General features: G+C 42.9%; 52 protein-coding genes and 1 tRNA gene (2 of these 53 only partly in view). 4 read left to right on the top strand and 49 right to left on the bottom strand.

Annotated features, from left to right (window positions below; translation table 11 throughout):
* The 5 genes from V3C97_RS01915 to V3C97_RS01895 all read right to left on the bottom strand — a co-directional run.
* A protein-coding gene (locus V3C97_RS01915; protein WP_338434341.1) for a hydantoinase/oxoprolinase family protein crosses the window boundary here: on the bottom strand, positions 1 to 642 show its beginning. It extends 930 nt beyond the left edge of the window; the window shows 642 of its 1,572 coding nt (coding positions 1-642); it begins with the start codon at positions 640 to 642; the stop codon falls past the left edge of the window.
* Positions 642 to 1,739: a DUF917 domain-containing protein gene (locus V3C97_RS01910; protein WP_338434340.1), complete on the bottom strand. Its 1,098-nt coding sequence runs from the start codon at positions 1,737 to 1,739 to the stop codon at positions 642 to 644. The genes V3C97_RS01915 and V3C97_RS01910 overlap by 1 nt, the downstream gene beginning before the upstream one ends.
* Positions 1,736 to 2,998 (bottom strand): cytosine permease, encoded by a 1,263-nt coding sequence (locus tag V3C97_RS01905; protein WP_216543610.1) that lies wholly within the window; start codon positions 2,996 to 2,998, stop codon positions 1,736 to 1,738. Before V3C97_RS01905 ends, V3C97_RS01910 begins: the two co-directional genes overlap by 4 nt.
* 265 nt (positions 2,999 to 3,263) lie before the next feature.
* On the bottom strand, positions 3,264 to 3,707 hold the full coding sequence (locus tag V3C97_RS01900; RefSeq protein WP_338434339.1) for an LPXTG cell wall anchor domain-containing protein: 444 nt from the start codon (positions 3,705 to 3,707) through the stop codon (positions 3,264 to 3,266).
* A gap of 64 nt (positions 3,708 to 3,771) precedes the next feature.
* Entirely contained in the window at positions 3,772 to 4,131 is a 360-nt protein-coding gene (locus V3C97_RS01895) for a Rib/alpha-like domain-containing protein (RefSeq protein ID WP_338434534.1), read from the bottom strand.
* A 293-nt stretch (positions 4,132 to 4,424) separates the two neighbouring features.
* Here V3C97_RS01895 and V3C97_RS01890 point away from each other — a divergent pair, with 293 nt between their 5' ends.
* On the top strand, positions 4,425 to 5,348 hold the full coding sequence (locus V3C97_RS01890) for an IS30 family transposase (RefSeq protein WP_003709292.1): 924 nt from the start codon (positions 4,425 to 4,427) through the stop codon (positions 5,346 to 5,348).
* A complete protein-coding gene (locus V3C97_RS01885) occupies positions 5,335 to 6,357 on the top strand; it encodes an ADP-ribosylglycohydrolase family protein (protein WP_338434533.1) in 1,023 nt (340 codons plus the stop codon). The genes V3C97_RS01890 and V3C97_RS01885 overlap by 14 nt, the downstream gene beginning before the upstream one ends.
* Positions 6,358 to 6,437: 80 nt before the next feature.
* On the opposite strand, the gene smpB is transcribed toward V3C97_RS01885, so the two are convergent.
* The 29 genes from smpB to V3C97_RS01740 form a co-directional block, all read right to left on the bottom strand.
* Entirely contained in the window at positions 6,438 to 6,902 is a 465-nt protein-coding gene (gene smpB / locus V3C97_RS01880) for an SsrA-binding protein SmpB (protein WP_009553111.1), read from the bottom strand.
* 37 nt (positions 6,903 to 6,939) lie between these two features.
* Positions 6,940 to 9,336 carry a ribonuclease R gene (gene rnr, locus V3C97_RS01875; RefSeq protein ID WP_338434338.1) on the bottom strand — a complete coding sequence of 799 codons (2,397 nt, stop codon included), beginning with the start codon at positions 9,334 to 9,336 and terminating at the stop codon, positions 6,940 to 6,942.
* Between the two features lie 101 nt (positions 9,337 to 9,437).
* A complete protein-coding gene (gene secG / locus V3C97_RS01870) occupies positions 9,438 to 9,674 on the bottom strand; it encodes a preprotein translocase subunit SecG (RefSeq protein WP_009553115.1) in 237 nt (78 codons plus the stop codon).
* 95 nt (positions 9,675 to 9,769) lie between these two features.
* Complete coding sequence (locus V3C97_RS01865; RefSeq protein ID WP_338434337.1) at positions 9,770 to 11,347, bottom strand: ClC family H(+)/Cl(-) exchange transporter; 1,578 nt, start codon at positions 11,345 to 11,347, stop codon at positions 9,770 to 9,772.
* Positions 11,348 to 11,441: 94 nt separating this feature from the next.
* Entirely contained in the window at positions 11,442 to 12,767 is a 1,326-nt protein-coding gene (gene eno / locus V3C97_RS01860) for a phosphopyruvate hydratase (protein ID WP_009553119.1), read from the bottom strand.
* Between the two features lie 100 nt (positions 12,768 to 12,867).
* Complete coding sequence (gene tpiA, locus V3C97_RS01855; RefSeq protein WP_009553121.1) at positions 12,868 to 13,623, bottom strand: triose-phosphate isomerase; 756 nt, start codon at positions 13,621 to 13,623, stop codon at positions 12,868 to 12,870.
* Positions 13,624 to 13,671: 48 nt separating this feature from the next.
* Positions 13,672 to 14,877 carry a phosphoglycerate kinase gene (locus V3C97_RS01850; protein WP_009553124.1) on the bottom strand — a complete coding sequence of 402 codons (1,206 nt, stop codon included), beginning with the start codon at positions 14,875 to 14,877 and terminating at the stop codon, positions 13,672 to 13,674.
* Positions 14,878 to 14,979: 102 nt separating this feature from the next.
* Positions 14,980 to 15,996, bottom strand: a complete 1,017-nt coding sequence (gap, locus tag V3C97_RS01845; protein ID WP_009553126.1) for a type I glyceraldehyde-3-phosphate dehydrogenase — start codon at positions 15,994 to 15,996, stop codon at positions 14,980 to 14,982.
* A gap of 61 nt (positions 15,997 to 16,057) precedes the next feature.
* A complete protein-coding gene (locus V3C97_RS01840; RefSeq protein WP_338434336.1) occupies positions 16,058 to 17,083 on the bottom strand; it encodes a sugar-binding transcriptional regulator in 1,026 nt (341 codons plus the stop codon).
* Positions 17,084 to 17,349: 266 nt separating this feature from the next.
* A complete protein-coding gene (gene clpP, locus V3C97_RS01835) occupies positions 17,350 to 17,937 on the bottom strand; it encodes an ATP-dependent Clp endopeptidase proteolytic subunit ClpP (RefSeq protein WP_009553130.1) in 588 nt (195 codons plus the stop codon).
* 199 nt (positions 17,938 to 18,136) lie between these two features.
* A tRNA-Arg gene (locus tag V3C97_RS01830) sits at positions 18,137 to 18,208 on the bottom strand.
* Between the two features lie 77 nt (positions 18,209 to 18,285).
* Positions 18,286 to 19,224: a DNA-binding protein WhiA gene (gene whiA, locus V3C97_RS01825; RefSeq protein ID WP_009553133.1), complete on the bottom strand. Its 939-nt coding sequence runs from the start codon at positions 19,222 to 19,224 to the stop codon at positions 18,286 to 18,288.
* 20 nt (positions 19,225 to 19,244) lie between these two features.
* Entirely contained in the window at positions 19,245 to 20,264 is a 1,020-nt protein-coding gene (locus V3C97_RS01820; RefSeq protein WP_027826833.1) for a gluconeogenesis factor YvcK family protein, read from the bottom strand.
* The gene (gene rapZ / locus V3C97_RS01815) at positions 20,254 to 21,150 is read right to left on the bottom strand and encodes an RNase adapter RapZ (RefSeq protein ID WP_278838531.1); all 897 of its coding nucleotides are present in this window, start codon (positions 21,148 to 21,150) and stop codon (positions 20,254 to 20,256) included. The genes V3C97_RS01820 and rapZ overlap by 11 nt, the downstream gene beginning before the upstream one ends.
* A 54-nt stretch (positions 21,151 to 21,204) precedes the next feature.
* Positions 21,205 to 22,107, bottom strand: a complete 903-nt coding sequence (gene sdaAA / locus V3C97_RS01810; protein ID WP_180849692.1) for an L-serine ammonia-lyase, iron-sulfur-dependent, subunit alpha — start codon at positions 22,105 to 22,107, stop codon at positions 21,205 to 21,207.
* Between the two features lie 13 nt (positions 22,108 to 22,120).
* Positions 22,121 to 22,777: a serine dehydratase beta chain gene (locus V3C97_RS01805; protein ID WP_009553140.1), complete on the bottom strand. Its 657-nt coding sequence runs from the start codon at positions 22,775 to 22,777 to the stop codon at positions 22,121 to 22,123.
* A 248-nt stretch (positions 22,778 to 23,025) separates the two neighbouring features.
* Positions 23,026 to 25,869: an excinuclease ABC subunit UvrA gene (uvrA, locus tag V3C97_RS01800; protein ID WP_338434335.1), complete on the bottom strand. Its 2,844-nt coding sequence runs from the start codon at positions 25,867 to 25,869 to the stop codon at positions 23,026 to 23,028.
* A gap of 18 nt (positions 25,870 to 25,887) precedes the next feature.
* Positions 25,888 to 27,897 carry an excinuclease ABC subunit UvrB gene (gene uvrB, locus V3C97_RS01795; RefSeq protein ID WP_338434532.1) on the bottom strand — a complete coding sequence of 670 codons (2,010 nt, stop codon included), beginning with the start codon at positions 27,895 to 27,897 and terminating at the stop codon, positions 25,888 to 25,890.
* A gap of 167 nt (positions 27,898 to 28,064) precedes the next feature.
* Complete coding sequence (locus V3C97_RS01790; protein ID WP_338434334.1) at positions 28,065 to 29,792, bottom strand: phospho-sugar mutase; 1,728 nt, start codon at positions 29,790 to 29,792, stop codon at positions 28,065 to 28,067.
* Between the two features lie 352 nt (positions 29,793 to 30,144).
* Complete coding sequence (trxB, locus tag V3C97_RS01785) at positions 30,145 to 31,074, bottom strand: thioredoxin-disulfide reductase (protein ID WP_009553149.1); 930 nt, start codon at positions 31,072 to 31,074, stop codon at positions 30,145 to 30,147.
* An 89-nt stretch (positions 31,075 to 31,163) separates the two neighbouring features.
* The gene (gene lgt / locus V3C97_RS01780; RefSeq protein ID WP_338434531.1) at positions 31,164 to 31,985 is read right to left on the bottom strand and encodes a prolipoprotein diacylglyceryl transferase; all 822 of its coding nucleotides are present in this window, start codon (positions 31,983 to 31,985) and stop codon (positions 31,164 to 31,166) included.
* A gap of 8 nt (positions 31,986 to 31,993) precedes the next feature.
* A complete protein-coding gene (gene hprK / locus V3C97_RS01775; protein ID WP_009553152.1) occupies positions 31,994 to 32,938 on the bottom strand; it encodes an HPr(Ser) kinase/phosphatase in 945 nt (314 codons plus the stop codon).
* A gap of 12 nt (positions 32,939 to 32,950) precedes the next feature.
* Positions 32,951 to 33,316 (bottom strand): phage holin family protein, encoded by a 366-nt coding sequence (locus V3C97_RS01770; RefSeq protein WP_009553154.1) that lies wholly within the window; start codon positions 33,314 to 33,316, stop codon positions 32,951 to 32,953.
* Positions 33,317 to 33,328: 12 nt separating this feature from the next.
* Positions 33,329 to 34,441 carry a PDZ domain-containing protein gene (locus tag V3C97_RS01765; protein WP_338434333.1) on the bottom strand — a complete coding sequence of 371 codons (1,113 nt, stop codon included), beginning with the start codon at positions 34,439 to 34,441 and terminating at the stop codon, positions 33,329 to 33,331.
* 330 nt (positions 34,442 to 34,771) lie between these two features.
* Positions 34,772 to 35,891, bottom strand: a protein-coding gene (prfB, locus tag V3C97_RS01760; protein ID WP_338434332.1) for a peptide chain release factor 2 whose coding sequence is annotated in 2 segments (ribosomal slippage) — positions 34,772 to 35,818 and positions 35,820 to 35,891 — 1,119 coding nt in all. Because the reading frame shifts where the segments join, the coding sequence is not laid out codon by codon here.
* Between the two features lie 61 nt (positions 35,892 to 35,952).
* Positions 35,953 to 38,316, bottom strand: a complete 2,364-nt coding sequence (secA, locus tag V3C97_RS01755) for a preprotein translocase subunit SecA (protein WP_338434331.1) — start codon at positions 38,314 to 38,316, stop codon at positions 35,953 to 35,955.
* Positions 38,317 to 38,523: 207 nt separating this feature from the next.
* The gene (hpf, locus tag V3C97_RS01750) at positions 38,524 to 39,075 is read right to left on the bottom strand and encodes a ribosome hibernation-promoting factor, HPF/YfiA family (RefSeq protein WP_338434330.1); all 552 of its coding nucleotides are present in this window, start codon (positions 39,073 to 39,075) and stop codon (positions 38,524 to 38,526) included.
* A 149-nt stretch (positions 39,076 to 39,224) separates the two neighbouring features.
* Complete coding sequence (locus V3C97_RS01745) at positions 39,225 to 39,866, bottom strand: ComF family protein (protein ID WP_338434329.1); 642 nt, start codon at positions 39,864 to 39,866, stop codon at positions 39,225 to 39,227.
* A 44-nt stretch (positions 39,867 to 39,910) separates the two neighbouring features.
* Positions 39,911 to 41,257, bottom strand: coding sequence for a DEAD/DEAH box helicase family protein (locus V3C97_RS01740; RefSeq protein WP_338434328.1), 1,347 nt, complete (start codon positions 41,255 to 41,257; stop codon positions 39,911 to 39,913).
* A gap of 87 nt (positions 41,258 to 41,344) precedes the next feature.
* Between V3C97_RS01740 and V3C97_RS01735 the strand changes: the two genes are divergently transcribed.
* A complete protein-coding gene (locus V3C97_RS01735; RefSeq protein WP_268889086.1) occupies positions 41,345 to 42,001 on the top strand; it encodes a YigZ family protein in 657 nt (218 codons plus the stop codon).
* A gap of 55 nt (positions 42,002 to 42,056) precedes the next feature.
* Here V3C97_RS01735 and V3C97_RS01730 read toward each other — a convergent pair whose 3' ends face one another.
* From V3C97_RS01730 to V3C97_RS01715, 4 genes are all read right to left on the bottom strand, one after another.
* Positions 42,057 to 43,889, bottom strand: a complete 1,833-nt coding sequence (locus tag V3C97_RS01730; RefSeq protein ID WP_338434327.1) for an APC family permease — start codon at positions 43,887 to 43,889, stop codon at positions 42,057 to 42,059.
* A 297-nt stretch (positions 43,890 to 44,186) separates the two neighbouring features.
* Positions 44,187 to 45,809, bottom strand: coding sequence for a chaperonin GroEL (gene groL / locus V3C97_RS01725; RefSeq protein ID WP_338434326.1), 1,623 nt, complete (start codon positions 45,807 to 45,809; stop codon positions 44,187 to 44,189).
* A gap of 37 nt (positions 45,810 to 45,846) precedes the next feature.
* Positions 45,847 to 46,131, bottom strand: a complete 285-nt coding sequence (groES, locus tag V3C97_RS01720) for a co-chaperone GroES (RefSeq protein WP_027826971.1) — start codon at positions 46,129 to 46,131, stop codon at positions 45,847 to 45,849.
* Between the two features lie 199 nt (positions 46,132 to 46,330).
* Entirely contained in the window at positions 46,331 to 46,987 is a 657-nt protein-coding gene (locus V3C97_RS01715; protein WP_216543642.1) for a redox-sensing transcriptional repressor Rex, read from the bottom strand.
* Positions 46,988 to 47,085: 98 nt separating this feature from the next.
* Between V3C97_RS01715 and V3C97_RS01710 the strand changes: the two genes are divergently transcribed.
* Complete coding sequence (locus tag V3C97_RS01710) at positions 47,086 to 49,032, top strand: ABC-F family ATP-binding cassette domain-containing protein (protein WP_338434325.1); 1,947 nt, start codon at positions 47,086 to 47,088, stop codon at positions 49,030 to 49,032.
* Between the two features lie 54 nt (positions 49,033 to 49,086).
* Here V3C97_RS01710 and tsaD read toward each other — a convergent pair whose 3' ends face one another.
* From tsaD to V3C97_RS01655, 11 genes are all read right to left on the bottom strand, one after another.
* Entirely contained in the window at positions 49,087 to 50,130 is a 1,044-nt protein-coding gene (tsaD, locus tag V3C97_RS01705) for a tRNA (adenosine(37)-N6)-threonylcarbamoyltransferase complex transferase subunit TsaD (RefSeq protein WP_394806767.1), read from the bottom strand.
* A gap of 16 nt (positions 50,131 to 50,146) precedes the next feature.
* On the bottom strand, positions 50,147 to 50,665 hold the full coding sequence (locus V3C97_RS01700; RefSeq protein ID WP_027826967.1) for a GNAT family N-acetyltransferase: 519 nt from the start codon (positions 50,663 to 50,665) through the stop codon (positions 50,147 to 50,149).
* Positions 50,649 to 51,371 (bottom strand): tRNA (adenosine(37)-N6)-threonylcarbamoyltransferase complex dimerization subunit type 1 TsaB, encoded by a 723-nt coding sequence (gene tsaB, locus V3C97_RS01695; protein WP_338434324.1) that lies wholly within the window; start codon positions 51,369 to 51,371, stop codon positions 50,649 to 50,651. The genes V3C97_RS01700 and tsaB overlap by 17 nt, the downstream gene beginning before the upstream one ends.
* Positions 51,372 to 51,450: 79 nt before the next feature.
* A complete protein-coding gene (locus V3C97_RS01690; protein ID WP_338434323.1) occupies positions 51,451 to 52,830 on the bottom strand; it encodes a class II fumarate hydratase in 1,380 nt (459 codons plus the stop codon).
* The gene (locus tag V3C97_RS01685) at positions 52,831 to 53,577 is read right to left on the bottom strand and encodes an acyl-[acyl-carrier-protein] thioesterase (protein ID WP_338434322.1); all 747 of its coding nucleotides are present in this window, start codon (positions 53,575 to 53,577) and stop codon (positions 52,831 to 52,833) included.
* 23 nt (positions 53,578 to 53,600) lie between these two features.
* Complete coding sequence (gene rsmI, locus V3C97_RS01680; RefSeq protein ID WP_009553186.1) at positions 53,601 to 54,485, bottom strand: 16S rRNA (cytidine(1402)-2'-O)-methyltransferase; 885 nt, start codon at positions 54,483 to 54,485, stop codon at positions 53,601 to 53,603.
* Positions 54,485 to 54,826: a DNA replication initiation control protein YabA gene (locus V3C97_RS01675; protein WP_027826963.1), complete on the bottom strand. Its 342-nt coding sequence runs from the start codon at positions 54,824 to 54,826 to the stop codon at positions 54,485 to 54,487. Before V3C97_RS01675 ends, rsmI begins: the two co-directional genes overlap by 1 nt.
* Positions 54,827 to 54,831: 5 nt before the next feature.
* Positions 54,832 to 55,833, bottom strand: coding sequence for a DNA polymerase III subunit delta' (gene holB / locus V3C97_RS01670; RefSeq protein WP_338434321.1), 1,002 nt, complete (start codon positions 55,831 to 55,833; stop codon positions 54,832 to 54,834).
* A gap of 16 nt (positions 55,834 to 55,849) precedes the next feature.
* Positions 55,850 to 56,491: a dTMP kinase gene (gene tmk, locus V3C97_RS01665; RefSeq protein WP_338434320.1), complete on the bottom strand. Its 642-nt coding sequence runs from the start codon at positions 56,489 to 56,491 to the stop codon at positions 55,850 to 55,852.
* A 170-nt stretch (positions 56,492 to 56,661) separates the two neighbouring features.
* Positions 56,662 to 57,480 carry an SPFH domain-containing protein gene (locus tag V3C97_RS01660; protein ID WP_216543654.1) on the bottom strand — a complete coding sequence of 273 codons (819 nt, stop codon included), beginning with the start codon at positions 57,478 to 57,480 and terminating at the stop codon, positions 56,662 to 56,664.
* Positions 57,481 to 57,671, bottom strand: the 3' portion of a protein-coding gene (locus V3C97_RS01655; RefSeq protein ID WP_009553198.1) for an Arc family DNA-binding protein. The gene runs 169 nt beyond the window's last position; 191 of the gene's 360 nt are visible here — the last part of the coding sequence; its start codon lies off the right edge, out of view — the gene reads right to left on this strand; it ends in the stop codon at positions 57,481 to 57,483.

Genomic DNA, 57,671 nt, shown 5'->3' with positions numbered 1-57,671 from the left:
GCCGCTGGTAACTTTTTCGATAACCGCGAATAAGGCCGAATTCAAAACTGTTGCATTTTCCCGTTCGATCAATCCCAGTGATCCGATCGCTGACGACAACGATACTGGAAAATCTTTTCCGTAGACTTGGGCCACGACTGCGCGTACCTGTTCTTCTTGATCCGCATTCAAGGCCGAAAAGGCGCCCACGATTGCTACTGCATCGACCTTTCCCCGCCATTGTTCGAGAACCGTCCGCACTTCATCTTCATCAACCGCTGCAATCAGCCGCCCATCGTATTCATGACCTCCGGAAACAATCGCTGTTTGGGGGCGAATAGCTGCTACCAGTTCTGGATCCCAGTCGGTAAATGGAGGGATCGAATGAGTAGCAGGTGCAGCCACCCGTAGTACCCCAACAGAAATCAACTTCTTTCGTTCAACAATTGCATTGGTACACTGGGTTGTTCCCAGCATTGCAATCGTGACATCTTCTTTAGCAATTTCTGTATCTGCAAATACTTGCTGAATTGCTGTTGCAATTCCCGAGCCAATATCTTCCGTTGTATGCGTCTTGGTTTGAGCCAACACCCGGTTGTTTTCATCTAAAATAACCGCATCAGTATTAGTCCCACCAACATCAATTCCTAAACGATATGCCATTATTTTGCACCTCTTTCGTGAAGAAGTTCTTCCACAGTTACAAAGTCAAAGTCAAAACCAAAATACCGTGGTCCTACCAGGTCAACTCCGGCTTCTGTCCGCCACTTGTCATCACTTGGCAAACCAAAGACTGTCATTCGCTTGCCATACTTTACTTCTTCGGTGGTAATCGGTACCAATGAATCAACATCCGCAAAGCAGATCAAATCGGGAACACTGATTACCAGCTGCCCATCAATATGGGCTACGAGATTTTCATTTTGGTAACTAATCTCCATTGTCTGACCCGTACTTGCATTCAGGCCTTCCAAGACGATAGTCCCCCGGTTAAAGCCCCCAACAACTTTTTGAATTACATCGACAACCTTACCATCAAATAAGTGGTAGCCACCGGTCACTTCTACAATAGCTTGGCGCTTTTCTTGCGTTCCTAATTTGTGGTCATGAACAATTGCTCCGATCTGTTCACACTTAGTAACAATCCCGTGAATAGCACCATCTTGCAATTGTTGCCCTGTGGAAGCATACTGGGCAACACATGCGGTCGCTCCCATCTCTACGGTCATATCCCGCGCTAATAATTCAGCCCACTTATCAGTTACTGTTTCCAGAACACTTAAATTGCCCTTTTCATCAGCAACTACCATCGGTGCACAACGGACCCCTGCTAAATGTAAAGTTGTCATCTGCAGCTCTGGAAAGGCCCGCCCCATCGAGTCACAATCGACCACAGGTAAGCCCGTCTGAGCAGCTAATACCAGGGGGATCATCGAGTTAACCCCACCAGCTTCAATTGGAAATGTTCCTTTGACCTGCTTGCCCAGGTGTTTTTCTAAAGCTCGAATAACCTTTTGGAATTCGTCCCCGCGGGGAAATTTTTCCATCATAACAGACGGAGCCCCCATGCAGGCTACTTGGATGTATAAAGCATCCGGATCAACCTCAGTCACATCTAACAAGGTGATTGGCTGTCCCCCTTGTTGCAAAGCTGCCAAAACCATCAGCTTACCGATATAGGGGTTCCCTCCACCACCAGCACCCATGAAAGAGGCCCCGGTAGCAATGTTTTCAATATTTTCTCTTGTCAAATTTCTCATGCGTCAACCTCCTCAGTTTCAGCGTTGCCAGCAAATTTATGGAGTACTAAGTATGCAACTAAGGACACCACGATCCCCGTTAATGGGTTGATTGCAAAGTGCGGTGCCTGCGGGAAGAAACTCAGCACTACTGGAACAGCAGCAATCACAGCTCCCAGGACCCAAGAAACGATCCCGATCCATTTATAGTCAGGAACCACTGCTTCAGCATCAACTTTACCTTTGTTGATAACCCAATATGTGGCGCACATCACTCCAGCTGCTGGCGGAACCATTGCCCCCAAAAGGCTCATTGCTGGTTCAAAGTAATTCATGATCCCAACGATTGCTAACACTGTTCCGACCATCCCAACGCCAAAAACCATAACTTTTTGGTATTTCTGAGGAATGCCAAACAAATTGTTAAAGGCAATCCCACCAGAAAAAGCGTTAATTACATTAACTTTCCAAGTAGCTAAAACTAGTGCTAAGCCCCCGACAATCGGTGTTGCCACCCGAACAAATAAGGTACTGATGTCATTGGAATGATAAGCAATAGCTAGAATTGCCCCCACGGCAATCATCAGCACCCCTGCTGGAATCACTCCGAAAATAGCTGCTTTGACAACATCACTCCGTTTGGCTGTGTACTGCGAATAATCCCCCGCAATAACTGCCCCTAAAGCGAAGCCTCCCAATGTTGTTGTCAAACCACTAGCAAACGACATTGTCGTCTGTGGTTGGTAGCTCAGTAAGCTTTGCCATGATGTCGTATGTAATGCGACAAACAGGCCATAAATCACAACAATGATCAAGTATGGAACGGCAATATATGTTAACCACCGAACTGCTTTGATCCCATAAATCGCTGTGGCTACCATGATTACGCCCCATAACACATCTGCAAACCAGACGGGAATAGTAATATTGAATGATTGCAATAACTTAACAAATGATGCCCCAGCAACATTGGCCTGAATCCCAAACCAACCTAAACATCCAATCGTGATTAACAAAGAGATTACCCGTTGTGACCCCTTCTTCCCAAAGGCATACTCAGCCGCCTTAACAGTTGGTTGACCTAAGTCAGAGCTTTGCATCCCTTGGAAAATCATGATAACCACCACCAGTGAGTATCCTACTAATGCGGTGAGAAGTGTCTTGCTAAAGGTCATCCCAGCCACTAAAGTTCCCCCCAAGATAATACTTGGAATTGAAACCAAAGCACCTGCCCAAACAAAGGCTAAACCCCACCAAGGTTGATTTTGCTTTTTCTCCATAAGCTATCCTCCTAATAAAATGATGACTTTCCGATGAGAAAGTTATCATTATACTAATATAATGATAGTTGTATGTCAAGTATAATTTTAATAAAAACACATATATTTTTAATTGTAAATTAATAAAACGTTTTAAATATACTTCAAATAACAAAGGAGACTGGTTTAGCCAGTCTCCTTTTTGGATAATCATACAACACAAAAAGGACGGCAATTGCCGTCCTTTTCGTGCCTCTTCAGACTAGTGAGTTATTCTGACTAACTACTAATCTTCTTTTCTCTTCTTGCTGCCGAGGCCAAACAAACCAAGTAAGCTCAGAATGATCAAGCCCAAACCTGTTGCCGTAGTAGCTGAAGCATCTTGCTCACCTGTTTGTGGCAACTTCTTCGCTGTCGTATCAGCGGTTTCTCCTTGAGTCGATGCTGTCGTTCCTTGACCGTTATTCTTTACATCACCGATGTTAGCAACGTCACTTCCTTGCTTGGTTACCAACTGGCTTCCGGGAATAACGTCCTGTGAACCATCTGGATAGGTGATCGTAGCCGTACCATCATTACCAATAGTTACCTGAGTACCTTCTGGGAACTGGTTCTTATTGGCATTTTCAATACTTTCCTTAACCTGTCGCTTCTCTTCATCAGTCAGGTTTGTTGGATCGTCAACTTTGGCCGTGTCACCCGGAACTGTTGGGGCGATCTTCTCGCCCATTGTTGGGCCACCTACTACTTGATTACCCGGGATAGTATCATCAGTGTGCTAGTATCACGTTTATCTAAGCCTGTACTATTAGCTTGATCGATATTCTTTTCCCATTTACACTAGTACCGAATGGCACTTCTTGAACCTGCGTTGCGATTGTAGCATTAGTTGCTTGGGTGTTGGAGCCATTAGCATTCTTAACTTCAACATGAACAACTACTAGCTCACTGGAACCATCTGGATAAGTTACCAATACTTCCCCAATCTTCGAACCTGCGGTAATCGTATCAATCACACTATCATTGCCGTTCCATTCAAAAGTTGTCCCTTGTGGTAAATCATTGATATTTGTGATGAAGTTTTGTGGCTTAACAGTATCTTTCAGATTATAAGTCCTGTCTTGCGGTTCGAATGACTTGTCTGTACATTTTATCTAAGCTAATTATTTAATTTTCGCCAAATATTACTATTTTTTCGAAAAGTTATAAAGAAAATAGTTTTTATATAAACAGTAAAATTAATTAAAATAATAAAATTTAAATTACGACAATTATCTGTTTATCATAATTTCTCGTCTATCTAAAAAACTATAAATTCAATGTGAGGTGCAACTCTTTTTATGAATGGCAGATTGTAAAATTTAAGTTGAACATTTTAGTGGACAGAAAAACCCATAAAGGTCTTTAATGGTGTCGTTACAACATTCCATTAGAAAGAAGGACCTTTATGGGCACCACTATCTTATCATTTTCAGACCGCATTGTCATCGAAACGCTTCGTCATGAAAAGCGATCTCTTCGATATATCGCTGATTACCTGGGCTTTAGTAAGACTACTATCTTTAATGAAATTCACCGGTTAAAGGGTGAATACCATGCGACTAGTGCGCAAGCCGACCACGAAACTAAACTTAGTTATCGTGGTCGTAAATGCTCATTAACGGCTAACCTCAAGCGACTAATCGAAGACAAGATCAAGATTCAGAAATGGTCAATTGAACAAGTAGCCCATGTGGTTAGGATCGCCTACAAGACTATCTATAACTGGGTCGATCAAGGACTTCTAGATATTCGGATGACTGATTTACCTGACCATGGTATTCGTCGTAAGCGTGCTAAAGAAACCCGTGGGACTTTCAGTCATGGTCGTTCGATTGAAGATCGTCCAGCTGAAGCTTCTGATCGTAATATTGCAGGCCATTTTGAAGCTGATACAGTTTTATCTGGCAAGCGCAAAGGTCAAGCAGTAGCCACGTTTGTCGAACGCAAGAGTCGCCTTACTATCGTTAAACGGCTTGGTGGACGAGATAGCACTTCAATGACTAAGGCTATCCTTGAGTTAGCTAATCAATTAGGAACTAATCTCAAGACACTGACGGTTGATCACGGGAAAGAGTTCGCCAACTACCAATCAATTGAGAAAAATACCGGCGTGCCGTTGTACTTTGCCCATGCTTATTCTCCGCATGAACGTGGTAGTAATGAGAATCGTAATCGAGTGTTACGGCGATTTATTCCTAAGGGTCAGCCAATTGAAGAGATTAGTGATGATGAATTGATTCAGATTAACTGGTATCTGAATTCACGGCCACTCAAATGTTTGAACTGGCGAACTCCAATTGAGATCTTTTTGCTTAATCTGCGTCATTAAATTTGTTCAAGTTATTTATTGCAATCTACCGAATACAAAAATTACTAACTGCCTACTGGGAGGTGCCCTGGGAGATTCTTTAGGTTATCCCATCGAATTTATGTTATCACCAACCGAAGTCTACCATTGCTATGGGGTAAAATACCTGACCTTCACTAACTTTCCAGTACGCCCCTTAATTTCCGATGACACACAAATGACTTTATTTACAGCCCTGGGACTTTTATCACCAGGCGATCACCTAACCAATCTCTGGCGCAGTTATCAAGACTGGCTCGAAACCCAGTGGAAATCAGATCAAACTGCTATGGCTCATCCCCCTAGTAGCTACCTAACTTCCTATCCTGACCTGTTTAACAGTCGCGAACCTGGACGAACCTGCCTCCAAGCACTTGCTCATCAGTTACCAGGAACTTTAAGCCAACCGCTCAATAATAGTAAAGGCTGTGGGGCCCTAATGCGAGTTGCCCCGGTAGGCTTTCTCTCCGAACCATTAGCAGTAACCATCGCCCTCGGCGCCCGTAGTGCTGCTCTTACTCATGGGCATCCTTTGAGCAGCCTAGCCGCTGGCTTTATGGCTGGCCTAATTCATTCTTTATTAGGAGGAGCCCCGCTTACCCCCGCTACTGTGTACACAACACTGGATTTTACTCTAGAGCATTTGGCCTTGCTTCCTGCTTGCACAACCTTCGCCAATTGTATCCAAACAGCCATTAATTTAACTACCAATTCTGCTCCCGACCAAACTAATATCGCCCAACTGGGAGCTGGTTGGGTTGCTGAAGAAACCCTGGCCATTGCACTTTACTGTGCGCTCAAATATTCGGACCATCCCCTGCGAGCTATTGAAGTCGCTGTCAACCATGGTGGTGATTCAGATTCAACTGGTGCCTTAACTGGGCAAATTGTCGGTATCTGCCAGCAGGATACTAACTGGTTACCTGCCACTTACTTAAAGCGACTCGAATTACGGGAATTAATCATTCGGGTGGCAAACGAATTTACTTAATATTATTTACTGACCATAATACAAAACCCCTGGGAAACGGACTATCGTCCTTCCCAGGGGTTTGTTGTGGATATGTTTTCCTAGCGAAAATTCTTGAGGGTTCGCCGAATTTCACGTTCTTGATCCCGCCGCTTAATAGTTTCCCGCTTGTCGTAATCATGTTTCCCTTTGGCAACACCAAGCAAAACTTTGGCAAAGCCATTTTTGATATAGACTTTGAGCGGAACAAGTGTAATTCCTTTATTGCTTGTTTCTCCAACTAACCGTTGGATCTCCTTTTTGTGGAGCAAAAGCTTGCGGTTCCGTAACGGGTCATGATTAAAAATATTACCATGATCATATGGTGAAATATGCACATTCATCAACCATGCTTCCCCATTGCGAATCTGAGCAAACCCATCTTTCAAAGTGATGCGGCTGGCTCGGACAGATTTAATTTCTGTTCCCGTAAGCACAATTCCCGCTTCGACGGTACTCAAAATATTGTAGTCGTGACGTGCTTTTTTATTCTGTGCTAATGGTTTGTCGAATTGTTTTTTCTTCATAGCTGTTCAAACCTCCTCATCACAACTATTTGTTTTTTTAATACTTTCGTTTCTTAAAGTTCCGATGGTGACGGTCTTTATTGTTGCCCCGGTGTTCCCGCTTATCGTGTCGGTCGTATTTCTTCTTGAAGCCACCTTTGAAGTTTTTACCCTTCTTGTCATCAAACTTCCGCTTATGGAAATACTTATTGCCCTCCATCCGCTCGCGATCCCGTTCCGGAATTTCATCCTTGAACCGTTCTAAAAGATCACTGGTTGGCATTTCTTTGGCATTAACTAGCTTGAAGTTAATTTCTTTTTGCTCAACATTTACCGCAATCAGCTTTACTTTGATTGGTTGACCAATTCTAAAGGTTCGTTTATACCGCCGCCCCACTAACGCCATTTGCTTTTCTAAGAAGATGTAGTAGTCATCCCCTAATTCACTAATGTGAATCAGGCCTTCAACCGTATTTGGAAGTTGTACGAACATCCCAAACTTAGTCACGGAACTAACAATTGCTTCAAAGACCTCACCGACACGGTCAGACATGTACTCAGCCTTCTTGGTAGCGTCGGTATCCCGTTCAGCATCAATTGCCCGGCGTTCCATCTCAGAACTATGAGTAGCAATCTCAGGTAGCTTGTTGATAAATTCTGCTTGAGCATCCTTACCAATACCGTTTTCACGATAATAGCGAGCCATCCGGTGAACCATCAAGTCCGGATACCGCCGAATTGGTGAGGTAAAGTGGGTATAGTCAACCGCCGCTAACCCAAAGTGGCCCAGTGGCTGGTCAGAATACTTGGCTTGTTGCATTGAGCGTAGCATTAACGTCGAAATCATCGGTTCCTCTGGCTTGCCGGCAACCTTCTTGAGGATCTGTTGCAAAACTTTTGGCTCCAAGTCTGCAATCTTGCCATGGACTTCAATCCCAAAGGAAGCCAATACTTCGTAAAATGACTTGATTTTTTCATCTTTGGGTTTTTCGTGGATCCGGTACAAGAACGGCACGTGCAGGTCGTTAAAATGCTTAGCAACTGTTTCATTGGCTGCTAACATAAACGATTCAACCATTCGTTCACTCGTTCCCCGTTCCCGGAGTTGGATATCTACTGGGTGCCCTTGCTCGTCAACAATAATCTTAGCTTCAGTATCCTCAAATTCGATTGCACCCCGCTTTTTACGCATCTTGAGTAAGATTTTGTGCAAAGCCTTCATATCTTGGAACATTGGTACTAAGTCTGCATACCGTTCTTTTAGTTTGGCATCATCTGATTCCAAAATTTTGTTAATAGCAACGTAAGTCATCCGCTCCGTAGACTTGATTACACTAGGGAAAATTTCATGAGCGACAACTTCCCCTTGAGGAGTAATTTCCATCTCACAAGTCATTGCCAATCGCTCTACGTGGGGGTTCAGTGAACAAATCCCATTAGATAACTTTGGTGGCAACATCGGAATTACCCGGTCGGTCAAATAAACCGACGTTCCCCGTTCAAAGGCTTCGCGATCTAAAGGTGTTCCAGGCGTTACGTAGTGGGATACATCCGCAATGTGAACGCCAAGGTGGTAATTACCATTAGGCAGTTGCCATACGTTGACCGCATCATCCAAGTCTTTGGATTCAATACTATCAATTGTAACTAATTTTTGGTCGGTTAAATCCCGCCGTCCTTCTTTTTCCGCAGTTGTTACTTCATCAGGAATATCTTTGATTTGTTCCAAAACATCTTCAGGAAAGGCAGTTGGAATGTTGTGTTGGTAAACAATTTCCAAAATATCCATTCCTGGGTCGTTGACGTTCCCAATGGTCTTAATCGCAACTACCTTGATAATCCCCGGCAAATGAGGGTCTGGATAGGCTGAAATATCAGCCAAAATTACTTCTCCTGGTACTGGGTGAAGTCCAGTGTCTTCCACCATGAAGCGATACATTGACAGCTTCTTGTCTTTGATGTGCATTGTTCCCAAAATTCCTTTAGGAAGCTGTTCTTCATCATTGACTTCAAACGCCCCTACCACTTGGGTCAAAGCGTGTTCCTTGATCGCTGTCACTTTACCTTCTGGGCGAATTCCTTTTTCAGGATCACCTGGCGTTACCATCTCAACTTCAACAGTATCGCCATTGAGGGCCGACTTGGTTTGGGTCGGATTGATAAAGAAATCTTGTTCTTCCGGATCAATAGTAACAAAACCAAAACCCCGGTCATTTGCATGAAAGACCCCTTCAAACTTAGGCTTAGTCTTATCTTCAGCCAGAGTGAAAGCACCATTTTGGTTCAAAGTAATTTTATGTTCATGTTCAAGGTCAGCCAGTGCCTTGACGACAAACTTAAACTGGCCCGCCTTAGTCATTTGTAGCTCGTCCACTAATTGTTGTACGGTAAATTCATCCGTTGCCGATGCCATGAAGCGTGACATCAGGTCGACTTTTAACTGTTCTTTTTCCATTAAATTCCTCGCTTATCTCAGTAATGTTATTATTTCGACTTTTTCAATAAAAAAACCTCCTGTATATCACATGCAGAAGGTTAAATTCCAATAGGTTAAAGTTAATGTGCTGAAATATATTCCAGTATCAGTGCGAGTACGAAGAATAACACTCCTAATACTGTAGTAACTTTTTGCATAAAGGCTTCAAACCCACGTGGCTTTTGTTTACTAAACAATTCTGAGGTGCCACCAGTTAGCGAACCGGCCGCATTATCCGTTTTAGCCGGCTGCATCAACACCGCAATAATGATCAATACAGAAACGACCAAAAGTAATGTTAAGAGTGTATTATGCACTAAAGCACCCTCCTTACTCTACTCTTCAATATACATTATCTGATTTTAGCATAATTAACTTGCTTTTTCCAATGTGACTAGCTAATTTTTCATTGCTACTTGCCAGCTATTGGTTCTGTTTCTTTGCGTTCAGCTAAAGCAGAAATTTGACGTTTTACTTCTGCTCGAACATGGTGCTTGGTCAAAACGACTAAAGTATCACCACACCGCATAACAGTATCCCCATGCGGCAGCAATTCACTTTCACCGCGCATAATTGAAATCAAAAGACAGTTTTTGGGCCATGGAATATCGCGAACTTGTTTATCCTGCAAGTATGACCCAGCAAAAACAGGAATCTCTAAGCGATCTTGGTAGTCACCCGGAACATATTCTGTGTCCGACCGCAAAAGTACCTTGAGCATGGCTTCATAGATCGGTGCCCCCCTCAGTAAATCAACTACTGTGTACGCAATTAACGACACCACTGCCAATGGCATCAGGTGTTGGAGTGAGCCAACCATTTCAGTAATCAACAGGATAGCTGTAAATGGAGCCTTCCCGATACAAGCAAAGTACCCGGCCATGGCATAGATAATAAAGTCAACTACCAGGGCAGAAGAAGTTAGCCCCAAAGCAACCATTCCTTGTCCAAAACAAGCACCAATTACTGCCCCTAAGGACAAGATGGGCAAGAAAATCCCACCTGGTAGTCCTGTTCCATAGGACATGACTGAAAAAAGTAACCGTAAAACAAAGATTCCAGCCAAAAATACGACGCTCGCCGGCAGGTCACGCAGCCCTGTGATCAAAGCATTTCCCCCACCTAATGTTACAGGATACCAATACGCAATAGGAATTAGTAACAACAGGGGAATAAATGAAACATAATTCATGTTAATTCCCGGAATGCGACGATAAAACTTCCCAGCGTTGAGGGTTAGGTACTGGTAAACCAAGCCCAACAGCCCCAAGACAATCCCCAAAAGAATCAGTTGCCAATAATCTTTGACTGGAAAAGCCGAACTAGGATCCAGTAAAAGCACTGGTTTCAGGCCAAAAATTGTCATAGAAACATAGTTAGCTGAAACTGAAGCCGCTAAAGCAGTTGTCCACACCAATGGCGAGAAATTGTGATAAACTTCCTCAACAATAAACAGACTCGAAGCAATCGGAGCATTAAAAGCTGCCGACAACCCGGCTGCTGCTCCCCCAGCGATCAGTACCCGACGACTTGAGCCCCGCTTTTTCATTGTTTCAGCAACCCCTTGGCCGATCGCAGCCCCCAACTGAATTGAGGGACCTTCCCGTCCTAAAAAGAGGCCTGAGCCAATACCAAGGACGCCCCCAATCCATTTTTTCCACAAAACTGGCCACCACTGCATTTCTAGGTCGCCCGCTAATTGTCCTTCAACTTGGGGAATCCCAGATCCCTTGATATGGGGGGTGGTCTTGATCAGATAACCATTTACCAGGCAAATTACCAGAGCAACTGGTAACCACAATAATAATAGCCATGGATTGCTATGGGTTAATTGAAAAAAAGATTTAACCGCCAATAAGAGGTGCTCAATCGCTAACCGAAAGAGACTCACTACCAAGCCTACTAACAATCCAACCAAGAGTCCTTTAATAATGTACAAAAAACGTGTTGTATTTAATGTCCTTTTGGGTACAAAAGCTTTTGCTTTCATGGTGAAACTACTCCCTAAATTAATATGTACAGAAAAACAAGAGGCAGCAAAAGCAGCCTCTTGTTTTATTATAACCTATCTTAAATAAGATTGATTACTTGTTGATGATGTCTTGACGAGCTTGTTCGCTCAAGTTGTAGAATGAGTGGATACCCTTGTATTCTGCAACATCAGCAGTCAATTGATCTTCAATCCGCATTAATTGGTTGTACTTAGCAAGACGGTCAGTCCGGCTCATAGAACCAGTCTTGATTTGGCCGGCGTTAGTAGCAACAACCAAGTCAGCGATTGTAGTATCTTCAGTTTCACCAGAACGGTGGGAAACGATAGCAGTGTAGCCAGCTTCCTTAGCCATTTCGATAGCTTCCATAGTTTCAGTCAAAGTACCGATTTGGTTAACCTTGATTAAGATAGAGTTGGCAGCACCCATCTTGATACCCTTACGTAAGTATTCAGTGTTTGTAACGAAGAAGTCGTCACCAACTAATTGAACCTTCTTACCAAGTTCAGAAGTGATAGTTGTCCAGTCATCCCAGTTGTTTTCATCGATAGGATCTTCGATGGAGATGATTGGGTACTTAGCAACTAAACCTTCAAGGTACTTGATGAATTCTTCAGTAGTGAATTCTTCACCAGTTGACCAACGTAACTTGTACTTCTTGGAGTCGTTGTCCCAAAGTTCGGAAGAAGCAACGTCAACTGCGATGGCAATGTCCTTACCTGGCTTGTAGCCAGCAGCTTCAATAGCGTTGATCAAGTATTCAAGTGGTTCTTCGTTGTTAGCAAAGTCAGGAGCAAAACCACCTTCGTCACCAACAGAAGTTACCTTGCCGTCAGCAGCCAGTAACTTTTGTAAGTTGTGGAAAGTTTCTGAACCCATCCGAACAGCTTCTTTGATGGAGTTAGCACCAACAGGCATAATCATGAATTCTTGGAAGTCAACCTTGTTATCAGAGTGAGCACCACCGTTGATAACGTTCATCATTGGAGTTGGTAAAACGTGAGCGTTGAAACCACCAATGTAGTTGTACAGAGGTACACGTAATTCATCAGCAGCTGCGCGAGCAACAGCGATTGATACAGCCAGGATTGCGTTTGCACCTAACTTACCCTTGTTTGGAGTACCGTCCAAAGCAATCATAGCCTTGTCGATTGCAACTTGGTCAGTAACTTCCATGCCGATGATTTCCTTAGCGATAACATCGTTAACGTTAGCAACAGCCTTCAAAACGCCCTTGCCCATGTAACGAGACTTGTCACCGTCACGTAATTCAACAGCTTCGTGTTCACCAGTAGAAGCACCAGAAGGCACAATTCCACGGCCAAAGCCACCTAATTCAGTGTAAACTTCAGCTTCAACTGTTGGGTTACCACGTGAATCTAAGACTTCGCGTGCATAAATTTCTGTAATTGCAGACATGTAATTCTCTCCTTTGAGTTTTAAATCTGTTTGAGAAAACTTTTCCCAAGCTCATTTTATAAGTTTTTTTACTTAGTTTCAATGAAAATCCGTTAAAGAATTAGTCGTTGAAATGTGCTAATTGTAAGAATGATTCTGGTTGTAAGGAAGCACCACCAACTAAACCACCATCGATGTTTTCCTTAGCCATTAATTCCTTAACGTTAGCTGGCTTGACAGAGCCACCGTATTGAATACGAACATTAGCAGCTGTTTCTTCATCGTATAAGTCAGCAACAGTTGCCCGGATTACGGCACAGATTTCTTCTGCTTGGTCAGCAGTAGCAGTCTTACCAGTTCCGATTGCCCAGATTGGTTCGTAGGCAATTACTAAGCTAGCAACTTGGTCAGCAGAAAGACCCTTCAATGCAGCTTCGATTTGGCCCTTAACCCATTCTTCAGCCTTACCTGCTTCACGAATTTCAAGACTTTCACCACAGCAGATGATTGGTGTCATTTCGTTCTTGAAAATTGCGTGAGCTTTCTTGTTGATGTCTTCATCAGTTTCATGGAAGTAATCACGCCGTTCGGAGTGGCCGATGATAACGTAGTCAACACCCATTTCATGTAAAACCTTAGGTGAAGTTTCACCAGTGAAGGCACCTTCATCTTCAAAGTAGCAGTTTTCAGCGGCAACATGTAATTGTGAACCTTGAGCATTTTCAAGCAATGCTGGCAAATCAACAGCTGGTGCAGCAATAACAGTTTCAACAACAGATGATTCTGGTAATTGATCCTTAACGGCTTGCACAAATTCTGCAGTTTGCGTTGGGTTCATGTTCATCTTCCAGTTACCAGCAATAATTGGAGTACGCAAATTAAATACATCCTTTCCCAAATTAAGTGATTTTAATGACCAGTGTGCTTATTTTTCAGAAACAGCAGCAATCCCTGGTAAAGTCTTACCTTCGAGGTAGTTCAAGGAAGCACCACCACCAGTGGAGATGTGAGTCAACTTGTCAGCAACGCCTAATTCCTTAACTGCGGCAGTTGAGTCACCACCACCAACGATTGTAGTTGCGTCAGTTAATTCACCTAAGAACTTACCAACTTCCAAAGTACCCTTAGCGAAGTTAGGCATTTCGAAGACACCCATTGGTCCGTTCCAAACAACAGTCTTAGCATCCTTCAAGACTTCCTTGAATTCTGCAACTGACTTAGGTCCAATATCAAGGGCCATGTAGCCGTCAGGAATATCACCTTCAACAACCATGCTATCAGCATCATTGTCAAACTTGTTAGCAACAACGTTGTCAACTGGCAATACTAACTTGTCGCCAGCCTTTTCTAATAAGGACTTAGCTAAGTCGATCTTATCTTCTTCAACCAAGGAGTTACCGATCTTGATACCCTTTGCAGCGTAGAATGTATAAGTCATCCCACCACCGATAATGATCTTGTCAGCTTTGTTGATCAAGTTTTCGATAACACCAATCTTGTCAGAAACCTTAGCCCCACCAAGAATAGCAACGAATGGGTGTACAGGGTTGTCCACAGCTTCACCCAAGAACTTGATTTCCTTTTCCAATAAGAAACCAGCAGCTGCTTGCTTACCTTCCTTTTCCATGTTGGAAGCAATCCCTACGTTAGAAGCGTGGGAACGGTGTGCAGTACCGAAAGCGTCGTTAACGTAAACATCACCCAAGGATGCCCAGTATGCGCCTAATTCTGGATCGTTACCAGATTCCTTCTTGCCATCAAGATCTTCGAAACGTGTGTTTTCAACTAAGAGAACATCACCGTTTTCCATAGCAGCGATAGCATCTTCTAATTGCTTGCCACGAGTAGTTGGTACAAAGGTAACCTTCTTGTTTAACAAGTCAGCCAAGTGTTGGGCAACAGGCTTGAGAGTTAATTCCTTCTTATCTTCTTCAGTCTTGATCCGGCCAAGGTGAGAGAACAAGATTGCCTTACCACCGTGTTCGATAACGTAGTTGATAGTTGGCAATGCAGCTACCATCCGGTTGTCGTCACCAATCACACCGTTCTTAACTGGAACGTTGAAGTCAACACGGATTAAAACTTTTTTACCTTCTAAATCGTGTAAGTCAGAAACAATAAGTTTAGCCATGAATAGCAAACCTCCATTGATTTTTTAAAAGAAAAGGCGAAAGGAGTTATTACCTCCTCCCGCCTCGAGCATTTACAGCATTAGTAATTTGAATAAATCAAATTAGTTGATCATGCTTGCAAACTTTTCTAATGTACGGATCATTTGTGCAGTAAAGCCAGATTCGTTGTCGTACCATGCAACAACCTTAACAACTTGGCTTGCGCCTTCACCCAATACTTGAGTTTGAGTTGGGTCAAAGACAGAACCGTAAGTTGTACCAATGATATCGGATGAAACGATTTCGTCATCGTTGTAGCCGAATGATGCATTGTTTTCAGTGTACTTCTTAACAGCTGCGTTAACTTCTTCAGCAGTAACATCCTTGTCAAGAGTTACAACTAATTCAGTTAATGAACCAGTGATAGTAGGAACACGAAGTGCGTGACCATCTAACTTGCCGTTCAATTCTGGGATAACCAAACCGATAGCCTTAGCAGCACCAGTTGAGTGAGGAATTGTGTTTTGTGCAGCAGCACGTGCGTTACGGAAGTTGTTCTTACGATCTGGACCATCTTGTAACTTTTGAGTTGCAGTGTATGCGTGAACAGTAGTCATAGTACCAGCTTGGATGCCGAATTCCTTGTTAACAGCGTTTGCTAAAGGAGCAAGGCAGTTTGTAGTACATGAAGCAGCTGAAACGATCTTGTCGTCTGCAGTGATAGTGTCATCGTTAACACCGTAAACGATAGTCTTCATTTGACCTGCAGGAGCAGAGATCAATACACGCTTTGCACCAGCGTCTAAGTGTGCTTGTGCCTTTTCTGCAGAAGTGTAGAAACCAGTTGATTCAAGAACTAATTCAACACCATCGTTCTTTACCCAAGGAATGTTGTGGGCATCTGCTTCAGCGTAAACAGGGATTTCCTTACCGTTAACAACAAGTGCGTTTTCAGTTGCGGAAACTTCACCTTCAAATTGACCATGAGCAGTGTCATACTTCAAAAGGTGTGCTAACATTGCTGGAGAAGTCAAGTCGTTGATAGCAACAACTTCGAGATCCTTAGATGTAGCAAAAATACGACGGAATGCTAAACGACCGATACGGCCAAAACCATTAATACCAACTTTAGTAGTCATACTAAAATTTCCTCCTTTAGGAAATGAAAATTTATTTTAAAAAGTAATGTGGTAAGCATTACTAGTTTAAAATCATCCTTGCGGCTCCCTCGTCTGTAATCAGACATGTTTGCGGGGGAGCAATTTTAACGTAGGCGGTAATTGCCTTGGCTTTAGAAGCACCACCGGCAACCGCAACTACACAATCCATTGTGGCGAGGTCCTCTAACTGTAACCCAATTCTAGGGATACGATGTACAATTGCACCTTCTTCGTTAAAGAAATAACCAAAGGCTTCACCAACTGCATGCTCAGCTTGCAACTGTGCGATCACCTCGGGGGGCATAGCCCGCCGTTCGGCCATCTTCACTGCTTCGCCTATACTATGAATAGCTGCATTTGAGTGGCGAATCAAATCGACAACTTGTCGAACACTTGGTTCAGCAAGTAAAGGTCGATAAGTATCCTCGCTCACGTGCTCTGGCACATACAAAGCGCGGTGCAAACTATTAGTCCGCAATGCCATCTGAGCACTAATATTATTTGCCTGGATGTCGATTCGTTCACCGACACCCCCACGAGCAGGAACAAAAGTCAACTGACGATTAACAGAAAGATCAGCTGTTAGTTGTTTAGCAACTTCAGCCATTGTTGACCCACCCATTACTGCGATAACATTTGTTCCTGCGGGTAAAAGGTCTTTAAGTTTATTATTTAATACTTTGCCCATTGCGTCAACTACTTGGAACTGGAGATCACTATCTCCAGGCACAACATAACATTGGCGTAAACCAAGTTTGCGGCATAACTGCCGCTCTAACTGCTGCATCCCTGATAGTTGTTCAATCAATGGGGCCAAACCCCGAACAGTTTCTTTTCCTTTAGCAGTCAAAACCATTCCAGACCTTGTTGATGTAATCAAGTCTTGTTTTCTCAAAAAGTCGGTTTCAGTTCGCAACACACGCTCACTAATGTCTAAGCTCTGAGCGAGCGTCCGCCGGCCAATAGGAGCTGACCAATCAATATTGCGCAGGACATTAAAGCGTTGTTCAATGACATCGACCATATCAGGAGCGATGGCTTTGACCCATTTTAAATCCTGGTTCATAGCAAGTTCCTCTTTCTTATGGGACGTTTTTTGACCATCAGTGCCGTCAAACGACCCAGTGATTCCAAAAAAACAAAGTATAAACATGACTCACAGAATCATCCCCATACCTCGATTACACTTTGAATTATATCAGGTGAATTTTAATTTTGCAAGAAAAGTAAGCGATTTTTCCACACAGACAGAAAAAGCCGTAATGCGCATCACATCACGGCTTCAATGGGATTAAATCCCGAATTAGAATACTTATTTCAATTTAATGTTCGTTATTTACTCTTGTTAACCATCACTTGGTCAATCAAACCATATTCTAAGGCTTGTTGAGCAGTCATAAAGTTGTCCCGATCAGTATCTTCATTGATCTTATCAACTGTTTGTCCTGTGTGTTCAGCCAAAATTTGATTGATTAATTCCCGCGTCTTGAGGATATGTTGAGCCGCAATCTGAATTTCAGTTGATTGCCCTTGAGCCCCACCTAGAGGTTGGTGGATCATGATTTCAGAGTGTGGTAAAGCAAACCGCTTACCCTTGGTCCCAGCGGTTGCTAATACAGATGCCATTGAAGCAGCCATCCCCATTACAATGGTTTGCACATCCGCTTTAACAAAGTTCATAGTGTCATAAATCGCCAAACCAGCAGAAACTGATCCACCTGGTGAGTTGATATACATGTAAATATCTTTTTCAGAATCTTGTGCATCTAAGAAAAGTAACTGGGCGATGATAGCGTTAGCCATATCATCATTGATTTCACCAGATACCATAATGATCCGATCCTTCAACAACCGTGAATAAATATCATAAGCTCGTTCGCCACGAGAAGATTGTTCAATAACTGTAGGAACTAAGTTCATTCCGTAAACCTCCCTGATAACCTATTTGTGTATAAGTTGAGTTTAGCACTCCTTTGAATATACTGCTAGTTTACTCTTTTGGTCAGTAATGGTCAAATTATATGTTCTGATTAAATCCATATGCAATTATGCTCATCTGTTTGCTCGAGTAGATAAAACAAAAACCACATGGTAATTACCATGTGGCCTCAACAAGTAGTGCGTCCCCGGGGAGTCGAACCCCGATTTCGAGAACCGGAATCTCGCGTGCGATCCATTACACTAAGGACGCAATATCAACATGCAAGTAATACTATACCCCACGAATCATCGTTTGACAAGTAAAATTTTTACATGTTGTTAATTTTTTTATACTCCAGCACCTGAACGTAGCTTTTCCGCATATTCATTGAGCTTTCGTAAGCGGTGGTTAACCCCCGACTTGGAGATGGGTCCCCCAGAAATTAATTCTCCCAATTCTTTAAGGCTGACTTCTGGGTTGGCAATCCGCGCAACAGCAACTGCTTGCAATTTTGGTGGTAAGTGTTCCAACCCCACCGTTTGCTCGATATACCGTATATTAGCTAGTTGCTTATTAGCTGCGTCAGCTACTTTATTCATATTAGCTGTCTCGCAATTCACAATTCGATTTACTGAATTACGCATATCGCGGACGATCCGAATATCTTCAAAGCGTAACATCGAGTTAGTCGCTCCAATGAGTTGCAAGAAATCAGCAATCTTTTCGGCTTCTTTGAGGTAGGTAATATACCCACTTCGGCGTTCAGTAACCCGGGCGTTTAGGTGGTAGCGGTTGATCATTTCACAAATCATCTGATTATGTTCTTCATACAACGAATAGATTTCCAGGTGGTAACGGCTGGTTTCGGGATTATTTACCGATCCGGCAGCCAAAAATGCCCCCCGCAGGTACGATCGAACCATCGCATCATTTTTCAGTAAGTCAACTGGTACGGTCTTTTTCACTTGAAAACCGGCAAGAATATCCAAATCATTAAGTACATAGTCACTGCCTGACTTTAAACGTACAATATACAGGTTATTCTTTTTAAGCTTCATCTTCCGCCGAACCAGCAACTCACTTTCGACATCGTAAAACTGCTTGAGCAGTTGATAAATACGCCGGGCAATCGCCGGGTTCTCCGTTTGGACATTGAGCACAAAATGATGTTGCACAATGCTGACCGAACCATTCATTCGGATTAAAGCCATCAATTCCGCCTTAGCATTGTCCATATGAACTTCTAAACGTGTCAGTTCCTTCTTTACGTCACTGGCATAAGACATCCGGCTAACACCCCCTTATTTTAATTAAAATTATCACTGCGCCATGACAACGGCCGGCCCGTAAGGCGCATCAACTCATCAACAACTTGATCACCGTTATGAAAAACACCCTTATCGCGCAACTGTAAAAAGTTATCCGAAATCACCCGACAACCTTGGGCCCGCAACCCCTTGAAATCATATTTAACCTGGTACAGGTATTCGTCATATTTTTGGCGATCCATGTAATCTTGAGGAACTGGTTCAGTATTAACCAAAACTGTGTCAATAAAGTTTTGCCCCAAGTGACTATTGAGAACCCGAACATGGTCGGCATCAGTAAAGTGCTCTGTTTCCCCTAGTTGGGTCATAATGTTGCAGATATAAACCACTTCTGCTTCAGTCTGACAAACTGCTTGTCCGACATTCTTAATCATCAAGTTTGGCAAAATACTCGTAAATAAACTTCCCGGTCCCAAGACTATCTGGTCTGCTTCCTCAATGGCCTGGATCACTTCAGGCATTGCCTGGGGCTCACTTCCATCATTAGCTGTCACCCACACGCGCTTAATCATCTTGTCAGCGTGGGTGATCTCAGCTTCCCCAGCCACTGTGGTCCCATCAGTAAATTCTGCATTTAAGGTTAGTGCTTCTTCAGCGGCTGGATAAACATGTCCATCCACCTTCATCATCTCAGAAAGAAGTTGGACAGCTGTAAATATCCCTTCATCCTCCATCTCAGAGATAGCGGCAATGATTAAATTGCCAATCGCATGCCCCGAGAAGAACTTATCTTCAGATTTAAACCGGTATTGAAAAATCTTTTTTTCAAATTCTGGAAGGTTGGACAGCGCCACTAAACAATTACGAATATCGCCAGGTGGGACTACGTTGATATAATCGCGAATAACCCCCGAAGATCCACCGTCATCGGCAACTGTAACCACCGCTGAAATGTCTGCATCCCGCTTACGAAGACTCTTAAGCAGCACCGGGAGACCTGTCCCGCCACCGATCACCACAATCCGCGGCCGTTTCCTTCTTTGACAATTACTTTTCATTCGTCTTTCCTGCCTTTTCCTGCTTATGCTTCTCCACATCCCGGTGGGCAATCCGTACTTGATAATCATCAGCTAGTGCATGCCCCACCCGCTCGGTCAAAGCAACGGACCGGTGCTGACCACCAGTACACCCAATCGCAATGGTGACACTGGACTTGCCTTCGGCAACATAACCTGGCAATACATACTGCAACAGTCCAATAAAGCGTTGGTAAAATTCCTCTGTTCGCTCAGATGCCATTACATAATCATACACATCCTGGTCTAACCCTGTCTTAGGACGAAGCTTAGGAATGTAAAATGGATTAGGGAGGAAGCGGACATCCATCACAATATCAGCATCAATTGGAATCCCATACTTGAATCCAAATGACATCACCACTACATGGAAAGGCGAACTATTCTGCGTTTCAAAGTTATGGAAAATTTCTTCCCGTAGCTGACGCGGCGATAGGTCGCTTGTATCAATGATGATCTGCGCTTGTCCCCTTATGTCAGCCAATAACTTCCGTTCCAAATGAACTCCATCTAGGATCCGCCCCTCCATTGCTAACGGATGAGCACGACGTGTTTCCTTATACCGGGATACCAATTCAGCATCAGATGAGTCTAAGAAAAGGATCCGCGGTTCAATCTGTCCATCATCACTGATATTGCGTAACATTTCAATTATTTCATCATAAAAAGCCCGGGACCGTAAATCAATCACCAGGGCAATCTTAGTGATCTTACCTGATTCTTGTACCAATTCCCAAAACTTAGGTAACAGTGCTGGTGGCATATTATCAACGCAAAAATAGCCTAAATCTTCGAAGCTTTGCATTGCAACGGTCTTACCAGCACCGCTCATTCCTGTAATAATAACTAATTGAATTTGTTCCCCCATCATACCACTTCCTCAAATTGACTCTTTTTATTATATCATACCGGGTGTTTCATCTTATTTTACGGCGCCATCATCTTCATTAGTGACATCTTCGCCAAAAATTCGCATCTTCATTTTCAAGGCTGTCGGCGTAGTCGCAATTCCGCCTCGCCCGGTTTCCCGCAACGAAGCCGGCATCTGTTTGCCAATACGGCGCATTGCATCAATTACTTCATCGGCTGGGATTCGGTTTGAGATCCCTGCCAGAGCCATGTCCGCCGCCGCTAAAGCATTAACTGCACCAGCAACATTGCGTTTGACACACGGTAATTCAACCAAACCTGCTACTGGGTCACAAACCAAACCTAAAAGGTTACTCATTGCCATCGCAAAAGCCTCTGCTGATTGCCGCGGTGTCCCACCATTGATTTCAACTGCAGCTGCAGCTGCCATCGCCGATGCACTGCCTACTTCAGCCTGACAACCTCCAGTCGCTCCGGCGATCATTGCATTATTAGCGGTAATCATCCCAAAGCCTCCCGCAGTTAGCAAAAAGTGAACTTTTTCATCATCCGTATAGTGGAAACGTTGATCTAAGGAAAACAAAGTACCGGGGATTGTTCCGGACGATCCCGCTGTTGGCGTGGCACAAATCACTCCCATAGCAGCATTAACCTCATTAGTTGCGATCGCATTTTGAATCGCCCAAAGCATGGTATCTCCCGCTAACCCGCCACCATTTTCGCGGTAACGTTTGATCTTTGCGGCGTCACCACCACTTAATCCAGTTGGTGACTGAACCCCTGCAGCTCCTTTACGGGCCGCTTCTTCCATTACCCGCAGTTGTCCCCGCATCCGTTCCATAATTGCCGCTTCTGGTTGCTTACTATATTCCATTTCTTGGTCAAGCACTAAGCGCCATAAGGGCTGGTGCTGTCGTTCTGCAGCTGCAATTAAATCTGCTACCGTCTGATACATCGCCATTACCTCTCTATAATTCGATTATCCGTGAACACATCTGTGCCAACTTATTTAGTGTTTGCGGCGGAGTTAACTTATCTGTATTCAATTCCTGAATAAACTCATATTTAAACTTCGAAAGTCGCTTATGAAGAACATTGATATGTTCATTCTTTAATTTTTCTTCAGCTAATAACAAATTCTTACGTGGTCCCATACAAACTAAAGTTGGTAATGGCCCGCGAAGTTTAATTCTTTGTCCTAAAAGTTCTATTTGCCGAACTTCTATCGTTCCACCCCCAATTGAACAACCTGCCAGCTTGATTTTTTCGTGGTGCCCTTCAAGCGTCACAATCGCCGTATTGGGGTGTCCAATTGGGCTAGGAATGGTATGCTCAATGAAAACAATCTTAATCCCCCGGTCCCGTGCAATTGTAACTGCATCAGGAACCCGCGGATCGTCTTCTTTAAAACCTAAAACTCCAGCAATGATTGCATAGTCGGTCCCGTGCCCTTTATGCGTTGCTGCAAATGATTCATAGTAGTCAACTTGAACGGTGTGAAATTGGCCCACAAATATCTTGCGGGCTGCCCGCCCGATCTTGACCGCCCCCGCAGTATGGGAACTGGAAGGTCCGATCATTGTTGGGCCAATAATATCAAAGACACTCCGATAATTTGCTGTCATTTTCTCACCTTACCGTCCTATAAATTAAATGTCTTCTTCGCAAGCGGTAGCAACTCCCTGCTACCTCCCCTGTAATATCATCATTGAAGTATACCACATTCCCTTTAAAAAAGTGAGTTGCAGTCATTGGTGTAATCACTCACGTTGACCACTTTTAATTTTCTCTGGATCATTCTGGAATAACTTGCGTAAGCAAAAAGAGGCTGACCAGAAAATAGTTCTGCGTTCAACCTCCCTTCATAGTGCCGCTAGTTATTTTTTTCGTAGTGCCCTGTAGCTAAAACCCGCTGCAGGTACTGGCCGGTATAACTTGCTGGTTCTTGAGCAACTTCTTCCGGTGTCCCTAGGGCGACGATTTGCCCGCCGCCTTCACCCCCGTTCGGGCCAAGATCAATCAAGTAATCAGCAGTCTTGATTACATCCAGGTTGTGCTCAATTACTAAGACTGTATTGCCTTTATCCACTAGCCGTTCTAACACGGTTAACAACCGTTTAATATCATCAGCATGAAGGCCGGTAGTCGGTTCATCCAAAATATAAAAGGTTTTGCCATTTGATTGCTTGTGCAATTCTGATGCTAACTTCATCCGTTGAGCTTCCCCCCCAGAAAGGGTTGTTGCTGATTGACCTAAATGAACATACCCTAGTCCAACATCAGCAATCGTTTGGAGTTTCCGCCGAATTTTAGGAATTGCTGCAAAGAATTTCAACGCTTCACTCACTGTCATGTTCAACACATCAGCGATTGTTTTCCCTTTATATTCTACTTCCAAAGTTTCCGAATTATACCGTGTCCCGTGACATACTTCACATGGGACATAGACATCCGGCAAGAAGTTCATTTCAATTTTGATGATACCATCACCCTTGCAGGCTTCACACCGACCACCTTTAACATTAAAGGAGAAACGTCCCTTAGTATAACCCCGCATTTTGGCCTGGTTAGTCTGGGCAAATAAACCACGAATATCATCAAAAACCCCGGTATAGGTCGCCGGATTACTACGCGGTGTCCGCCCAATTGGGCTTTGGTCAATATCGATGATTTTGTCGATATTTTCAATCCCTTCTAAGCGCTGATACTTTCCAGGCTTGGCTGAGTTACCGTTCAATTTTTGAGCTAGGGCCCGCTTCAAAATTAGGTTAACCAGGGTTGATTTACCTGAACCAGATACTCCCGTTACCGCAATGAATTTCCCTAATGGAAAAGTAACATCAATCTGCTGCAAATTATTGGCAGCAGCTCCTAACACACGGATTACTTTACCATTACCTTCACGTCGGTGCGCCGGGATCGGAATATACTTTTTGCCTGCTAAGTACTGCCCAGTTAAAGAACGCCGGGACCGGGCTACCTGTTTGGGGGTCCCGGCAGCCATAACTTTACCCCCTAATTCGCCAGCTCCTGGACCCATGTCAACAATATAATCCGCTGCCCGCATTGTATCTTCGTCATGTTCAACCACAATCAAGGTATTACCGAGATCACGCATCTTCTTGAGGGATGCAATCAGCCGATCATTGTCGCGTTGGTGCAAACCAATCGATGGTTCATCGAGAATATACATTACCCCGGAAAGGTTCGATCCAATCTGGGTTGCTAACCGAATCCGTTGGGCTTCACCCCCAGAAAGAGTCCGGGCGGAACGACTCAACGTTAAGTAATCTAAGCCCACATTTTCTAAGAAAGTCAAGCGGTCGATTATTTCTTTGAGAATTGGTCGAGCAATCTCTTGTTTCTGATCGCTAAATTCCAAATGCTTAAAGAAGGTTAAACTAGCACCAATAGCTAGGTCGGACACTTCCCCGATATGCTTTCCCGCAATCTTGACAGCTAACGCTTTGGGATTTAAGCGGTAACCTTGACAAGTTTGACAAGTCAAGCTCGTCATATACTGCCGCATGTTATTAGTAGTGAAGTCACTAGCAGAATTGCGGTAGCGGCGGTCGATGAGATTCATAATTCCTTCAAATGCCATATCAACATCTTTAATCCCACCAAAATCTGACAACACATGGAAATGGAAGGTCTTGTCCCCACTCCCATAAAGGATTAGGTCTCGTTGCGCCTGGGGAAGTTCATTGAACGGTGTGTCCATATCAATTTCAAACTCAGCACATGCTTGCTGAAGCATCGTTGGATAATACTTTGAAGAAGTTGAACTCCATGGTGCTAATGCACCCTCATTCAGGGTTTTGCTTGGGTCAGGCACGACTAAGTCAAAGTCTACCTCCAGCTTTTCCCCTAATCCATCACAGTCGGGACAAGCTCCAAACGGAGCATTGAACGAGAACAGCCGCGGTTCCAATTCCCCGATCGTAAAGCCACAGTAAGGGCAAGCAAAATATTCTGAAAACTGCAGGGTTTCGCCCCCGATAATATCAACAGCTACATAACCTCCGGCTAGTTTCAGGGCTGCTTCAAATGAATCAAACAACCGGGACCGAACTCCCTCTTTGAGGATGATCCGATCAACAACCACTGCAATATCATGCTTCTTGTTTTTGTCTAGTTCAATGTCTTCTTCAATCTCATGGGGTTCACCATCAATAATTAACCGAACAAAGCCTTCCCGCTTAATCTTAGCCAGTAAGTTTTTATGTTGGCCTTTCTTAGCGCGGACAACCGGAGCCATAATTTGCATCCGCGTCCGCTCTGGCAGTTGTAATACCCGGTCAACCATCTGTTCAGGTGATTGGCTTTCAATTACATGCCCATCGTTGGGACAGATCGGAGTTCCGACCCGAGCCCATAACAAACGGAAATAATCATTAATCTCCGTTACTGTCCCCACAGTCGAACGGGGATTCTTAGAAGTTGTCTTTTGATCAATCGAAATTGCCGGTGACAGACCATCAATAGAATCAACATCTGGTTTATCCATCTGGCCTAAAAATTGTCGTGCATATGAAGATAAACTCTCAACATACCGCCGTTGTCCTTCGGCATACAGCGTATCAAATGCTAGCGAACTCTTCCCCGAACCGGAAAGACCCGTCATAACTACGAGCTTGTTCTTGGGAATATCGAGGTTAACGTTTTGCAAATTATGCTCACGTGCTCCCCGAATACTAATCTTATTCTGTACCACACCATTTCCCCCTTAAAATTATTTTTTAGCTTCAGATTGTAATTCTAAAATTGTGTCCCGTAATGCTGCCGCTTCTTCAAAGTCCAGCTTTTTAGCTGCTTCTTTCATTTGCTTTTGCAAGTTAGCAATAATCTGGTGCTGCTCATCCTTGCTGAGCGTATTGAATTTAATATCGGCCAAGTTAGCTTGTTCATCCCGCTCAGCTTCACTCTTAGTCACCGGTGAAATAGCTGCCCGAATTGGTTTTTTGATTGTCTGTGGTACCAATCCATGTTCCTGATTATATTGCTCTTGTAGTGTCCGCCGTCTTTTCGTTTCATCAATTGCCGCTTGCATTGAAGCCGTGACAGTATCGGCATACATAATGACATGCCCATGAGCATTCCGCGCAGCCCGGCCAATCGTTTGAATCAACGAACGTTCATTCCGCAAGAAACCTTCTTTATCAGCATCAAGAATAGCAATCAATGATACTTCTGGTACATCGATTCCTTCCCGCAAGAGGTTGATCCCAATTAAAACATCAAATTTTCCTAACCGTAAGTCGCGGATGATCTCCGTCCGCTCTAAAGTCTTGATATCTGAGTGTAAGTACTTAACCTTAATCCCTAGTTCTTTGAAATAGTCAGTTAAATCTTCTGCCATTTTCTTAGTCAAAGTTGTGACAAAAACCCGCTCGTCTTTTGCTACTCTTTGATTAATTTCTCCCACCAAATCTTCCATTTGCCCCATCACTGGTCGGACTTCAATCGTTGGATCCAATAGTCCTGTTGGTCGGATAATTTGCTCAACCACATGGTCTGTTTGTTCTTGCTCATACGGACCAGGAGTAGCTGACATATAGACGATTTGGTGCACCCGGCGTTCAAATTCACTCAAGGTCAATGGCCGGTTGTCCAGTGCACTTGGAAGTCTGAACCCATAGTCAATCAGCATCTGTTTTCGAGCCTTATCACCGTTATACATTCCCCGAACCTGGGGCATCGTTACATGTGATTCATCAACTACAATCAAGAAATCATCTGGGAAGAAATCTAGCAAAGTATATGGCGGTTCACCGGCCTTACGCCCTTCCATGAAACGAGAATAATTCTCAATTCCATTGCAGTAACCGACTTCGCGTAGCATCTCAATGTCGTAAGTTGTCCGTTGTTGCAAACGTTGGGCTTCCAATAATTTCCCCTGCGCAGTCAGTTCCGCTACCCGTTCCTTTAGTTCCGCCTCAATCCCTGTGATTGCCGTCTCCAAAGTTGCATCGTTCGTAACAAAGTGTGTCGCTGGGAAAATCACAATATGGTCCCGATCGCCAAAGACTTCTCCCGTCAAAGGATCGATTTCCCGGATCCGATCAATTTCATCACCAAAAAATTCAATCCGCAAAGCCCGCTCATCATGCGAAGCAGGATACAGTTCGACAATGTCTCCCCGTACTCTAAACCGTCCCCGCTGGAAATCGATGTCGTTGCGATCAAACTGCATATCAACCAATTCCCGCAAGACCTGATCGCGTGGTATTTCCTGCCCAGTGCGTAAAGAAAGAGCGTGCTCTGCATACTCACGTGGATCCCCCAAACCAAAAATGGAAGATACCGAGGCTACAACGATCACATCATTACGCTCAAGCAAAGAGCTGGTCGCTGAATGCCGCAGTTGGTCAATTTCGTCATTAATACTTGCATCTTTTTCAATATAGGTATCACTCGAAGGAACGTATGCTTCCGGTTGATAATAATCGTAGTAACTAACAAAATACTCGACGGCATTATCAGGGAAAAATTCTTTAAATTCGCTATATAATTGTCCAGCCAAAGTCTTATTATGGGCCAAAACTAAAGTAGGCTTATTCACTTTTTGAATTACATTCGAAATTGTAAAGGTTTTCCCTGTCCCAGTGGCTCCCAACAAAATTTGGGCTTTTTCTCCGGCTAAAATCCCCTGACTGAGCGTTGCAATCGCTTGGGGTTGATCACCAGTCGGCTGATACTTAGACACTAGTTTAAACGGTCGGTTAGCGCGCTTAGTAATCATCATGTTCACTCCCGTAACAAATAATTCATAAGGTAATTCTACCACAGCGAACATACTTTCTAATTAATTTTGTCTTCTAATTGTTCCTTATCCATTTTTAATCACAAAAAAACAGGGGATTAAATAGAGCCCCTGCTTTTTAAGTCAACCCATACTTATGAGCAAACCTACTTATTCAAAAATTCCGTAATTGCTTTTTCAAAGGATTGGCGTTTGGCGTGGACACCGGCCGCTGTATTATCTTGAGCACCAATATAGAACTTGATCTTTGGTTCAGTTCCTGAAGGCCGAACAGCAATCCAGCTGCCGTCAGCCAACAGATACTTCAAGACGTTAGCTTTTGGCAAGGTCATCATTTCAACATGCCCATCGGCATACTTCTTTTCGCCGCTAGCAAAATCTTCGACAGCTGCCACTGCTACCCCAGCAAATGCTGCTGGCGCATTGGCCCGGAAGTCAGCCATAATGGCAGCAATCTTAGCTGGCCCTTCAACCCCAGCTAAAACATGAGAGATTGTCTTTTCAGCAAAATATCCATACTTATTGAACAAGGCTTGTAAGCCATCATATAGGTTCATGCCTTGGTGCTTATAGTAAGCTGCTACTTCAGCCAACATCACAGTAGATTGAATGGCATCCTTATCCCGCACAAATGGTTTGATTAAATAGCCAAAACTTTCTTCAAAGCCAAATTCAAAGGTATGGTTTTGGGTTTGTTCGTATTCTTTAATTTGTTCAGCGATAAATTTAAAGCCAGTTAATACATTGATCATCTTGGCGCCATAGTGGTCTGCAATCGCCGTGGCAAATTCACTAGAAACGATCGACTTCACCACTGCCGCGTTAGCTGGCAGGGTGTTCTGCCGCTGCTTAGCTGCCAAAATATAATCCAGCAGCAAGGCGGCGATTTGGTTTCCAGTTAATAATTGGTAATCACCGTTAGGTTGCCGAACAGCAGCCCCCAACCGGTCGGCGTCAGGGTCAATCGCAATCAGCAGGTCCGCCCCTTCCTTTTTGCCTAAAGCAATTGCCATATCAAAGGCAGCTGGATCTTCAGGATTAGGTTTAGCTACTGTGCTAAAATCTCCATCTGGTTGTGCTTGTTCTGGAACCATAGTAAATTCTTCAAAGCCCGCTTCCCGGAGAGCTTGTGATCCAATCTTAGCCCCAGTCCCATGTAGTGGCGTGAAGATTAGCTTCATTTGTTTCCCTTCTTGGGCAACTAAATCATGATCAATCGTAACCGTCTTAACATGGTCTAGATAAGCCCGGTCGACTTCATCGCCAATGATCGTCATCAGGTTATTGGTCAGTAATTCTTCCTGATCAGCCAATTTAATCATAAAGAGATCATCGACGCTCCGGATATATTTAGTAATCAAATCAGATTCCTTCGGTGGCATCTGTGCCCCATCTTCCCCATAAATCTTATAGCCGTTGTACTGCTTAGGGTTATGACTAGCCGTAACCATGATCCCTGCGTAGGTATTCAGGTGCCGAATAGTAAATGACAATTCGGGTGTAGGCCGCAAACTTTCAAAAATATAAGTCGGGATCCCGTGCGCACCCAAGACCCGAGCTGAATCATAGGCAAATTCTCGTGAACCATGACGCGAATCATAACTAATCGCTACCCCCCGTTGCCGGGTAACAGCATCTAATTGATCCATAAATCGTGCCAATCCCTCAGTAGCTTGCCGCACAGTGTAAATATTCATCCGGTTGATGCCAACGCCTAAGACGCCCCGCATTCCTGCAGTTCCAAACTCCATCGGCGTATAAAAAGCATCCTCTAGTTCTTTATCGTTGCCAGCTAAACTATCTAGTTCAGCCCGCAAAGTCTGATCAAGACCTTGAAATTCGTTCCATTTTTGATATGTATCTTTCCAGCTCAAAAAAATCGCTCCTCACATCAATTCAATTAAGACACGATCATTATACTATATTTTTGTAGCGTTTTCTTATTTCTCTGTTGTTTCTCATTTAAAATCATTTTTTATTATCTAATTTGCGCACTAGTATCTCTTTTTACCTTTTAGACCCGACATATATATAAATATGCGCTGTATTGATCATATTCTTCCTCATTTAGCACCTATTTTACTATATGCCGGGTATCTACCACCTAAATCTAACTTCTTACGTCAAATTTCATTTAATTTTTCCAAGTTATTTCTCGATAAAATTTCCACAAAAAAATAACCAGCTAGGCAGAAACAATTCTCCCCAGCTGGTCATTCATCTTGGTTATTTAGTTTCTTCAATATAATTGAATGCTTGTTGTCCGGCAATACCACCATCACCAACAGCAGTTGTGATTTGACGCAAGTTCTTCTTGCGGACATCCCCCACAGCGAAGATCCCCGGAATCTTGGTCTTCATCTGGTCGTCAGTAACAATCCAGCCTTCTTCGTCAGTGATCCCCAAATCCTTGAATGGTTCAGTGATTGGTAAAATCCCAACATAAATAAAGACAGCTGCCACTGGCACTTCACGGTCTTCACCTGTCTTTTTATTATGGGTCTTAACTCCAGTAACTTTTTGCCCATCACCAACGATTTCAGTTACGACCGTATCCCATGTAAAGTGCATCTTTTCATTTGCAAAGGCACGATCTTGCAAGATCTTTTGTGCCCGCAGTTGATCACGCCGGTGGAAAACGTTAACACTATCAACGATTTGTGCTAAATAAGTCCCTTCTTCAATGGCTGAATCGCCACCGCCGACTACTGCAACATCTTTATTTCTAAAGAAAGCTCCGTCGCAGACCGCGCAGTACGAAACACCCCGGCCACCATATTCTTCTTCGCCAGGAACACCTAATTTGCGGTGCTCTGATCCAGTAGCAATAATTAGTGCCTTGGTTTCAAAAGTATCATCTTCTGTTGTAACCAACTTAGTCCCGTCCGCTTGGACAGTTACTCCGGTAACCGTCCCGTACGCATATTCTGCGCCAAATTGTGTTGAACTATCATACATTTCTTTGGCCAAATCTGGACCTAAGATTGACTTGAAGCCCGGATAGTTTTCAACTTCCGCAGTATTATTCATTTGACCACCGTAAACACCGCGATCAAGCATTAATACTGATAAGTTAGCGCGTGAAGCGTACAAAGCTGCAGTCATCCCACCAGGACCTGCCCCAATTACAATCACGTCATATTTTTTGTTTGCCATGCGTTTCACTCTCTTTCACGCTTGAATTCAATTTAATTATAACTTACTTTTTGTTAGTGACTAAATTATATGCTCTTATTTAGAAAAAATCAATCCTCAGCATCCAGATACCACGCTAAAGCAGGATCATTGCGTCGCCGCCAAACTCCAACTATTATTGCTCCAATAAAGAGCAGTAAGGAGAGCCATTGTGATACTCGCAAGGCCCCCAGCATCAAACTATCCGTCCGCATTCCTTCAATGAAGAAGCGTCCGAGTGCATACCAGATAAGATAAGCCAAGAAAATTTCTCCCTGCTTGAATAAGTGTAGTCGGTGCCGCAAGCTAATAAGGAGGATAAAGCCCAAAATATCCCAGACTGATTCATATAAAAAAGTAGGCTGGTAGTATACACCATTGATCCGCATCTGATTGATAATCCACTCTGGCAGATGCAACCTTTGTAAAAAGAAACGACTTGTCGCTCTACCATGGGCTTCTTGATTAACAAAGTTGCCCCAGCGTCCAATTCCTTGCGCTAAGATAACTGTTGGGGCCACAACGTCCAGCATTAACCACGCCGAAATCTCCTGGCGTTTACATAAAACTAGCACTACAATGAAGGCTCCAATCAAGCCCCCGTAAATAGCAATTCCACCGTCCCAGATACGATAAATTTCACTTGGATACACTCGGTAATACTGCCATTGGAAAATGACATAATACAAACGAGCACAAATCAATGCCAGCGGTAATCCCCATAAGAGCAAATCATAAATTGTATCTTCTTTGATTCCACGCTTTTGCCCTTCATTAACTGCTAGAAAAACAGCCAAAACCATGGCAGAAGCAATAATGATTCCATACCAGTGAACTGGGATGGGTCCTAGTTCAAATGCGATTGGATCAATCTTGGCTAACACGGCTTCCATCCCTCTCATTATTTCTTTTCTTGAACAGAATTTTCGTGGATCAATTCCGCTAGATTACTCTGGAACTTCTTCGTTGCATCATACCCCATCGTCTTGGCCCGGTAGTTCATTGCGGCCGCTTCAATAATAATCGCGATGTTTCGCCCAATCATTACCGGAATATTGATTTTAGGAATATCCACATCGAAGATCCGTGCTTGGACCTCACCTGTTCCTAAGCGGTCAAATTGCTTGCCCTTAGCCCAGTTTTCCAAGTGAACAATCAACTGAATTTCTGTTTCCGACTTGACCGCTCCAGCCCCATAAAGGTTCATCACATCAATAATTCCGACACCCCTAATTTCTAGTAAGTGGCGTAAAATTTTCGGTGATTCCCCAATAATAGTTTGTTCATCTTGTTGGTAAACCTCTACCCGGTCGTCAGCAATCAGACGGTGGCCCCGTTTAATTAGGTCTAAGGCCGTTTCAGACTTACCGATTCCTGAGTCCCCTGTAATCAACACCCCGAGACCATAGATATCCATCAGCACGCCGTGAATAGACTGCCGTGGCGCAAGTTCCCCTTCAAGATAGTTAGTCATCTTGGACAGAATCCGGGTCGTCGCCAATTTTGTTCTTAAAATAGGAATTTGGTGGGCATTAGCCGCTTCTTCTAGCTCCATAGGTACCGTCAAATCACGCGAAACAATAAAACACGGTGTTTCTTCCCCACAGAGCATTTCCATGTATTTCTTTTTCGTCGTCGGCTCCATTTTTTGGGCATAGGATACTTCTGTCATCCCAAATAATTGGATCCGGTCTTCAGGATAGTAATCAAAATACCCCGTCAATTCTAACCCAGGACGGGAAATATCACTGACTGTAATATACCGCTCTTTAGTATATTTTTCCCCAATATAAACATTCAACTTGCAGGCCTGAACTAGACTGGCCACACTGACTTTTCCAGCCATAAAACAACCTCCTTAATGACGCTGTAAATAAGTACTAATGATGACATTTACCGCACTTAGGATCAAAGCTACCAAAAATGTCACCCCAAAGCTAGCAAAGTGAAATGAACTTCCCATGAAAGCCGAAGTCATCTGTAGCATCAAAGCGTTAATCACAAAATAAAACAAGCCCATACTAAGAACAGTAATCGGTAAAGATAATAAAATTAGTATTGGTTTAACCAAAGCATTGAGCAAACCTAAAACGATCGCTGCCACAAAGGCTACTAAGATCCCCGAAACATAGAACTGTTTGGGCATTAAACCAGCGAGTGCAATGAACGCAATCCCATTAACTAGTACCCGCTGAAAGAAGCCTAGTTGATTGGTAAAAATCATAGCTGTTTCCCCCTAATGAAATAATATCAAACCGATCTCATGTGGTGAGTCAGTGTAAATCGCACTTTCCTTAATCTTAAGATCCCCAGTATAAGTTTCGACCTTGAGATGACAATACACAGGATTTTTTTGCAAGGCAGAATATAACTCTTCCTCACTTCCCACAGGAATATTATTGCATTCTAAGATAATATCCCCTGGTTGCAAGTTCATTTTAGCAGCTGGTGTTTCAGGTTGCACAGCGATAACTCTCACACCTTGATTGGTTTCCACATACCAATTAGGCGCTTGGCGCTCTAACCGTCGCCGTTTAATTCCCCATACTAGCTCTATAACTAAAAGTAAGCTTCCTAAATAAGGGAATGCTTGTGGGAAAAACCAGGTGATGCCTAGCATAATTACAGCTAGTCCTAGCAGCCACCGCAGTTCCTGCTGGTAGGTAGTAATTGATTCATGTGGGAGGCGTTTGCTAACATTCAAAACAGCTGTCACAACCAACGGAAGGACTAGCAAGGTGTAATGATTGCCATGGAAGTTCAGGACGGGCCACCAACTAAACAATGGTTGCATGTGTCCTTGGGGTAAAAAAGTCACTACTGGTAGAATCGTAAGTTCACGCCAATGATAATAGGCAACCCGACGCCCCCGCTTCCCTGCTTTGATCCGCGGGCTGAGCCACTCTGCCCGAACGTTGTGGGTCAACAAAAGCTTACTGCCATAATATATAACGACCAATAACAAAAAGCCTGCTTCCCAAGTACCATGAACATGCGTGTCAGTAAAAAAGGAACCGCTCTTTAGCCAAGTGCCAACATAATACACAATTCCAGCACCAAGTAACGCCCAGCTCCCTAGACTAACAAGCCCCGCGCTTAATAATGGTAGGAGGCTGGCCCCTACCCACAAAAACATCAGGTGCTTCGGTAATACCACTCCTAGCAAAGTAGTAATAGCCGACGCCCCTAAGCCCAATAGGAACATGTGCTTGATAAAATGTCGTCCTTCATAAAAATCTTTGTTAACGGCAACCCGAAATAATTTTCTTTCTTCCCTGATCCGATAGGAATACAGCACATTGACAACGGCCAATCCTAGCGCTAGAAAACAATAAATATAATAAGCCACTCCAGTCCTCCCCTTCATTTCTTCTTATCATTTAGTATATCATCATTAAACCGCTTTTTCTGAGCTATTTAATAGCCAAACGCCCCTTAACTGTATAATTCTTGCCTCCCCCAAGTGAAAATGTGATTAACGGAAACCTCTCTATCCTAAAATTATAATTTTGCTCAAACAAACCTGTTAGGTGGCAAGTAGTAACGCTAGCAAAAGAAGCTGGGAGAAAATAATATTTTCTCACCAGCTTCGGTCTTAATTTATTAATGTTTCACAGCTAACGGGGAAAATAACCGCAAGCCTAACATCTCAAGGATGCTAAAATTATTTCCTATCTTCTTATTGGGGATTCTTCTTTTGTAAATTCCACTGTAAGTAAGCATTGATAAAACCATCCAAGTCCCCGTCCATAACTGCTTGAACATTACCAGTTTCATATCCCGTCCGGTGATCTTTCACCATTGAATACGGGTGGAAAACATATGAACGGATCTGTGAGCCCCAACCGATATCCAATTGTTGTCCTTGTATCTCGGCTTTCTTTTTCTCTTGTTCTTCTATTTGTAATTGATATAACTTAGCCCGCAGCATTTTTTCCGCTGTTGCCCGGTTTTGGAACTGCGACCGTTCTGCCTGACTAGAAACAACAATTCCTGTCGGCTCGTGAATTAACCGCACAGCCGATGAAGTTTTATTGATGTGCTGTCCCCCAGCACCACTAGCCCGAAAGACTTCCATCTTGATGTCTTCTGGTCGCAAATCTACTTCCACAGAATCATCCAGTTCGGGCATAACATTAACCGAAGCAAATGATGTGTGCCGTCGTCCGGCTGCATCGAACGGTGAGATTCGCACCAGACGGTGAACTCCTTTTTCACTCCGCAAATACCCATAAGCGTTGGTTCCTTTAACCATAAAATAAACGCTCTTAATGCCAGCTTCATCGCCTGCCTGGTAGTCTAATGTTTCTAAGGTGAAATCATGTTGTTCTGCCCACCGGGTATACATTCTAAAAAGCATTGAGCCCCAGTCTTGCGATTCAGTTCCCCCAGCACCAGGGTGTATTTCCAAGATGGCATTATTACTATCATATTCTCCATCTAAAAGGACACCCAATTGGTACTGTTGTAACAACTTTTGCGTCTGAGTAAAGTTTTTTTCCAAGTCAGCTAACATTTCGGAATCGTCAGGATCTTCCTGGACCAGTTCTAGCAAGACGTTCAGATCAGCTACGGCTGCATCTAATTGATGAAAATTATCGTATTTATTCTTGAGGATGTTATTTGCTGTAATTAACTTTTGTGCTGCTACACCATCATCCCAAAAGCCCGGCTCAGCCATCCGAGCTTCATTTTCAGCAATCCTTTCGTTGAGACCATCAAGGTCAAAGAGACCTCCTAAAGTCATCAATCTGCGCTTGCATCTCTGCAATTTCGTGCCGATAATCACTTATTTCCATAAAATTTACCTCCAAAAAGAGGGCTGCATGGAAAACAGTCCTCCGTTTAAATCATTTTTAATTACCGCGTCATGTTTTGGCGAATTTCAGCTTTCATGAAGAGTCGTGTTACATCCGCCTCAATTTCACCGATCATGGTTTCAAACATCTTATAACCATCTTGTTGATATTCAACTAATGGGTTCAATTGTCCATAGCCCCGTAAACCAATTGACTGACGTAATTGGTCCATTTCATCAATATGATCTGTCCATAAGGAGTCAACCACCCGCAAAATAACAACCTTTTCAAACTCAAGAATTTGACTAGGATCATATAATTGCTTCTCTTTAGTCTTGTAAATTGCTTCAGCCCGCTTCATCAGATAAGCAATCATTTCTTCGGGTTTCTTGTTTTCTAAATCATCAATTGAAATACTTCCTTCTGGCACCATGTATGAAATAGCAAAGTCAACAATGCCTTGGAGATCCCACTCTTTTTTGTCACCCTGAGTGTGATTCTCTACTTGGTGCTTAACTGTTCGCTCAATCATCGGCATAATAACAGGCTTCAAGGTTTTTTCCTCCATGATGACTTGCTGTCTCTGCCGGTAGATAACTTCACGTTGTGCCCGCATAACATCATCATACTGGAGCACTTGCTTCCGCGTGTCATAGTTGTTACCTTCTACTCGTTTTTGAGCTGATTCAACTTGGCGGGTTATTAAGCGCGATTGGATAACCACATCATCATCAGCCGCCTTCATCTTGTTCAAGAATTCTTTAACTCGTTCCGAACCAAAGCGCAACATCAAGTCATCTTCCAATGAAAGGTAGAATTGGGTTACCCCAGGATCACCCTGACGACCTGAACGGCCCCGCAACTGATTATCGATCCGGCGTGATTCGTGTCGTTCTGTCCCGATAACAGCCAAGCCGCCGAGTTCGCGCACTCCTGGTCCTAACTTGATGTCAGTCCCCCGGCCGGCCATGTTAGTTGCGATTGTAACCGCACCTTTTTGCCCAGCATTCATGATGATTTCGGCTTCTTTAGCGTGATTCTTAGCATTTAAAACTGCATGCTTAATTCCTGCTTGATCAAGCAAATGTGAGAGATACTCAGACGTTTCAACTGCTACTGTCCCCACTAGAACAGGTTGCCCCTTAGCATTCCGTTCTTTGATATCCTCAACTACTGCCTTAAATTTGCTCTTTAAGGTTGGGTAAAGCAAATCTGGCCGATCTTCCCGGGCCACTGGCTTATTAGTTGGGATGGAAATAACTTCCATGTTATAAATTTCCCGGAATTCTTCTTGTTCAGTTTTGGCAGTCCCTGTCATTCCGGCCAATTTACGGTACATTCTGAAAAAGTTCTGATAAGTAATGTTGGCCATTGTTTTAGTTTCTTCTTCAATATCAACATGTTCTTTAGCTTCGATTGCTTGGTGTAACCCATCAGAATACCGCCGTCCGTCCATGATCCGCCCGGTAAATTGGTCAACAATCAATACTTCACCGTCTTGGACAACATAATCCTTGTCCCGCAACATGATGAAGTTTGCTCTCAAGGCATTGTCTAAGTGGTGGTTAAGCGCTGCATTTTCAGGATCAAAGAGGTTGCGCAAGTTGAAGTACTTTTCCCCTTTCTTGATCCCTTTTTCAGTCAAGGACACTGTTTTTGATTCCAAATCGACTTTATAATCTTCATCTTTAGTCAAGGTCTTAGCAAAGCGATCAGTCCGAATATATAGGTTAGTTGATCCCTTTGCTTGCCCAGAAATGATTAGTGGTGTCCGAGCTTCGTCAATCAGAATTGAGTCCACTTCGTCCACGATAACAAAGTTTAATGGTCGTTGTACCATATCTTCTTTGTAAGCCACCATATTATCCCGCAAGTAGTCGAACCCTAACTCACTGTTAGTGGAATAAGTAATGTCGGCATTATATGCTGCCCGCTTTTCTTCGGGAGTTTTTTCGGAGATATTTAAGCCGACCGTCATTCCTAACCAAGAATATAACTCACCCATTTCAGTAGCATCCCGGGCCGATAGATACTCATTCACAGTAACCACGTGCACCCCGTCACCTGATAGGGCATTCAAGTACACTGGCATGGTGGCAGTTAATGTCTTCCCTTCCCCAGTCCGCATTTCGGCGATGTTACCTTGGTGGAGTACAATTCCCCCAATAATTTGGACATGGAAAGGATACAAGCCTAACACCCGCTTGGCCGCTTCGCGAACAACAGCGAACGCTTCTGGAAGTAAATCATCCAAGCTTTCACCGTTGGCATAACGTTGCTTGAATTCAGGCGTCTTAGCCTTGAGCTCATCATCAGATAATGCTGCCATCTCATCAGCATACGCTTCAACTTTATTGGCTAAACGACTTAGCCGCTTAACTTCGCGCTTGTCGCTTTCAACCCATTTTCTTAGGAAATTTGCCATAGTTTAAGTTTCCTTCCTACACTCATAATTATTTTTATCGTTTAATTTCACCTTATTCTCACTTATTAAAATAGAGAATACCATGTTTTATTTTATCATCATTGCCCTTGATTAGAAAGAATTCTTTGTTTTCTCACGCAAAAATAAAAAAGCCACATCCCTCAGGATGCAGCCGCACTCGTCAGATGACAAGTAGTGTGATATCAATTATTCGATGTCGCTTGCTTCGATTAAGCCATAACGACCGTCACGACGACGGTAAACAATGTTAATGCCATCTGATTCTGCATCTTGGTAGATAAAGAAATCATGACCTAACATATCCATTTGCAAGATGGCTTCTTCACTATCCATTGGTTTGATAGAAACTTGCTTGGTCCGCACAATATCAAAGCTCTTTTCAGGAGCTTCTTCAGTTTCACTAGGAACAAAATCCAAGTTCTTGAAGCCTTTTTCCCGTGATTTGCGGTTAACCTTAGTCTTATATTTTCTGATTTGCCGTTCCAGCTTATCAGTTACCAGGTCAACACTAGCATACATATCTGGTGAGGTTTCCTCTGCTCTAAGTACCAAGTAAGGTAACGGAATCGTAACCTCAACCTTAGCATTCTTGTCAGAATATACCTTCATATTTACGTGTGCTGTGGAGTTAGAAGTATCTTCGAAAAACTTTTCTAGCTTGCTGATCTTCTTTTCAACATATTCTCTCAAAGCACTTGTAACTTCGATATTTTCACCACGAACATTGTATTTTAACATAGAAAACCTCTCCTTTCACAGCTTAGGCTCTGCGTCTAGCCGAAGAGAATTACCATCAAATCATTCTGATATTTCTCTCTACGTATATTATAAAGGAATGCGCTTTATTAGACAAATTTTTATCGGACTCTTAAACTTTACTTTTCCTTTCACCGTGCGAGAGTAACCGCTCGCACAACACGGGCCCCAGCTGCCACCAGTACGGCTTGAGCATGATACAATGTTTGACCAGTTGTATAAATATCATCTAATAAGACAATTTGTTTATTATGTAGATCAAGCGTTGCATTCAATGCGAATGGTTGCGGTGTTTGTAGCCTTTCAAGCCTATTTTTATGTGACTGCTTGATCCGTCCTTTAGTTTGGATAACCCGTAAACAGTGGGTCAAGCGTAGTTCTGGACACAAACCTACTACCTGATTAAAGCCACGATTAACAAATGTTTCCTCATCCACCGGAATTGGGACGTAGAGCCATTGCCGCCTCGGATACTGACGCACTAATTTTTGATAAGCAGCCGCAAATACCCAGCGCAAGCGGTAATCACCCTGGAATTTATACCGTTCAAAAAAATCAACCATCGCTGGCGTTTTATACCGATATAATGCTTGATTATTTAACAACTGTTTAGTGTGTTGCCACCGCTGACAATCTAAAAATACTTTGCCCCCCGTATCAGGATAAGCACAACCAGGGCATGCTTGGGCTTTCTCGATAGGTGCAAATTGTTGCTGACACCATGAGCATATAGTTGGGATAGTTACCGCCTGTCTAGAAAAGAACCACTTCATATCTGGCTGCCAGCAAAGTAACTGTTGGCATAATAAACACCGTTTCATTTTGTCACCAAATTTTTCCCCTGCCGATTGAGAAAAGCAATCTCCCGCCGAGCTCGTTTTAGCGCCCGTGTATATTGCTGACATACTGCCAAAACTTCCCCTGTTGGCGCAGCACTCTTTCGCCCTACTCGTCCTGCAATTTGAATTAAGGTGTTAGCGGTAAAATGTCTAGCATTCGCCGCCAAAATCAGTACCTGGAGGTTAGGAAAAGTCACTCCGCGTTCTAATATAGTTGTTGTCACTAAAAATGTATATTCACGGTTACGAAAAGCCGCCACTTTTTGAACCCGAAACGGATCTCCCGCATGAACCGTTGTTCCCCGAATGGAACTTGTTGTTAGGTGGTGCTTGATGTAGCGATAAATCATTTCCAATTGTTCCACCACAGCCACAAAGACTAAAAAAGGATAGCCCGCTTGAACCCAGCGCGCAATTGTGTTCATCCACCACACATAACGCTGGGTTTGTCCTGCTAAAATCGCCGGAGTGGTTGAGCACACTTTAATGGTTAGCTGCGGAAGTGGTTGCTGGTGAAAGCGCAAGGGCAGAACTGCCAACTCTTTATTAGCATCACGACGAAATGTCCGTACTAGTTTCGCTGGTGGAGTAGCCGTTAATTGGCACGTCACACCAGTAGCTTTCCGGGCCCGCTGGACAGCCTGGTGCAACAACTGATTATTAACAAATGGATAAGCGTCAACTTCATCGATAATAATCAAATCGAAAGCTGCCACAAAATGTAATAATTGTTGAACTGTACACACTGTGAGCTGTCGGTATTGATACGGAATCTGTGCTTGCCCATGCTGAAGTAAAATTGATACTGTGGGGAAAGCCTGCTGTAAGCGTGGATACAGTTCATTACAAACATCAATTCGGGGTGTCACAAAGGCAATTCGCCACTGTTTTTCTAAGGCCCACGCCAAGCTAGCAAAAGTTATTTCCGTTTTGCCCGCTCCCGTAACTGCCCACAAAAGAAAGTCGTGTTGAGCTTGAACAGCCTTTAACATCTGGCTACTACATTTTTGTTGTAAGTTAGACAGTTGTCCTGTCCAGGCTAAAACAGGCTGGGTAGGTTGAGCAAAATGATTTGGTTCTGGAATAGTGTATAATGTATCTGCAGAAGTAAGCCGTCCCAAGGTAATACAGTTTGAACAGTAAATTTCTCCTGACGGTAACTTATTTTCTTTTTCACTTAGCCAACTTTGGCAGCGCGCACAGCGCCATTTTCTCTTACCCAGTCGAACTATCGCTGGTTGTTTCTGGCATTTCTCTGGGATAACTCTGGGTCCTGCTTTAACCGCGCGTCCATAAAAACTACTAATGGCTTGCTCATCTTTCATGATATTTCCTCCTTAACATATAACTACGAAATATCTATTACTTATAAACAAGCCAAGCATACTAACTTATGAAAGGAATATTGCGTAATGCTTCAAGAAAACTACATTACTCTCAAAGAAAACGGCCACGCTCAAATTGTAATCCGCAAATCAGAATTCATTTGTAGCTTGGCCCGTGTAACTACCGAAGAAGAAGCGCAGGCGTTTATCGCCCAAGTTCGTAAAGAGCACTATAAGGCTACCCATAACTGCTTTGCCTACGTTTTGGGGATGCATGACGAGATCCAACGCCAAAGCGATGACGGTGAGCCTTCTGGAACTGCAGGTGTTCCCATTCTCAAAGTTCTCCAAAATCTCGCCGTTCGCAATGTCTGTGCTGTGGTCACACGTTACTTCGGTGGCATCAAGCTTGGGGCTGGTGGGTTGATTCGTGCATATAGCAATGCTACTTCCCATGCGTTAACAGAAATTGGTCTTGTCCGTCGAGTTGTTCAGCAACAGGTTTTCTTTACCATTGCTTATCCCCTCCTCGGAAAATTACAAAACTATTTAGAAAATAAAAACATTAGTATCCTGGACACCCAATTTACTGATCAAGTCACCCTTGAAATCGCTATTGATGAAGAACAGAGCTCTACATTGCAACAACAGGTATATGACTTTCTCAACGCCCAAGTTACCATCACCACCGGTGACTTGATTTATAACGAACTACCTTATGATCCTCATCAAACAGAACAATAAAATTCAAAACAGGGGCAACCTGGTAATCCATTACCAAGTTGCCCCTGTTTTTAAGCTATTCATCTAAATGATAATTATACGTGGAAACAATAATGTTTTCCCGTGAATTAAGGGTTGCCCGTAGTTTCAGGCTTGTTTGATTGTGCAAAGCCATTTGCCACGGTTTCTTTGGAATAAACTGTGGTACTAATACTGTCACTGTATAGTTACGTTTAGCTGCATTGGAAGCAATCACGTCTGCAAACCGTAACACTGGTTTCGCCACAGAACGATACGAAGAATGAATATTTACAAAGCGTACATCTGGAAAGGCTTGTTTAAACTCTTCTTCAGTTTCTTTTTCCTTTTGGGGATTAGTATCAAAAGAAACGTGCATAGCAATCACATAATCTCCAATTGACCGCGCATAATTAATCGCTCCGGTAGTAACATGCGTTACGCTGCTAACCAAAACGATCACTGTTGAGCCATCGTAATCATAAAGTTGGGGTACTTCTGTATTTAACCGCAACTGTTCTGCAACTGATTGATAATGACTGTGGATCTTGTAAAAACCAAATAATAACACCGGCATAATAATCAAGTATGGCCAAACATTTTCAAAGTGCAAGCAGAACAAGAAAATGACTAACGCCAATGAAATCAAGGCCCCTAAGAGGTTAATCAAGGAGTTGAAAATCCAATGTTTTCCCCGATGTTTAAACCAATGCACAATCATCCCTGATTGTGACAGAGTAAAGGGAACGAAGACCCCTACTGCATACAAGGGAATTAAAGAATTGGTTGAGCCATTAAAGATCAAAATCAAGGCAATTGCGCCAATAGCTAAGGCAATAATCCCATTAGAGTACCCTAGTCGGTCCCCTTTATCCATGAATTGTCGAGGAACAAATTTATCTTTAGCAAGGTTATATGCCAAAATAGGGAAAGCTGAGAACCCCGTATTGGCCGCAACTGCCAGGATCATAGCAGTTGCCAGCTGTAATAGATAAAAAAGTACCCCATGTCCAAAGACAGCGATCCCAATTTGAGAAAGTACCGTTTGCTTGTTATTAGGCATGACGCCCAAATAATAGCTTAAGAAAATAATTCCCGCAAAAATTGATGCCAAGATCAATGACATAATCGCTAAAGTGTTAGCAGCATTTTTGCTCTTTGGTTGCTTAAAGTTAGGCACAGCATTGCTGATAGCTTCGACCCCCGTCAATGAGGATGATCCAGCTGAGAAAGCCCGTAAAAATAGTACTAAGCTCATGCCTGGAACAGTCTCACCGATATGAGCTGCCCCTTGGAACTCTACATTTCCCGTTACAATATTATATAAACCTGCGCCTACCAAAAGGGCCATCATAATCACAAACGAGTACACTGGCACGGTTAAGAAAGAAGCTGATTCACGCATTCCACGAAGATTGAGAATCATGATAAACAAAACGATTAAGATCGAAATAGTAATGGCATACTTTCTTAATCCCGGTAGGGCAGAAGTGATTGCTTCAGTACCTGAGGTGACTGAAACGGCCACAGTTAGCATATAATCAACCAACAAGGAACCACCAGCTACAAGCCCTGCATTGGTCCCCCAGTTCTCTGTTGCAACCACATATGCACCCCCGCCAGAGGGGTATGCATGAATAATCTGTCGGTACGACATTGTAATTGCAAAAAGTAATACCAGAACAATTAGGGCTGCTGGTAAGGCATACCATGTTGCTGCTGCTGACAATACTAACAGTACAGTCGTAATTTGCTCTGGTCCATATGCTACGGATGACAAGGCGTCAGACGAAAGGAGCGCCAATGCCTTGAACTTGGTCAGTGACTGGCCACTTTCTTCTTCTGTTTTCAGTGGTTCACCGATTAAAAAGCGTTTAATGTAGCGCCACATTATAATCCTCCTAAAAGTAACAAATCAACTAATATCACTATATTGCAATATTTAGCTAAAAGTCAAAAAAATTTGGTAGCGTTTTAGCTACACAAATGGCAATTCTACTATTAGACATTAAATAATGCTTAACAAACCATAATATTGTACCCAACTTCCCCTATGCTTGCAAGTTACTATAAAAAAGTGCACCATAAGGTCTCCTTAAACACTAGCTTCTTTCCAGCATTCATTAGGAGCACTTTACAGTGCACTCTTTCAGCATATTAGTTATTTATACAGTTATATATCAGTTTATTACATCATGCCGCCCATGCCAGCACCAGGTTGTGGTGCAACTGGCGCATGTTCTTCTGGCTTATCAGCCACAACTGCTTCAGTAGTTAACAATACCGCTGAAACACTAGCTGCGTTTTGCAATGCAGAACGAGTTACCTTAGTTGGATCAATGATCCCAGCTTCAACCATATCAACCCATTCATCAGTAGCTGCATTGTAACCAACGCCTGGCTTTTCACTCTTTAACTTTTCAACGATGACAGAACCTTCTTTACCAGCATTTTGGGCAATTTGCCGAACTGGTTCTTCCAAGGCGCGCTTAACAATATTGATCCCTGTTTGTTCATCGCCTTCAGCATGTAATTCAGCCACGGCAGAAATTACATTAACTAAAGCAGTACCACCACCAGGAACAAAGCCTTCTTCAACCGCTGCCCGTGTAGCGTTCAAAGCATCTTCAATTCTGTACTTACGTTCCTTCAATTCTGTATCAGTAGCAGCACCAACCTTGATAACAGCTACCCCACCAGAGAGCTTAGCTAACCGTTCTTGGAGCTTTTCTCTGTCAAATTCAGAAGTAGTTTCACCGATTTGCTTCTTCAATTGGTCAATCCGTTCAGCAATAGCAGCCTTATCGCCTGCACCTTCAACCACCGTTGTGCTGTCCTTTGTAACAGTAACTTTGCCTGCTGTCCCTAATTGATCGAGAGTCGTGTCTTTCAATTGCAAACCAAGGTCATCAGTAATCACTGTTGCACCAGTTAAGATAGCAATATCTTGTAACATTGCCTTCCGCCGATCACCAAAACCAGGAGCCTTTACGGCGACTACATTAAATGTTCCCCGCATCTTGTTCAGAACTAATGTAGGTAAAGCTTCACCATCAACATCATCAGCAATGATCAACAATGCCCGACCTTGTTGAACAATTTGGTTCAATAGTGGCATCATTTCTTGGATGTTAGAAATCTTCTTGTCAGTCAACAAGATGTAAGGCTTGTCCAAGTTAGCTTCCATCTTGTCATCATCAGTTACCATATATTGGGATAAGTAACCGCGATCAAATTGCATCCCTTCAACGACATCAAGGGATGTATCAATCCCTTTAGATTCTTCAATAGAGATGACACCATCATTGCCAACCTTTTCCATTGCGTCAGCAATTAAATTACCAACTTCTTCACTAGCTGAAGAAATAGCTGCAACTTGAGCAATGTCAGACTTGGATTCTACCTTGTGAGCCATCTTGTGGAGGGCATCAACAGCAACCTTAGTTGCCTTTTCAATCCCCCGCCGAATGCCAACAGGGTTTGCCCCTGCAGTAACATTCTTCATTCCTTCATTTACAATTGCTTGGGTCAATACGGTAGCAGTTGTTGTCCCGTCCCCAGCAATATCATTGGTCTTTTGGGCAACTTCAGAAACTAACTTTGCCCCCATGTTTTCAAAGTGATCTTCTAATTCAATTGCCTTAGCAATAGTAACCCCGTCATTTGTACTTGTTGGGGCACCGTAAGATTGTTCAACGACAACGTTCCGTCCCTTAGGACCGATAGTTGTCTTTACAGTATTAGCTAACTTATCTACACCAGCAAGCATTTTTGCCCGTGCATCTTCACCAAACTTAATTTCTTTTGCCATTCTTAATTACACCTCGTTAAAACAATTTTTCGTTTAATTACTCAATAATTGCCATGATGTCATTGGCCCGTACTACCAAGTATTCTTGGTCTTCATACTTAACGTTAGTCCCGGCGTACTTATCAAAAATAACCTTGTCGCCCTTCTTTACACTTGGAGCAACCTTTGCGCCGTTATCGAGGGTCCGTCCTTCACCAACAGCCACTACTGTGCCTTGAGTTGGCTTGTCCTTAGCGTTACTTGCCAGAACCAAGCTTCCAACTTTCATTTCTTCTTCCTTTTGAACTTCTAAGATCACACGATCTCCTAATGGTTTAAGCACTTGTTATCCCTCCAAAATTTGTGATTAGCAGTCTAGCACTTTGAGTGCTAACTGATTACAGTTATTACTATAACCATTTTCATTTTTAATTGCAAGCATTTTTTAGCACTTTTAACCTCCGAGTGCTAAAAAGTTGTCATACAAAAAGCAGAGTAGTTTGAACGTCCCGCCATACACTCTGCTCAGTCACAAAAGACAATTATTCTTTATTTGTTCCTTGCTGATCTAACGAGCGATGATTCAAAAAGTAAATCAAAGTTTGTAATTCACTCGTCAAATTTACATTTTGGACAATAACCGTTGCTGGCACATTGATTCTAGTTGGGGTAAAATTCATGATTCCTTCTACTCCAGCTGCGATCAGCTGATCTGTGACCGTCTGTGCTGCTGCTTCTGGAACTGTCAAAATTACCACCTTGATCGCTTGCTCTTGTAATTGGTTTTGCAACTCTGTTAATGGATAAACCCGAATGTCATCAATCGTAGTTCCCACCACAGCTGGATCAATATCAAATGCCGCTCGAATTGCAATATTATTGTCGCGGTGAAAATTAAAGTTCAATAACGCGTGGCCTAAGTTTCCGACCCCGACTAAGGCAACTTTGGTTACTTGGTCTTGCTTTAATATTTTTTTGAAAAAAGCTAATAAGTCAGCTACATCATACCCATAACCTCTTTTCCCCAATGTTCCAAAATGAGAAAAATCGCGGCGAATAGTCCGCGGATCAACCTTAACTCCAGCGGCAAATTCACTCGAGGAGATTCTTTTTTGGCCTGCATCTGCTAAAATGTTAAGGTATTGATAATAGATGGGTAACCGTTTTGCTGTTGCCCGCGGTATCTTCATATCAGCCATTGTCCTAGCTCCTTTTTTGCTATTATTTCTATTTAATTTTACCATAATAGATATAACCCTCACTGGACAATGCCACTCAAAATAAAGTAGGTGAAAAAATGATTTTATTACAAGCTCAAAATGTAGCTCGTTATTTCGGCGCTGACGTTTTGTTTGAAAATATCAATCTTGATATTCAAGACAATTCGCGGATTGCCCTAGTCGGGCGTAACGGAGTGGGTAAAACCACTTTGCTAAAAATGATCGTTGATGAAACCGAGCCTGATGCCGGCGAGATTGTTAAAAAGCACGGTATTACAATCGGCTACCTAGCTCAAAATTCAGGTCTGGAGTCTTCACGAACAATGCTAGCTGAGATGGAAAGTGTCTTCACTTATCTCAAAGAAATGGAACAACAAATCCATTCATTAGAAGAAAAAATGGCTGATCCTCAGTTGGCTGGTAGCCCCGAATATGAGCAAATCCTGCGGCGATATGACCAACTCCAGCATGATTTCAAGGAACAAAACGGCTACGGGTATGAGAATGAAATCAAGGCTGTGCTTCATGGCTTTCAATTCGAGCCAGCCGATTTCGACCGTCCTGTTTCTTCATTATCCGGTGGGCAAAAAACCCGCTTAGCTTTAGCCAAACTCCTTTTGGAAAAACGCGATTTATTGATTCTTGACGAACCAACCAACCACTTAGACATTGATACTTTGACATGGTTAGAAAATTATCTTCAAGCATACCACGGTGCGCTACTGATAGTTTCTCACGACCAATATTTCCTGGATAAAGTCGTCAACGAAGTATATGAAATTAGTCACCACCATTCCGCTTATTATAAAGGAAATTATAGTCACTATGTGACTGAACGCGAACAACGACAACTTAAAGCTTGGAAGGAATACGAAAAGCAACAAGTGGAAATCAAAAAAATGGAAGACTTTGTGCAAAAAAACATTGTTCGGGCTTCCACTACCAAGCGAGCTCAAAGCCGACGAAAACAGTTAGAAAAGATGGACCGCCTAGAACGTCCTACTAACGATTTGGAAGGTCCTCGTTTTGCATTTACAGCTGCTAAAACAAGTGGAAATGTCGTTTTAACAGTTGCTGATGCTGCTATTGGTTATAATGATCACGTAATTTCTGGTCCCATTAATATCGACCTTCGCAAACATAAACGGCTTGCCATTGTTGGACCTAATGGAATTGGGAAGTCTACTCTCCTCAAAAGTATCTTGGGTAAGATTCCTTTCTTAAAGGGAACAGCTAGTTTTGGAACTAACGTTCAAGTTGGCTACTATGACCAGGAGCAGCATAACTTGCATGATAAAAAGACCGTCCTCAATGAAATCTGGGATGATCATCCTTTAATGCCTGAAAAAGATGTTCGCTCTATTCTAGGATCATTCCTCTTCCGTGGCGATGATGTTATGAAAGTTGTCCATAACCTCTCGGGGGGAGAGAAAGCTCGCTTGTTGCTCACTAAATTAGCCTTAGATAAGGATAATTTTTTGATTCTAGACGAACCAACTAACCACCTTGATATTGACAGTAAAGAAGTGCTTGAAAAGGCTATTGAAGAATTCGATGGTACGGTCCTATTTGTCTCCCACGACCGCTACTTCATTAACAAAACTGCTTCAAGTGTATTGGAAATCACTCCCGAAGGTAGTACCCTTTACCTCGGTGACTATGACTATTATGTTCAGAAAAAAGCTGAACAAGAAGAAATACAGGCTGCTAAAGAAGCGGCCCAGCCTTCGACTGCACCGCAACCAGCACCCGTTTCCCAAAGCAAGCTTGACTATCAGCAAAGCAAGGAACTGCAACGTCAGCAACGGAAAGCAGAACGCACTGTTGCTAAATTAGAAGAACAACTTAACCATTTGGAAGAACAGAAAAATAGTCTGGAAAAACAAATGACTCAGCCAGAAAATTTCAATGATCCTGCTAAAATGTCTGCTTTACAGGTTAAATTGGATACTGTTACCTCACAGATTGAAACAACTGAGGAGCAATGGACTGAAGCAAGTATGGTTCTTGAATCATTCGAATAATTCTTCTAAATTAACTACAAAAAAAGCTGAGAACGCAATGTTCTCAGCTTTTTCCTATGGTAACATTCCTGACCGCCAGTCAAATTCCAAACTTGGATCAGCATTAAGGGCTAAATCTGCCCTTACCCCATGTTGCCAAGCAACATAACCTGCCGCTCCGATCATAGCAGCGTTGTCACCACATAAAGCTAACGGTGCCTTTAATAGTGCTACTTCCGGATGGTGCTTTTCCATCATCGCTGTTAGATCAGCCCGGAGGCCACTATTAGCAGCTACACCTCCTGCCAAAATCAACTGCCGTACCGGAAATTCTGTCAATGCCCGATCTGTCTTAGCCACCAGAACGTCAACTACGCTTTGTTGAAAACTAGCCGCTAAATCCGCGCGATTGAGTGCTTCGCCGATCTGATCAGCATGGTGCACAGTATTGATAAAAGCACTCTTCAAACCACTAAAACTAAAATCAAAATTTTCTTCTTTAACCATTGCCCGGGGGAAATGGAATGTATCTTGCCCTTGATGAGCCAACTCATCGATTTGCTTTCCGGCTGGATAGGTTAATCCCAAGACGCGCCCCACTTTGTCATAGGCTTCACCAGCAGCATCATCGCGTGTTTCTCCAATTATTTCAAATTGATTTGGTCCGGGTAAGTACACTAACTCCGTGTGCCCGCCTGAAACAAGTAATGCTAATGCTGGAAATTCAATTGGCGCCACAAAACGGGCCGCATAAATATGTCCCGCCATATGGTTAACCGGGATCAGAGGTAAGTTGTGGGCAAAAGCAACTGCTTTAGCAGCTGCTACCCCGACTAGTAAGGCTCCTACCAAACCAGGACCATAGGTAACAGCAACAGCTGTCAAATCATCATATGTGACCTGTGCTTCAGCCAAAGCATCATCAATACACAAAGTAATCTGTTCAATATGGTGCCGACTAGCAACTTCTGGAACCACTCCACCGAACCGCTTATGGCTCTTGATCTGCGTTGCCACGATATTAGACAAAATCTTATGCCCATCTTCTATTACGGCTACGCTTGTTTCATCACAGCTTGATTCAAATGCTAGGATTAAATTTCTTTCTTCATTTGCCACAATTCTCAATCCCCTACTATGCAATGGTATAAATCATATCATCAGAGTTAGTGTGATGGGTAAAACCAGCGACTGTAAATAAATTCTGACTATACGCATCATCCGCATCCACTAAAACTTTCACATACCGCAGACCCAAGTTTTCTGCCTTAGCTACAACCGTCTCCACCATCTTCTTGGCAATTCCCCGGTGACGAAATTCTTTAGCAACTCCAAGCCAGTCAATAATTACCTCCTGGCGATCAGTAAGGATCCGACAAATAATCGCCGCCACCAATTGATCCTCGTGTCGAACCACTAAAAATAGAGCATCTTTATGGTTTTGAACTTCACGTTCAACCACTTCCTTGGTTAAAGGTGGCAAATCACCATAAGTAATTTTATCCAAGCTAACCAATTCAGGCACATCTGGGACGATTGCTCTAGTCAGCAAGTATTTATACTTAGAAACTTCCACATTTTGATTATCAAAGTCAACTTCTTGTTTATGAGTTGGAATAAATTCATCCAACAAATTTTTAAGTTCTTTCAACATAGTTATCGTTTTCCTTTTCTGGGTGGCTTTCTTGCCATTGAATTTCTGCTTGGGTCAACCGGTGATACTCAGGAACAAAATTTGCAATCGTAACTGGCGCTTGCTTGCCACCTAGTAATCCCAAAACATATGCCTGAGGGTAATTGAAATTACCCTCACTTATCCGATAATCCAAGTCTAATTGTGCAAGTTGCTCTGCAAAATGAGCTACATCTGCCCCCACAAAACGCACCTTTACGCCTTTTTCTGTGAGAAATGAACATAGTTTAGTAAAAGCAATATGCTGGTCAGGAAGAACAGTTTGTAATTCTCCATCCTGATATTGGTAAATGCCAGCAAAAACATTGTCCCGCCTAGCATCAAAGAGCGGTACCAATAATTCTGAAGTATCTTGTGGCAGGGCAGCTGCTAACACTTTAAGACTAGATACTCCAACTAGTTCCTTATTCAACGTATCTGCCAATACCTTAGCAGTAGTCACTCCAATCCGTAATCCTGTATATGACCCTGGTCCCTGGGATACTACGAAACGATCAATTGCATCAATAGTTAAGTGACTTTGTTTAAGCATCTCATCAACTAGTGGCATCAAGTTTACACTATGATTTCTGCCGACGTTAGTCGTTACCTGAGCCAGTAGTTTTTTCTCAGATATAACAGCTACACTTAGTGAAGTATTAGCTGTATCAATTGCGAGAATCTTCATTATTTCTTATCTCCGTTGTTCTATTTACTTGATAAATCCAACAAGCTATTATACCGCCCATAACTGGAATGGCAAGCAGTTAGTCTATGCATTGGCTGTTAGTCATCGCCAATGGTTCAATCCATTGATCATATTCATCTGCAGTTAAATATCCCGACTGCAGGGCAGCCTGCCGTAATGTTAGCTGCTGACGCTGTGCTGTCAGTGCGATCTCAGCGCTTTTTTCATAACCAATATGTGGGCTAAGTGCAGTTACCAACATTAATGAATTGTCCACTAATTCATGCATTCGTTGTTGATTGACAGTTAACCCCCGCAAACAATGTTCTTCAAATGATGCGGTCACCCCTGCCAAAAGGTCTGCCGAAGCCAAGAAAGCTTGGATAATAACCGGCTTATAGACATTCATCTCAAAGTTTCCCTGACTAGCAGCAAATGTGATCGTGGTATCATTTCCCATAACAGTTGTTGCCGCCATTGTTAGGGCCTCAATCTGCGTCGGATTAACTTTACCTGGCATAATGGATGAACCTGGCTCATTAGCTGGAATAACTAATTCTTCATAACCAGCTCGCGGTCCGCTAGCCAAAAAACGAATATCATTACCGATCTTTATCAAGTCACTAGCTAACGATTTAAATATTCCGTGAATAATATTTATTCCCGTATGGTTTGCCAACCCTTGAAACTTATTGGGAGCACACACTAACTTTAACCGATAAATCTTGCCTAATTCAGTGACCATCGCCTGATCGAATCCTTCAGGAACATTCAATCCTGTTCCAATTGCTGTTCCCCCGATGGGCAATTCTGCTAGGAGCATTAAATTAGCTTGTAATGCCTGCCGGCTATGGTTTAAAGCTGCACGCCAACCTGAAATTTCTTGTCCAAAAGTCATTGGTACGGCGTCTTGTAAGTGAGTGCGACCAATTTTTACTACTTGCCAAAATTCTTCCTGTTTGCCCTTTAAAGTCTGGTCAACTTTTTCTAGCACCGTTAGTACTCGTTTAGTTTCCTGAAACGCCGCAATCTGCATTGCCGTAGGGAAAGTATCATTTGAGCTTTGTGCCATATTAACATGGTCGTTGGGATGTATAAGCAAATGGGGATCAAGCTCATGTGCCACATGACTGATCACTTCATTAACGTTCATATTGGACTGGGTGCCACTCCCAGTTTGATAAACTTTCAACGGGAACGAACTCATCATCTCTGGCATTGTCAAAATTTGATCACAAGCCTGCTCTATTAAAAGCGCCCGCCGTTCGTCTAGCTGTCCCAGTTGCTTATTAACCCGTGCAGCTGCCTTCTTAATATTGATCAGTGCACGTATCACAAGCTCCGGCATTACTGGACCTACGGCAAAATTGTGGCGGCTCCGTTCTGTTTGTGCTCCCCAAAGTGCCGTCTTTGGGACCTTGATTATGCCTAAACTATCATGTTCCTCTCTATACTCCATCTAATCTTCCTTTACTGGTTGCCAATGACATTCAGCCACACAGCTGATAGCATCATCATTGATGATCTCATGGTAAGTAACTAAGCCATTCTTAGCTACCCGGCTATGGACTGTATCTCCATATGCTACTTCTTTCTTATAGACAATATTTAAAGATACCAGATCATGTTGACTCAGAAAATCTTTATCCAAGGCATCCACCATCCAATCAATATAATGAATGTTATTGACGTGACGATTGATGTCAATATCTGTGTAACGAACGCGATAGGTCCGTTCATTATGCTCTGTAACTTCTCCTTGCATCTGTGGCTGTGACAATCGTTCAATCTTTGTTGTGTAGTCAGCACTATATGGATTAATAAACTCATCCACCAAGCGGACCATTTTTCTTTGCTTTAGATCCATCATCACAAAAACACTATGCATCTTGGCAACTTGCTTTCCCGATTGATCTTGAACAAAGAAATCCCGATAACAAAAATAGCGGTTATAACTTGTTGCTTGGGTAGTAATCGTTAATTCTTCTCCTACCCGTGGCATTCGGTCAACCGTTAATACATGCTGGGTCACAACCCAACCTAACCCTGCTTCCTTCATATTCTGTAAGGAAACGCCTAAATCATTGCTTTGATCATTCGATACAAGCATCAAGATATCACCTAATTTACCAACGTTTAGACGTCCTGTTAGGTCCGTATCGTAATAGACAACACGGTGTTGCTCACTATATTTTTTTCCTGGCATGTTAAATCTTCTTTCTGTAATCATTAATCCAAATGATGAAATTCATTGTACACAACTTGTCGAGCAACCTTATTTTCTTTTGCCACCCGTTTAATAGCTTGGTTGGGTTTCAACCCTTCCGCATCCATCAGTTGTGCCACCTGTTGAGCTAACGATAAGGTCTGGTCTACTACTGGTGTCATTGTTTCTGGATGATCATTACCAGCTAGAATAAGAACAAACTCCCCCTTAATCGGGTTAGTTTGCGCCCATTGGAGTGCATCAGCAACTGTCCCGCGCAAAAATTCTTCATACCGTTTAGTCAGTTCCCGACATAAAACAATTTGACGCTCTGTCCCACATATTGTAGCAATATTTTGTAAAGTTTTTGCTAAGCGATGGGGTGCTTCATATAGAATGATCGAACATGTTTGCTGATTTAGTTTAGCCAGTTCCGCTTGTTGCTGTCCTGTTTTGCGAGGTAAGAAACCATAAAAGTAGAATGGTTGTGGAGCTAAACCAGAAGCAATCAGAGCTGTCAGTCCTGCATTGGGACCTGGTAATGGAACTACCGGGATCCCTGCTGCAATGCAGGCTACTACTAGTTCATGCCCCGGATCACTAATCGAAGGCATACCCGCGTCACTCACCTGAGCTACATCTTGTCCTGCTTGCATTTTGGCAACTAATTGGGGGATACGCTCCTGGGTATTGTGCTCATGGAAGCTAATTTGCGGTGTGGTAATTGCAAAATGTTGCAAAAGTTTGCCTGTATTTCGGGTGTCTTCAGCCGCAATCACATCAACTGCTTGCAAGACTTCTTGGGCCCGTACAGTCATATCGCCTAAATTTCCAATTGGAGTTGGCACTAAATAAAGACACCCAGTAACATTCTCTCCTTTAAAACTACTCTGTGCTTCGATTGCCATTACTTTCTCTCCCCATAGATAACATCTTGACAAAATACACATGGCTCATCATTTAAGCGACGTGAACCATACATATTATCTACATTGCACACATGAAATCCTTCTTCGTATAATTTTTCCAAATTTTTCCGTGACTTTGATAATTCTTTTGGTCCGCGACTCTTGTCCTTGGCTGCTAATTCTTGCAACCGCTCATGGATGTGCTGGTTTTCAATCTCTAATTCTGCATTCTTCTCCACGATTTTTTCCATTTCTTTTTTTATGACTTCAATATTTTGTAACAACATCCGTGCCTGTGCTTCAATTTCATCAATGCTATTAGCTAATTCTCTTTTATCCATTGTTGTCACCTCGACCCTGTTCCTGGCGTATAAAGATCCATCAGACGCAAGGTTAATTTTTCTAATATTGTCTGAAAACTAACGTTAACCGTTAAACTTCGTGATTGCTTCAGTACTAATTCTATCGCCGTTACTAAACGCGCTGTTTTTACTGTTCCTAGTGTTTCTATACTAGTTTCTGTAAAAACAACTTCTTCATCTTGCTCTAAATGCTGTAAAAGCAAATCTCGTGCCAGCAACATGACAAGTTGTAAGCAAAGTTCTCGTTCATCACGACCAACAATCTCCGGCATTAGCTTACTTTGGACAAGTACAAAGGCCATCGGATCATGCCGAATAACCATATTAAACCACTGCTGTGTTAATTTAACTAAACTATCAAAGTGTTCATTAGCTTGCAGCTGTTCAGCGGCTGGTACACTTTCTGTCACATTAGCTAGAATTCGAGCTTGCTTAGCTCCTATTCCGTTTTGAATTAGTTGCTGCTGCAATTGTTCTTTAGGTAAACGTGGTAGTTCTATTAACTGACACCGTGACAGAATAGTTGGTAATATCTGACTCGTGTTTGCAGAAAGTAAAAATGCCGTCACATCACCACTTGGTTCTTCCAAAAATTTCAATAAACTATTAGCAGCCCCGTTGGTCATACGCTCAGCTTCTTGAATGATAAAGACCTTCCGCCGACTCTCAACCCCACTTTTAGTAAATTCAGCTTTGAGAAAACGAATTTGGTCGACCTTAATCGATAAACCATCTGGAACTATCTCAACCACATCTGGATGGTTATGCTCTGCGATCCGCCGACATTCATTACAACGCCCACAAGGGACTCCTGCTCGAACTGCTTCACAAAAAATTCCTTGTGCTACCCATAGTGCCAGCGCTTTTTTCCCTACTCCTTGTGGCCCAGCAAACAGGTAGGCATGAACAAGCTTCTTCTGTGTTACTAACTGCGCAAAATGCTGACGTAATTGCGTTTGTGCTGTTGTTAAATTCTGTTCTGCCATCCTGTCTTCCCTCACTTTATTCTAAGTATTGACCAACCCGTTGACTAAGTTGTTGGGAAACGGCCGCTACGACCTCTGCTAATGGACGATTAGCATCAATTACTACATAACGGCTAGGATTTTCTTGCGCTAGCCGTTCATAGGCGGCATATGTTTCTTCATAAAAGCTCACGTCTTGTGAGTCCATCCGATCAATTTGGTCTTGACGATGATCCTTGATCCGCTCCAATCCTACTTGGGGCTGGATTTTAAAATAAAATGTCAGATCTGCTTCCAAGCCTTGCGTTGCAAACGAATTAATCGCTGCCACTTCATCAATCCCAATATGTCGTCCCGCTCCTTGATAAACCAATGAACTATCCACATAACGATCACAAAAGACCACCTTACCTGCAGCTAAAGCAGGTTCAATTGTTTCAACAACATGTTGTGAACGGGCGGCAGCGTATAACAGTGCTTCTGTTCGCGCAGCCATTTCAGTGTTCTTCTTATCTAAAATAATTGTCCGTACTGATTCTGCGATTCGGTTACCACCTGGTTCTCTAGTAAAAATGTAATTCTTTTTTCCAGTAGTTTCCAAATCTGCTTTGACCTGGTTCAAAACACTGGTCTTTCCGGAGCCGTCGAGCCCTTCAAACGTAATAAAAAGTCCCCGCACAACAAAAACCTCAATTCTCGCATAGTATCTAACTATTTATTTTATGAAAAAAACCGCCTGCTATCAACAGCAAATAAATGGTACCATCGGAGCTCATTTTCTTTGTTCAAATGTAAACAAAAAAGCCACGGTATTTCCGTAGCTTTTTTTCTGTACTTCATACTGTCTGCTTATTTCTTGTCTTGTGTTTCCAACATCTTTTGGATAACCGGAACTTTGCCTAGTTCCGTAATATCATCTTTGCTTAAAACCACCAAGTTTGTATCTGATTTTGCTAGGCTAGTAAATGCCTGAATGCTTTGATCCCGGAAATAGTTGCTATCAACTTGTTGCAATGCTGTTCGTATCTTTTCAATACGATAACTTTCCGCATCAGCCCGTTGCCGAGTCGCTTCTGCTTCAGCGCGAGCTGTTTCGACCAACGCTTTATTCTTGGCATCGGTAGTCAGCTTAATATTACGGGCTTCCCCTTCAGCACGTGCAATTGCTGCAATTCGCTCACGATCTGCTGTTAATTGTTTGTCCATAGCGCGTTGAATCTCTGTCGAAGGTGTTAGTTCATCAATATTAACCCGGTCAACATTGATACCATAGATATTAGTTAAATCCCCAATCGCACTTGCCAATTCGGCATTAATTTTGGAAGTTGATCCCAAAGCTTCATTCAACTCCATTCGCCCAATAATATCTCGGAGGTGTCCCCGCACTAATTGAGCCATTGATTCTACCGAATCTGTATTTTCATAGGTATATTTTTTAGCATCTGTCACGTGATAATTGAGCGTCACGCTAGCTTCAATATCCGCATTATCCTTTGTGATTACAGAATATTGTGCTAACCGCAATGGGTGCATTGCCAATTCAACTACCTGAATATTTTGCAAAAATGGAATGTAGAAGTGTAATCCCGCTTCCACACTGCGACTATACTTGCCTAACGTCTCTACTAAACCCTGACAATTCTGCTGTACAATTTTAACTCCTAACATTTAATCCCCTCCCAATTTCATTAGCGGTCGTAAAGTTAAAATATTCCCCACCGCTTCAATCACAATATAATCTTCAGTCGGTGTGTATTCTTGGTTTCCCTCAATTAAATAACGATAGTAAATCCCTTGCAAATGAACTAATCCATTCACTGCGTCAATCTGCTTAGCAGTAACCTTTTGCCCAATAAAAT

This window comes from Ligilactobacillus saerimneri (assembly GCF_036689625.1).
Lineage (GTDB): Bacteria > Bacillota > Bacilli > Lactobacillales > Lactobacillaceae > Ligilactobacillus > Ligilactobacillus saerimneri.
Note: the sequence above shows the minus strand (reverse complement) of the source record. Positions and strands in the feature narration are given on the sequence as shown.

Bases quoted from the DNA above. Each gene is read 5' to 3' on its own strand.
- V3C97_RS01700 (WP_027826967.1), bottom strand. From the start codon at position 50,665: ATGTTGAAAGAACTTAAAAATTTGTTGGATGAATTTATTCCAACTCAT.
- V3C97_RS01865 (WP_338434337.1), bottom strand. From the start codon at position 11,347: ATGAAAGCAAAAGCTTTTGTACCCAAAAGGACATTAAATACAACACGT.
- gap (WP_009553126.1), bottom strand. From the start codon at position 15,996: ATGACTACTAAAGTTGGTATTAATGGTTTTGGCCGTATCGGTCGTTTA.
- eno (WP_009553119.1), bottom strand. From the start codon at position 12,767: ATGTCTGCAATTACAGAAATTTATGCACGCGAAGTCTTAGATTCACGT.
- secA (WP_338434331.1), bottom strand. From the start codon at position 38,316: ATGGCAAATTTCCTAAGAAAATGGGTTGAAAGCGACAAGCGCGAAGTT.
- rnr (WP_338434338.1), bottom strand. From the start codon at position 9,336: ATGGAAAAAGAACAGTTAAAAGTCGACCTGATGTCACGCTTCATGGCA.
- V3C97_RS01715 (WP_216543642.1), bottom strand. From the start codon at position 46,987: ATGGCTGATATGAAGATACCGCGGGCAACAGCAAAACGGTTACCCATC.
- V3C97_RS01730 (WP_338434327.1), bottom strand. From the start codon at position 43,889: ATGTGGCGCTACATTAAACGCTTTTTAATCGGTGAACCACTGAAAACA.
- uvrB (WP_338434532.1), bottom strand. From the start codon at position 27,897: ATGATTACTAAGCGCGCTAACCGACCGTTTAAACTAGTGTCTAAGTAT.
- hprK (WP_009553152.1), bottom strand. From the start codon at position 32,938: ATGGCTGGAAAAGTCAGTGTGGCCAGTCTAGTTCAGGCCTGCAAGTTG.
- V3C97_RS01805 (WP_009553140.1), bottom strand. From the start codon at position 22,777: ATGACAGCAAATTATCGGAGTGTCTTTGATATTATTGGCCCAACAATG.
- V3C97_RS01770 (WP_009553154.1), bottom strand. From the start codon at position 33,316: ATGATTTTTACCAATCAACTAGGCTTCTTTCAGCGGGTACTAGTTAAT.
- groL (WP_338434326.1), bottom strand. From the start codon at position 45,809: ATGGCAAAAGAAATTAAGTTTGGTGAAGATGCACGGGCAAAAATGCTT.
- V3C97_RS01840 (WP_338434336.1), bottom strand. From the start codon at position 17,083: ATGAACCAGGATTTAAAATGGGTCAAAGCCATCGCTCCTGATATGGTC.
- V3C97_RS01735 (WP_268889086.1), top strand. From the start codon at position 41,345: ATGCTTCAAGAAAACTACATTACTCTCAAAGAAAACGGCCACGCTCAA.
- hpf (WP_338434330.1), bottom strand. From the start codon at position 39,075: ATGTTAAAATACAATGTTCGTGGTGAAAATATCGAAGTTACAAGTGCT.
- V3C97_RS01745 (WP_338434329.1), bottom strand. From the start codon at position 39,866: ATGAAGTGGTTCTTTTCTAGACAGGCGGTAACTATCCCAACTATATGC.
- V3C97_RS01685 (WP_338434322.1), bottom strand. From the start codon at position 53,577: ATGCCAGGAAAAAAATATAGTGAGCAACACCGTGTTGTCTATTACGAT.
- whiA (WP_009553133.1), bottom strand. From the start codon at position 19,224: ATGTCTTATGCCAGTGACGTAAAGAAGGAACTGACACGTTTAGAAGTT.
- V3C97_RS01820 (WP_027826833.1), bottom strand. From the start codon at position 20,264: ATGAAAAGTAATTGTCAAAGAAGGAAACGGCCGCGGATTGTGGTGATC.
- V3C97_RS01900 (WP_338434339.1), bottom strand. From the start codon at position 3,707: ATGGGCGAGAAGATCGCCCCAACAGTTCCGGGTGACACGGCCAAAGTT.
- V3C97_RS01690 (WP_338434323.1), bottom strand. From the start codon at position 52,830: ATGGAGTATAGAGAGGAACATGATAGTTTAGGCATAATCAAGGTCCCA.
- holB (WP_338434321.1), bottom strand. From the start codon at position 55,833: ATGGCAGAACAGAATTTAACAACAGCACAAACGCAATTACGTCAGCAT.
- V3C97_RS01890 (WP_003709292.1), top strand. From the start codon at position 4,425: ATGGGCACCACTATCTTATCATTTTCAGACCGCATTGTCATCGAAACG.
- V3C97_RS01910 (WP_338434340.1), bottom strand. From the start codon at position 1,739: ATGAGAAATTTGACAAGAGAAAATATTGAAAACATTGCTACCGGGGCC.
- V3C97_RS01740 (WP_338434328.1), bottom strand. From the start codon at position 41,257: ATGAAAGATGAGCAAGCCATTAGTAGTTTTTATGGACGCGCGGTTAAA.
- V3C97_RS01905 (WP_216543610.1), bottom strand. From the start codon at position 2,998: ATGGAGAAAAAGCAAAATCAACCTTGGTGGGGTTTAGCCTTTGTTTGG.
- smpB (WP_009553111.1), bottom strand. From the start codon at position 6,902: ATGAAGAAAAAACAATTCGACAAACCATTAGCACAGAATAAAAAAGCA.
- V3C97_RS01710 (WP_338434325.1), top strand. From the start codon at position 47,086: ATGATTTTATTACAAGCTCAAAATGTAGCTCGTTATTTCGGCGCTGAC.
- rapZ (WP_278838531.1), bottom strand. From the start codon at position 21,150: ATGGGGGAACAAATTCAATTAGTTATTATTACAGGAATGAGCGGTGCT.
- sdaAA (WP_180849692.1), bottom strand. From the start codon at position 22,107: ATGTATCAGACGGTAGCAGATTTAATTGCAGCTGCAGAACGACAGCAC.
- clpP (WP_009553130.1), bottom strand. From the start codon at position 17,937: ATGAACTTAGTTCCTACAGTTATTGAACAATCTTCTCGTGGCGAACGA.
- lgt (WP_338434531.1), bottom strand. From the start codon at position 31,985: ATGGAAGCCGTGTTAGCCAAGATTGATCCAATCGCATTTGAACTAGGA.
- tsaB (WP_338434324.1), bottom strand. From the start codon at position 51,371: ATGAAGATTCTCGCAATTGATACAGCTAATACTTCACTAAGTGTAGCT.
- trxB (WP_009553149.1), bottom strand. From the start codon at position 31,074: ATGGCAAACAAAAAATATGACGTGATTGTAATTGGGGCAGGTCCTGGT.
- rsmI (WP_009553186.1), bottom strand. From the start codon at position 54,485: ATGGCAATCGAAGCACAGAGTAGTTTTAAAGGAGAGAATGTTACTGGG.
- V3C97_RS01850 (WP_009553124.1), bottom strand. From the start codon at position 14,877: ATGGCTAAACTTATTGTTTCTGACTTACACGATTTAGAAGGTAAAAAA.
- V3C97_RS01675 (WP_027826963.1), bottom strand. From the start codon at position 54,826: ATGGATAAAAGAGAATTAGCTAATAGCATTGATGAAATTGAAGCACAG.
- V3C97_RS01660 (WP_216543654.1), bottom strand. From the start codon at position 57,480: ATGTTAGGAGTTAAAATTGTACAGCAGAATTGTCAGGGTTTAGTAGAG.